Origin of the sequence: Rhodococcus sp. NPDC059968, assembly GCF_042738615.1 — a bacterium.
GTDB lineage: Bacteria > Actinomycetota > Actinomycetes > Mycobacteriales > Mycobacteriaceae > Rhodococcus_F.
In genome coordinates this window covers 1-57,671 of sequence record NZ_JBHWUE010000058.1, presented here as the reverse complement: position 1 = coordinate 57,671, position 57,671 = coordinate 1, and the positions used below count along the sequence as shown (strand labels likewise).

The 57,671-nt window shown below is 65.3% G+C and carries 51 protein-coding genes and 4 pseudogenes (1 of these 55 running past the window's edge); 34 read left to right on the top strand and 21 right to left on the bottom strand.

The window, feature by feature from the left end; genetic code table 11:
- Positions 1-692 carry the 5' portion of an alpha/beta fold hydrolase gene (locus tag ACFWAY_RS35010; protein WP_378513769.1) on the bottom strand. 40 nt of this gene lie to the left of the window's left edge, so the window shows 692 of its 732 coding nt (coding positions 1-692); it begins with the start codon at positions 690-692; the stop codon falls past the left edge of the window.
- A 21-nt stretch (positions 693-713) separates the two neighbouring features.
- Positions 714-2,066 (bottom strand): MFS transporter, encoded by a 1,353-nt coding sequence (locus ACFWAY_RS35005; protein WP_378513768.1) that lies wholly within the window; start codon positions 2,064-2,066, stop codon positions 714-716.
- A 204-nt stretch (positions 2,067-2,270) separates the two neighbouring features.
- Between ACFWAY_RS35005 and ACFWAY_RS35000 the strand changes: the two genes are divergently transcribed.
- The 7 genes from ACFWAY_RS35000 (at position 2,271) to ACFWAY_RS34970 (ending at position 11,363) form a co-directional block, all read left to right on the top strand.
- Positions 2,271-3,068: a PaaX family transcriptional regulator C-terminal domain-containing protein gene (locus tag ACFWAY_RS35000; protein ID WP_378513767.1), complete on the top strand. Its 798-nt coding sequence runs from the start codon at positions 2,271-2,273 to the stop codon at positions 3,066-3,068.
- Between the two features lie 92 nt (positions 3,069-3,160).
- Entirely contained in the window at positions 3,161-4,867 is a 1,707-nt protein-coding gene (locus tag ACFWAY_RS34995; RefSeq protein WP_378513766.1) for an FAD-dependent monooxygenase, read from the top strand.
- A complete protein-coding gene (locus ACFWAY_RS34990) occupies positions 4,864-6,969 on the top strand; it encodes an acetate--CoA ligase family protein (RefSeq protein WP_378513765.1) in 2,106 nt (701 codons plus the stop codon). Before ACFWAY_RS34995 ends, ACFWAY_RS34990 begins: the two co-directional genes overlap by 4 nt.
- Complete coding sequence (locus ACFWAY_RS34985) at positions 6,966-8,648, top strand: (2,3-dihydroxybenzoyl)adenylate synthase (protein WP_378513764.1); 1,683 nt, start codon at positions 6,966-6,968, stop codon at positions 8,646-8,648. Before ACFWAY_RS34990 ends, ACFWAY_RS34985 begins: the two co-directional genes overlap by 4 nt.
- A gap of 69 nt (positions 8,649-8,717) precedes the next feature.
- The gene (locus tag ACFWAY_RS34980; protein ID WP_378513763.1) at positions 8,718-9,797 is read left to right on the top strand and encodes a cupin domain-containing protein; all 1,080 of its coding nucleotides are present in this window, start codon (positions 8,718-8,720) and stop codon (positions 9,795-9,797) included.
- Positions 9,798-9,804: 7 nt separating this feature from the next.
- Positions 9,805-10,632, top strand: a complete 828-nt coding sequence (locus ACFWAY_RS34975; protein WP_378513762.1) for a fumarylacetoacetate hydrolase family protein — start codon at positions 9,805-9,807, stop codon at positions 10,630-10,632.
- Between the two features lie 11 nt (positions 10,633-10,643).
- Positions 10,644-11,363, top strand: a complete 720-nt coding sequence (locus ACFWAY_RS34970) for a maleylpyruvate isomerase family mycothiol-dependent enzyme (RefSeq protein ID WP_378513761.1) — start codon at positions 10,644-10,646, stop codon at positions 11,361-11,363.
- A 242-nt stretch (positions 11,364-11,605) separates the two neighbouring features.
- On the opposite strand, the gene ACFWAY_RS34965 is transcribed toward ACFWAY_RS34970, so the two are convergent.
- The 9 genes from ACFWAY_RS34965 to ACFWAY_RS34925 form a co-directional block, all read right to left on the bottom strand.
- Entirely contained in the window at positions 11,606-11,857 is a 252-nt protein-coding gene (locus ACFWAY_RS34965) for a WhiB family transcriptional regulator (RefSeq protein WP_378513776.1), read from the bottom strand.
- A 348-nt stretch (positions 11,858-12,205) separates the two neighbouring features.
- On the bottom strand, positions 12,206-13,039 hold the full coding sequence (locus ACFWAY_RS34960) for an alpha/beta fold hydrolase (protein WP_378513760.1): 834 nt from the start codon (positions 13,037-13,039) through the stop codon (positions 12,206-12,208).
- Positions 13,040-13,125: 86 nt separating this feature from the next.
- Positions 13,126-14,040, bottom strand: a complete 915-nt coding sequence (locus tag ACFWAY_RS34955; RefSeq protein WP_378513759.1) for a catechol 2,3-dioxygenase — start codon at positions 14,038-14,040, stop codon at positions 13,126-13,128.
- A gap of 14 nt (positions 14,041-14,054) precedes the next feature.
- Positions 14,055-14,471: a 2Fe-2S iron-sulfur cluster-binding protein gene (locus ACFWAY_RS34950; RefSeq protein WP_378513758.1), complete on the bottom strand. Its 417-nt coding sequence runs from the start codon at positions 14,469-14,471 to the stop codon at positions 14,055-14,057.
- Between the two features lie 75 nt (positions 14,472-14,546).
- The gene (dmpG, locus tag ACFWAY_RS34945) at positions 14,547-15,584 is read right to left on the bottom strand and encodes a 4-hydroxy-2-oxovalerate aldolase (protein ID WP_378513757.1); all 1,038 of its coding nucleotides are present in this window, start codon (positions 15,582-15,584) and stop codon (positions 14,547-14,549) included.
- Positions 15,581-16,489, bottom strand: a complete 909-nt coding sequence (locus ACFWAY_RS34940; RefSeq protein ID WP_378513756.1) for an acetaldehyde dehydrogenase (acetylating) — start codon at positions 16,487-16,489, stop codon at positions 15,581-15,583. The genes dmpG and ACFWAY_RS34940 overlap by 4 nt, the downstream gene beginning before the upstream one ends.
- Positions 16,486-17,283, bottom strand: coding sequence for a 2-keto-4-pentenoate hydratase (locus ACFWAY_RS34935; RefSeq protein WP_378513755.1), 798 nt, complete (start codon positions 17,281-17,283; stop codon positions 16,486-16,488). Before ACFWAY_RS34935 ends, ACFWAY_RS34940 begins: the two co-directional genes overlap by 4 nt.
- Before the next feature lie 175 nt (positions 17,284-17,458).
- The gene (locus tag ACFWAY_RS34930) at positions 17,459-19,078 is read right to left on the bottom strand and encodes a 4-hydroxyphenylacetate 3-hydroxylase family protein (protein WP_378513754.1); all 1,620 of its coding nucleotides are present in this window, start codon (positions 19,076-19,078) and stop codon (positions 17,459-17,461) included.
- A 55-nt stretch (positions 19,079-19,133) separates the two neighbouring features.
- Positions 19,134-19,700 carry a flavin reductase family protein gene (locus ACFWAY_RS34925; protein WP_378513753.1) on the bottom strand — a complete coding sequence of 189 codons (567 nt, stop codon included), beginning with the start codon at positions 19,698-19,700 and terminating at the stop codon, positions 19,134-19,136.
- A 234-nt stretch (positions 19,701-19,934) separates the two neighbouring features.
- Between ACFWAY_RS34925 and ACFWAY_RS34920 the strand changes: the two genes are divergently transcribed.
- Complete coding sequence (locus tag ACFWAY_RS34920; protein WP_378513752.1) at positions 19,935-20,873, top strand: AraC family transcriptional regulator; 939 nt, start codon at positions 19,935-19,937, stop codon at positions 20,871-20,873.
- A 517-nt stretch (positions 20,874-21,390) separates the two neighbouring features.
- On the opposite strand, the gene ACFWAY_RS34915 is transcribed toward ACFWAY_RS34920, so the two are convergent.
- Entirely contained in the window at positions 21,391-22,140 is a 750-nt protein-coding gene (locus ACFWAY_RS34915) for an IclR family transcriptional regulator (protein ID WP_378513751.1), read from the bottom strand.
- A gap of 263 nt (positions 22,141-22,403) precedes the next feature.
- Between ACFWAY_RS34915 and ACFWAY_RS34910 the strand changes: the two genes are divergently transcribed.
- From ACFWAY_RS34910 to ACFWAY_RS34875, 8 genes are all read left to right on the top strand, one after another.
- The gene (locus ACFWAY_RS34910) at positions 22,404-23,795 is read left to right on the top strand and encodes an NAD-dependent succinate-semialdehyde dehydrogenase (protein ID WP_378513750.1); all 1,392 of its coding nucleotides are present in this window, start codon (positions 22,404-22,406) and stop codon (positions 23,793-23,795) included.
- Positions 23,796-23,985: 190 nt separating this feature from the next.
- Positions 23,986-25,971, top strand: a complete 1,986-nt coding sequence (locus ACFWAY_RS34905; protein ID WP_378513749.1) for an NAD(P)-binding domain-containing protein — start codon at positions 23,986-23,988, stop codon at positions 25,969-25,971.
- A complete protein-coding gene (locus ACFWAY_RS34900; protein WP_378513748.1) occupies positions 25,952-27,643 on the top strand; it encodes an SDR family oxidoreductase in 1,692 nt (563 codons plus the stop codon). The genes ACFWAY_RS34905 and ACFWAY_RS34900 overlap by 20 nt, the downstream gene beginning before the upstream one ends.
- 157 nt (positions 27,644-27,800) lie before the next feature.
- Positions 27,801-29,150, top strand: a complete 1,350-nt coding sequence (locus ACFWAY_RS34895) for an MFS transporter (RefSeq protein WP_378513747.1) — start codon at positions 27,801-27,803, stop codon at positions 29,148-29,150.
- A 69-nt stretch (positions 29,151-29,219) separates the two neighbouring features.
- The gene (locus tag ACFWAY_RS34890; protein WP_378513746.1) at positions 29,220-30,122 is read left to right on the top strand and encodes an NAD(P)-dependent oxidoreductase; all 903 of its coding nucleotides are present in this window, start codon (positions 29,220-29,222) and stop codon (positions 30,120-30,122) included.
- Between the two features lie 88 nt (positions 30,123-30,210).
- A complete protein-coding gene (locus ACFWAY_RS34885) occupies positions 30,211-30,540 on the top strand; it encodes a YidH family protein (RefSeq protein ID WP_378513745.1) in 330 nt (109 codons plus the stop codon).
- Complete coding sequence (locus ACFWAY_RS34880; RefSeq protein ID WP_378513744.1) at positions 30,516-30,854, top strand: DUF202 domain-containing protein; 339 nt, start codon at positions 30,516-30,518, stop codon at positions 30,852-30,854. Before ACFWAY_RS34885 ends, ACFWAY_RS34880 begins: the two co-directional genes overlap by 25 nt.
- A gap of 102 nt (positions 30,855-30,956) precedes the next feature.
- Complete coding sequence (locus tag ACFWAY_RS34875) at positions 30,957-31,688, top strand: TSUP family transporter (RefSeq protein ID WP_378513743.1); 732 nt, start codon at positions 30,957-30,959, stop codon at positions 31,686-31,688.
- 506 nt (positions 31,689-32,194) lie between these two features.
- Here the strand turns inward: ACFWAY_RS34875 and ACFWAY_RS34870 are convergent.
- Together ACFWAY_RS34870 and ACFWAY_RS34865 are read right to left on the bottom strand one after the other, a co-directional pair.
- Positions 32,195-32,692 (bottom strand): annotated as a pseudogene (locus ACFWAY_RS34870) (RES family NAD+ phosphorylase); the annotation flags it as partial.
- A gap of 159 nt (positions 32,693-32,851) precedes the next feature.
- Positions 32,852-33,562 (bottom strand): hypothetical protein, encoded by a 711-nt coding sequence (locus tag ACFWAY_RS34865; protein WP_378513742.1) that lies wholly within the window; start codon positions 33,560-33,562, stop codon positions 32,852-32,854.
- A 109-nt stretch (positions 33,563-33,671) separates the two neighbouring features.
- Here ACFWAY_RS34865 and ACFWAY_RS34860 point away from each other — a divergent pair, with 109 nt between their 5' ends.
- Positions 33,672-33,842, top strand: a complete 171-nt coding sequence (locus ACFWAY_RS34860; protein ID WP_378513741.1) for a hypothetical protein — start codon at positions 33,672-33,674, stop codon at positions 33,840-33,842.
- 126 nt (positions 33,843-33,968) lie between these two features.
- Here ACFWAY_RS34860 and ACFWAY_RS34855 read toward each other — a convergent pair whose 3' ends face one another.
- The gene (locus tag ACFWAY_RS34855; RefSeq protein ID WP_378513740.1) at positions 33,969-34,421 is read right to left on the bottom strand and encodes a hypothetical protein; all 453 of its coding nucleotides are present in this window, start codon (positions 34,419-34,421) and stop codon (positions 33,969-33,971) included.
- A 464-nt stretch (positions 34,422-34,885) separates the two neighbouring features.
- On the opposite strand from ACFWAY_RS34855, the pseudogene ACFWAY_RS34850 reads away from it, so the two are divergent.
- The 4 genes and pseudogenes from ACFWAY_RS34850 (at position 34,886) to ACFWAY_RS34835 (ending at position 40,228) form a co-directional block, all read left to right on the top strand.
- Positions 34,886-36,924 (top strand): annotated as a pseudogene (locus tag ACFWAY_RS34850) (TerD family protein).
- A gap of 338 nt (positions 36,925-37,262) precedes the next feature.
- The gene (locus ACFWAY_RS34845) at positions 37,263-38,873 is read left to right on the top strand and encodes an ATP-dependent endonuclease (RefSeq protein ID WP_378513739.1); all 1,611 of its coding nucleotides are present in this window, start codon (positions 37,263-37,265) and stop codon (positions 38,871-38,873) included.
- An 88-nt stretch (positions 38,874-38,961) separates the two neighbouring features.
- The gene (locus ACFWAY_RS34840; RefSeq protein WP_378513738.1) at positions 38,962-39,948 is read left to right on the top strand and encodes a UvrD-helicase domain-containing protein; all 987 of its coding nucleotides are present in this window, start codon (positions 38,962-38,964) and stop codon (positions 39,946-39,948) included.
- A gap of 148 nt (positions 39,949-40,096) precedes the next feature.
- A complete protein-coding gene (locus tag ACFWAY_RS34835) occupies positions 40,097-40,228 on the top strand; it encodes an SDR family NAD(P)-dependent oxidoreductase (RefSeq protein ID WP_378513737.1) in 132 nt (43 codons plus the stop codon).
- Positions 40,229-40,696: 468 nt separating this feature from the next.
- Here ACFWAY_RS34835 and ACFWAY_RS34830 read toward each other — a convergent pair whose 3' ends face one another.
- A complete protein-coding gene (locus tag ACFWAY_RS34830; protein WP_378513736.1) occupies positions 40,697-40,864 on the bottom strand; it encodes a hypothetical protein in 168 nt (55 codons plus the stop codon).
- A gap of 57 nt (positions 40,865-40,921) precedes the next feature.
- Between ACFWAY_RS34830 and ACFWAY_RS34825 the strand changes: the two genes are divergently transcribed.
- The 9 genes from ACFWAY_RS34825 to ACFWAY_RS34785 all read left to right on the top strand — a co-directional run bounded on the left by ACFWAY_RS34825 (position 40,922) and on the right by ACFWAY_RS34785 (position 50,918).
- Positions 40,922-41,971, top strand: coding sequence for an NAD(P)H-dependent flavin oxidoreductase (locus ACFWAY_RS34825; RefSeq protein ID WP_378513735.1), 1,050 nt, complete (start codon positions 40,922-40,924; stop codon positions 41,969-41,971).
- Positions 41,972-42,104: 133 nt separating this feature from the next.
- Positions 42,105-42,680 (top strand): GNAT family N-acetyltransferase, encoded by a 576-nt coding sequence (locus tag ACFWAY_RS34820; protein ID WP_378513734.1) that lies wholly within the window; start codon positions 42,105-42,107, stop codon positions 42,678-42,680.
- Between the two features lie 827 nt (positions 42,681-43,507).
- The gene (locus ACFWAY_RS34815) at positions 43,508-44,281 is read left to right on the top strand and encodes a hypothetical protein (RefSeq protein ID WP_378513733.1); all 774 of its coding nucleotides are present in this window, start codon (positions 43,508-43,510) and stop codon (positions 44,279-44,281) included.
- Positions 44,274-45,053, top strand: coding sequence for a hypothetical protein (locus ACFWAY_RS34810; RefSeq protein WP_378513732.1), 780 nt, complete (start codon positions 44,274-44,276; stop codon positions 45,051-45,053). The genes ACFWAY_RS34815 and ACFWAY_RS34810 overlap by 8 nt, the downstream gene beginning before the upstream one ends.
- Positions 45,054-45,726: 673 nt before the next feature.
- Positions 45,727-46,545: a TIGR02391 family protein gene (locus ACFWAY_RS34805; RefSeq protein WP_378513731.1), complete on the top strand. Its 819-nt coding sequence runs from the start codon at positions 45,727-45,729 to the stop codon at positions 46,543-46,545.
- Positions 46,546-46,579: 34 nt separating this feature from the next.
- A complete protein-coding gene (locus ACFWAY_RS34800) occupies positions 46,580-48,190 on the top strand; it encodes an ATP-dependent endonuclease (protein ID WP_378513730.1) in 1,611 nt (536 codons plus the stop codon).
- 1 nt (position 48,191) lies between these two features.
- Positions 48,192-49,877, top strand: coding sequence for a UvrD-helicase domain-containing protein (locus ACFWAY_RS34795; RefSeq protein WP_378513729.1), 1,686 nt, complete (start codon positions 48,192-48,194; stop codon positions 49,875-49,877).
- A 72-nt stretch (positions 49,878-49,949) separates the two neighbouring features.
- Complete coding sequence (locus ACFWAY_RS34790; protein WP_378513728.1) at positions 49,950-50,192, top strand: hypothetical protein; 243 nt, start codon at positions 49,950-49,952, stop codon at positions 50,190-50,192.
- A gap of 405 nt (positions 50,193-50,597) precedes the next feature.
- Positions 50,598-50,918 (top strand): hypothetical protein, encoded by a 321-nt coding sequence (locus ACFWAY_RS34785; RefSeq protein WP_378513727.1) that lies wholly within the window; start codon positions 50,598-50,600, stop codon positions 50,916-50,918.
- Here the strand turns inward: ACFWAY_RS34785 and ACFWAY_RS34780 are convergent.
- Positions 50,905-51,750 (bottom strand): class I SAM-dependent methyltransferase, encoded by an 846-nt coding sequence (locus tag ACFWAY_RS34780; protein WP_378513726.1) that lies wholly within the window; start codon positions 51,748-51,750, stop codon positions 50,905-50,907. The genes ACFWAY_RS34785 and ACFWAY_RS34780 overlap by 14 nt on opposite strands.
- 247 nt (positions 51,751-51,997) lie before the next feature.
- Here ACFWAY_RS34780 and ACFWAY_RS34775 point away from each other — a divergent pair, with 247 nt between their 5' ends.
- The 3 genes and pseudogenes from ACFWAY_RS34775 to ACFWAY_RS34765 all read left to right on the top strand — a co-directional run.
- Entirely contained in the window at positions 51,998-52,699 is a 702-nt protein-coding gene (locus ACFWAY_RS34775) for a hypothetical protein (RefSeq protein ID WP_378513725.1), read from the top strand.
- Positions 52,686-53,477, top strand: coding sequence for a hypothetical protein (locus ACFWAY_RS34770; protein ID WP_378513724.1), 792 nt, complete (start codon positions 52,686-52,688; stop codon positions 53,475-53,477). The genes ACFWAY_RS34775 and ACFWAY_RS34770 overlap by 14 nt, the downstream gene beginning before the upstream one ends.
- A gap of 257 nt (positions 53,478-53,734) precedes the next feature.
- A pseudogene (locus ACFWAY_RS34765) lies at positions 53,735-53,989 on the top strand (phosphate uptake regulator PhoU); the annotation flags it as partial.
- Positions 53,990-54,061: 72 nt separating this feature from the next.
- Here ACFWAY_RS34765 and ACFWAY_RS34760 read toward each other — a convergent pair.
- Together ACFWAY_RS34760 and ACFWAY_RS34755 are read right to left on the bottom strand one after the other, a co-directional pair.
- The gene (locus ACFWAY_RS34760; RefSeq protein ID WP_378513723.1) at positions 54,062-54,277 is read right to left on the bottom strand and encodes a hypothetical protein; all 216 of its coding nucleotides are present in this window, start codon (positions 54,275-54,277) and stop codon (positions 54,062-54,064) included.
- 62 nt (positions 54,278-54,339) lie between these two features.
- Positions 54,340-54,987 (bottom strand): Clp protease N-terminal domain-containing protein, encoded by a 648-nt coding sequence (locus ACFWAY_RS34755; RefSeq protein WP_378513722.1) that lies wholly within the window; start codon positions 54,985-54,987, stop codon positions 54,340-54,342.
- A 291-nt stretch (positions 54,988-55,278) separates the two neighbouring features.
- Between ACFWAY_RS34755 and ACFWAY_RS34750 the strand changes: the two are divergent.
- Positions 55,279-55,512 (top strand): annotated as a pseudogene (locus ACFWAY_RS34750) (alpha/beta fold hydrolase); the annotation flags it as partial.
- A 360-nt stretch (positions 55,513-55,872) separates the two neighbouring features.
- Here ACFWAY_RS34750 and ACFWAY_RS34745 read toward each other — a convergent pair.
- Together ACFWAY_RS34745 and ACFWAY_RS34740 are read right to left on the bottom strand one after the other, a co-directional pair.
- Entirely contained in the window at positions 55,873-56,355 is a 483-nt protein-coding gene (locus ACFWAY_RS34745) for a hypothetical protein (protein WP_378513721.1), read from the bottom strand.
- A gap of 295 nt (positions 56,356-56,650) precedes the next feature.
- Positions 56,651-57,076 (bottom strand): ester cyclase, encoded by a 426-nt coding sequence (locus ACFWAY_RS34740; protein WP_378513775.1) that lies wholly within the window; start codon positions 57,074-57,076, stop codon positions 56,651-56,653.
- Between the last annotated feature and the right edge of the window lie 595 nt (positions 57,077-57,671).

The window sequence follows — 57,671 nt, the reverse complement described above, 5'->3', positions numbered from 1 at the left end:
TCCGGCTGGGTGAGCTGGGATTCGTGGCTGCCGGGGGTGTAGATCACGGGTGCGTCTGGAAGTCGTTCGGTGAAACGAGGGGCCCAGCCGAATTCCCCGGGCGGGAGGGCGAGGTCGTCCTTGGACAGCACGTAGGTAGAGGGCAGTTGGAGTCGTTCCCACTCGTCGAGGTCGAGGGATTCGTTCATGGTGTGGAACGGTTGGCTTTCGAGCAGTGGGTAGACGATGCGTTGGGTCTCGGGGGATGCGTCCTGCATGAAGGCGGCGCAGAACACTTCGAACGGGAACGTCACCGAGTTGTCTGTGGAGGCAGCCGCGGAGGCGCGGAACATGTCGCCGTAGGCGGGCGGGCACAGATCGATCAGCGACTCTCCCGTCTGGGGCACGAACGCGCTCCAGTAGACCAACCGGGAGATGCGTGTCGCGAGCCGTGCGGAGGCACCGGAGACGGGGAAGCCGCCCCAGCTGTGGCCGACGAGGACGATGTCGGTGAGGTCCCGCTTCTCGACGTAGTCGACCAGGTAGTCGACGGTGTCGGCGAGGTGGATGTCGGCTTTCGCGTCTTCGGTGCCGAGTCCGGGCAGGGTCGGCGCGAACACACGGTGTCCCTGCGCGCGGAGATGTTCGGCCACGGGCCGCCAGGACCAGCCGGCGTGACAAGCGCCGTGGACGAGGACGAAGGTCTTGGACATGATGTCTCCTATCGAGGGGTATCAGAGTTCTTCCGACGACGCCGAGGCCGTGAGCTGCGAGGTGCCGGGAACGGTGCTCGACGGGTGAGGCGTGCTTGCGGCCGATCGGCTGACGAGGGCGACCGCAAGGCAGCCGAGCGCGGCGAAGGCTGCAAATGTGTAGAAATTCCACTCGACGCCGAGCGCGGAGGAGGCGATCCAGCCGCCGAGGATCGGGCCGAAGATGGCGCCGACCCGGCCGAGCCCGAGGGAGAGCCCCAGGGCGGCGGTGCGCTCGTTCTCACCGAAATATGTCGCGACGTAGCCGTTGACGAGAATCTGCGTTCCGACCGTACCGAGCCCGGCGACGGCGACCACGGCCATGGCAGCGGACAGAGGCAGCCCGGTCCCGAGCGTGAGGATGGCCAGCACGGCGAGCAAGAAGGACGTGATCGTCACCGGTTTGCTGCCGAATCGATCCGCGGCCCGCGATGCCAGGAGAGCGCCGACGATGGCCCCGAGGTTGAGCACGAGCAGGAAGCTGAGCGAGCTGCCGAGGGAGTAGCCGGCCTGGCGCATGATGTTCGGCAGCCAGGTGTTGATCCCGTAAACCAGGAGTAGGCCGCAGAACGAGGCGACGACGAGCAGGAGCAGCGGGATCCGCCGAGGTCCGGTCACCAGCGATGTCATGGTGCCCGTCGACGCGGGTCCGGCGGCGGGGGCGGGAACGTCGATGCCGAACTTGTCGGCGAGCGCGCGGGCCTCGTCCGTGCGGCCCTTGCCGACCAGGAACGCGGCGGATTCGGGAAGGTACCGCCAGACGAGGGGCACGATCGTGACCAGTGGCAGTAGGCCGAGGGCGTACATGATCCGGAAGCTGTTCTCCGGGAGCAAGGCCAGCGCGGCGAGGGCGGCGAGCATGCCGCCGACGGAGTAGCCGCTGTACATCAGCGCGTTGTTGAACTGCCGGCGCGCGGGCGGGGAGTATTCGACGGTCAGTGCGATGACGGTGGGGACGACACCGCCGAGGCCGAGACCGCCGAGGAATCGCAGCAGGCCGAACACCTCGGGATTGGGGGCGAGCGCAGTCAGGCCCATGAGCACCGAGAACGAGATCAGTGAACCGAGGATGATGGCCCGTGCGCCGATCCGCGAGGCCAGCCATCCCGACAACAGGGCGCCGAGCAGCATCCCGACGAGCGCGTAGCTTCCGATCGCACCGATCTGGCCGGCGGTGAGCTGCCAGGGTTCGTAGGCGAGGAGCGACGGCACGGTGGCGCCGTAGACGACCAGGTCGTAGCCGTCGTAGACGATGATGACGAAGCAGAGCGCGACGATCGAGGCGCTCGAACGCCGGGTGGAACCGGCGCGGGTGGCCGAGGTCAGGGGGGTCACCTGTTTCCTCCGTTGTGGGTGGGTGTCTGGAGGTGATGGGGGTCCGACACACTTGCGTGACGTCGGTCGGTTCGTGGTCGGTGGGACGACCGCGAGAAGGCTATGTGAGCACAGTCACTATGTGACATAATTGCCTCTTAAGTCAATACCAATGACACATATTGCTGGTCGAGTGGATCGATCGCGGGCGAAGGGATGGCAGACATGCGACCACGGGCACTCGTGTTCGATCTGTACGGCGAGTACTTCCGCTACACCGGCGGGGCCGCCAAGCTGGGGGCCCTGACCGAGCTGATGGGCGTGTTCGACGTCGAACCGGCCACCGTGCGGATGGTGATGACCCGGCTGCGCAAGGACGGGTGGTTCGACTCGGCGAAGAATGGCCGCGAGGTGTCTTATCTGCTCAACGACAAGAGCTGGCACCTGCTCGACGACGGCCGTGCCCGCATCTTCGAGCGGCACTTCGACGAGTGGGACCGCACCTGGACGCAGGCGCTCGTCGACGAGTCCGACCTGAGCCGCGAGCGGCGCAAACGCATCGAAACGGCACTGACGTGGTGGGGGTTCGGGCTTCACGGCGGCACCGCCTGGTTCTCGCCGCACGATCGCGAGAAGCAGCTGCGCGAAATGCTCTCGGGTGACGACGAACTGCACATCCAGTTCCTGCGCAGTCAGACTGTGGGGCTTCCGGTCGACCGGCTCATCGCGGAGCGTTGCTGGGACCTGCGTGAGCTCGGTGCCGACTATCAGGGCTTCATCGAGGAGTTCCAGCCCCGGCTGGCGCGCTACCGCCGGGGCCTGGGCGGACGTGAGGCCCTTGCCGAACGGATGCATCTGATTCAGGAGTACCGGAAGTATCCGTTCCGCGACCCCGACCTGCCGGAATCGCTGCTGCCGCCGGGTTGGCGCGGGCGAGTTGCTCACGAGGTGTTCACCGAGTGCCACGACACCCTTCGTGCAGGTGCGGAGGGTTTCGTCGCCCAGATTTCGGAAAACATGTAACAACAGCATTGACTAATCGACGAAAACTGTCACATAATTGGATGAGAGTTCGCCCGAGAGCCGGGCCACAGTCACACGAGGGGCCGACATCGATGTCCATCCCAGATCAGAATTCGTCGCCTCAGGCGGCACCGTTGCGCGTCGCCTGCATCGGCGGGGGCCCGGGCGGATTGTTCTCCGCGATCGCACTGGCGCAGACCGTGCCGGGCTCGACGATCGACGTCTTCGAGCGCAACAGTGAGTCGGACGTCTTCGGGTTCGGGGTCGTGTTCTCCGACGCAACGCTCGACAACGTCGACCGGGTCGACCCGGTGCTGCGCGACACCCTCGCCGAGCACGGCCGGCACTGGGACACCATCGAGGTCCGCAGCAAGGACGTGACCACCTCCGCAGGGGGCAACGGGATGTCCGCCGTGCACCGGCGGATCCTGCTCGGAGCGCTGCGCGAGCGCGCCGCCGAATTGGGTGCGCGACTGCACTACTCGACGTCGGTGAACGTCGATGCTCTCGACGCCGCCGGCGACTACGACGTGATCGTTGCCGCGGACGGCACGAATTCCGCCGCTCGACAGCGGTTCCTGGACGACCTGGGGCACTCGGTCGACGAGGCTGCGGTGAAGTTCATCTGGTTCGGCACGACCTTCCAGTTCGACGGACTGACCTTCCTGCACAAGCAGTCCGAGCACGGCAATTTCGCCGTGCACGCCTACCCGATCGGCTCCGACCTGAGCACATTCATCGTCGAAACCGACGAGGCCACCTGGCGCCGCGCGGGCCTGGACGGCTTCGACATGTCCGCACCTCCCGGCGAGTCGGACCTGGTGACCCAGCGCTACCTCGAGGAACTGTTCGCCGATCAGATCGACGGTCACCCGCTGGTGGCCAACAACTCCCGATGGGCGAACTTCCGTACCCGCCGCACCCAGTGCTGGCACACCCGCGCAGCGCAGGGCACCCCCGTCGTGTTTCTCGGCGACGCCGTGCACACCGCGCATTTCTCGGTCGGCTCGGGAACCAAGATGGCCATGGAAGATGCTGCCGTCCTCGCCCAGACCGTCGCCGATCATCGCGGTGACCTCGATACCGCTCTGGCCGCGTTCGAGGACATCCGGCGCCCGCAGGTCGCGAAGATCCAGGACTCGGCGATGCCGAGCCTGTCCTGGTGGGACCACTTCGGGGAGTACTACCGCGCCCTGGAGCCGTGGCAGTTCGGGTTCCATTTCTTCAGCCGCGCCATCTCCGCGGAGAAGATGCGCGTGCGCGACCCCCGGTTCGTCTCCGACGCCGAGCGCGCCTGGAATACCCAGCACGGTGCCACGCCCCTGGATACCCCGCTGACCATCGGGACCGTCACGCTCGGGTCCCGGCTGCTGCAGATCATCGAATTCTCCAACGATTCACTGTATTTCAGCGACGGCACGACGTCGGTGGTCGCCGCAACATCCACCGGCGAACCGGACGTGGCGGCGATCTTCACCGCACCGGACGCAGACCGGACCTCGCTCGACGTCGTCACCCGCACCGAACTCGATGAGCTGTGTGCGCGGAAACCGGTTGCTGTCGCGGTCCGCGGAGGCACTGCCCTCTCCCGGGTGTTGTGCGCCGAACACATCCGCTTCACCCATCACATCCCGGTGATCGTCGTCGACCAGCCCACGTCTCTGCGCGCTCGGCGCGCTGTCGACGAACGGGACTGCGCCGCAACGTTGATCCTGTCCGGTCGCGCCGACGCCGTCGCCTTCGAACCTTCCCCCGACACGCGCCCGCGTGTCCTCACCTCCGCCGAGGTCGCGAAATGACATTGACACAGATTCCCGCGCCGACGAACACACGACTGAACCGACTGTTCGCCCCGAAGTCGATCGCCGTCGTCGGAGCATCCGCCTCCCCTGGAAAGCTGGGGTCGGTGATGCTCGACGCGATCAATCGTGGCAGCGACGGCACCGTGACCGCCTACGGGATCAACCCCAAGGGCTCGGGTGACGGATTCCACGTGTCGCTGGCCGCCGCCACCGAATCGCACGGCGCGCCGATCGACCTGGCCGTGCTCTGCATTCCAGCCGCGGCCACCCCAGCCGCGCTGCGTGAGGCCGCGGACTGCGGCGTCGGCGCCGCGCTGATCTGCTCCGGCGGATTCGCCGAGGCCGGCCCCGACGGTATCGCGCTGCAGAATCAGCTCGCCGACATCACTGCCGAGACCGGGATCCGGTTGCTCGGCCCCAACACCTCCGGCTTCTTCCGCCCGGGAAACACCACCGTGAGCTTCGTGCCGACGGTCGAACACATCAACCGCGGCACCGTCGCGGTCGTCGCGGCCAGCGGCGGCATGAACCACGCCCTGTCGTTCCTGCTCTCCGAGCAGGGAGTCGGCGTGGGTCTCGGGGTCGGGCTGGGCAACAGCGTCGACGTGACCAGCGTCGACGTACTCGAGTACCTGCGCGAGGACCCGACCGTCACCGCCATCGCGCTGCACGTCGAATCGGTCGACGACGGCCAGGCCCTCCTCGCCGCGGTACGCAAGGTCACTGCCGAGAAGCCGATCGTGGCGATCGTCGTCGGGCGCAGCGACGTCTCCGCCTTCTCCGAATCGCACACCGGCGCCCTCGCGACGTCGTGGAAGACGACCCGCGCCCTGCTCAGGGAGGCCGGCGCTGTGGTCGTCGACTCCGAGCGGCAACTCGTCGACGCACTCGCCGTGCTCAGCCGCACCCGACTGCCCGCGTCCCCGACCCCTGGCATCGGCCTGGTCACCGCCCAGGCCGGCCCCGGTCTGATGATCCTCGACGAATTGCTCGCCCAGGACGTGCAGGTACCCACCCTCGCCGAGTCGACCCAAGCGGGGTTGTCGGAACTGCTGCCGCCGTTGACGTTCCAGGCCAATCCCGTCGACACCGGTCGCCCCGGCGCCACCTTCGGCAACGTATTGGCGACCACAGCGGCCGACCCCGGTATCGACGCCCTCGCGGTCTACGCGCTGGCCGAACCCGACGCCATCGATCTCGCCGCCGCCGTCCGCGAATCCGGAGTACACACCGACGTGCCCGTCGTCCTCGGAATCGGCGGCCCCGGAGAGGCTGTCGGCAAGACGTCTTCGGCGGCCGCGGAGATCGGCGTCCCGGTGCTGCCGAGCCCGACCGCCCTCGCCACCGGTGTCAGTGCGCTGGTGCACGACGCGCGGAGTCGCTACCTGCGCGCCGCTGACCCCCGGCCGACCGCTATCGTCACGGCCCCGGCACTTTCGCTGCCCGCCGACGAGGCGGCCGCCAAGGACCTCCTCGATGCCCTCGGAATCGCCACACCGCCAAGGCGCGTCTGCACCGTGCGCGCCGCCGCACGCCAGGCCCTCACCGAACTCACGCTCCCGGTCGCGGTGAAGATCCTCGACGCCGCGGTCGTGCACAAGACGGAGATCGGTGGTGTCCACCTGGGCATCCGCACCCCGGCCGAACTCGACGCCGCGCTCGACGCACTCGACGCCATCGACGCACCTGCGTACTTGGTCGAGAGCATGGCCACCTCCGGGGTGGACCTGTTCCTCGGCGCCCGCCGCGATCCGGTGTTCGGACCCATCGTCGTCGCCGGTCTCGGTGGCACGGCGGCAGAAGCGATCGGCGACGTCGCCATCCGCAGCTCCACCCTCACGCGGGCTGCGGCCGCCGCCATGCTCGACGACCTGCAGTGCGCGCCGTTGCTCGACGGTTGGCGCGGCGGCCCCGTCCTGAACCGCGACGAGTTCGCCCACCTCGCCGTCACCGTCGCCGGCTACCTGGCCGCCCATCCCGAGATCAGCGATATCGAGATCAACCCGCTGCGCCTGACACCGACCGGGCTGACGGCCCTGGACGCGGTCATCCTCCCGGCACCGAACCGGCCCACCGCACTCGAAGGAGAGCTGCAATGAGCACCCGCACCCCGCTGTCCATCGAGGGTGTCGTGCCCTGGCCCGACGATGTCGCCGAGCGCTACCGCAAGGCCGGCTACTGGCAGGGAGTGTCGATCGGCTCCCACATCGCCGAGCAGGTCGGGCTCCGACCCGACGACGTGGCCCTCGTCGACGGCAGCATCCGCCTGACCTACCGGCAACTGTGGGACAAGGCCGCCTCCTGCGCGCAGTACCTGTTCGATCTGTCGATCGCCCCCGGTGACCGGATCGTGCTGCAACTGCCCAACAGCTGGGAGTTCGTCGCCCTCACCCTCGCGTGCTTCCGGGTCGGGGTCGTCCCCGTGATGGCGCTGCCCGCGCACCGTAGGCACGAACTGACGCACCTGGCGTCGCTGTCCGAGGCCACCGCGATCGTCGTCGCCGATATCGACCGCGACACCGACCTCCGCCAGATCGCCCAGCAGGTCGCCGCCGAGGTCCCCAGCATCCGGGCCGTGCTCGTTCACGGCGAACTCTCGAACGACGCGACGCCGCACGCACCCGAGCGCACGCTGGCCGCCGGCATGGACATCCCCGTGCGGTTCACCGACGCCGAATACGAACCGACCGGTTCCGACGTGGCCTGCCTACTCCTGTCCGGTGGGACGACCGGACTGCCCAAGCTGATTGTCCGCACCCACGACGACTACGTCTACAACGTCCTCCGGTGCAACGATGTCACCGAATTCGACTCGGACACCGTCTATCTCGGGACCTTGCCGAGCAGTCATAACTTCCCGCTGGCGTGTCCGGGAATTCTCGGTGCGCTGTTCGCCGGTGGCCGCACCGTGATGCTGCCGTCGCCGGCCCCCGAGCGGGCCCTGCGCACCATCGACGCCGAGGGCGTCACCGTCGCCACCGTCGTTCCCGCTGTCGCCCAGACGTGGATCGAGCATCAACGTGAGCACCACACCATGACCGGCACCACGCTGCGGGTGCTGCAGGTGGGCGGATCACGGATGCCGGACGAACTCGCCGCCCGCGTCGAACCCGTCCTCGGTGCCCGCCTGCAGCAGGTGTTCGGTATGGCCGAGGGTCTGATCAACATGACGCGTCTCGCCGACGACCCGGAGATCATCACCAATACCCAGGGCCGACCGGTCAGTGAGGCCGACGAAATCGTCGTCGTCGACGAGATCGGCGAACCGGTGCCGGACGGGACCCCGGGCGCTCTGCTCACCCGCGGCCCTTACACGCCGCGCGGCTACTTCCGGGCACCCGAACACAATGCGAAGGCGTTCACCGCGGACGGGTGGTACGCCAGCGGCGACATCGTCGTCCGCCGCCCCGACGGAAACCTGGTGGTCGCCGGCCGCGACAAGGACATGATCAACCGCGGTGGGGAGAAGATTTCCGCCGAGGAAGTCGAGAACTTCGCCTACCAGATCGACGGTGTCGAGATGGCCGCCGCCGTCGCCATGCCCGACCCCAAGCTCGGGGAAAAGCTGTGCCTGTATGTCACTCTCGCGCCCGGTCACGCGCTCACCCTCGGCGACGTCGTCGCCATCATGAACGAGGCCGGCGTCGCCCGATTCAAACTCCCCGAGCGGCTCGTCATCGTCGATCAGATGCCCACCACCAAGGTCGGGAAGATCGACAAGAAGGCCATGCGCGAAGACATTCGCCAACGCCTCGCGCAGGAACACGCCGCGTCGTAAGACTTCCGAGGATCGGCGACGTGTTTGGCGCCGTCGCCGATCCTCGGTCTCCAAGTGAAGGAGCCACTCATGCAGACCCCCGACCCCTCGCTCGACGACGCTCCGGAGCTGAAACAGCTCTACCATGATTTCGAGGCCGAGCACCTGAATCCGTTGTGGACCCAGCTCGGTGATCTGATGCCGATGACGCCGACGTCGCGGGCGGTGCCGTTCGTGTGGAAGTGGTCGACGCTGTATCCGCTGGCGCGGCGGGCCGGGGACCTGGTGCCGGTCGGCCGGGGTGGGGAGCGGCGGGCGATCGCCCTGGCCAACCCCGGGCTGGGTGGGGTGCCGTATGTGACGCCGACGCTGTGGGCGGCCATCCAGTATCTGGGCCCGAAGGAGGTGGCCCCCGAGCACCGGCACGCGCAGAACGCCTTCCGGTTCGTCGTCGAGGGGGAGGGGGTGTGGACGGTCGTCAACGGGGATCCGGTGGCGATGCGGCGCGGCGACTTTCTGCTGACCCCGGGCTGGCATTTCCACGGTCACCACAACGAAACCGATCAGCCGATGGCCTGGATCGACGGCCTGGACATCCCGTTCGTGCACTACACCGACACCGGGTTCTTCGAATTTGGGTCCGAGAACGTCACCGACGACTCCACCCCGGATGTCTCCCGGTCGGAACGGTTGTGGGCGCATCCGGGGCTGCGACCGCTGGTCGGGTTGGACGCGAAAACCAGTTCGCCGATCGCCGCGTACCGGTGGGAGCACACCGACGCCGCGCTGCGCGAGCAACTGCAACTCGAGGACGAGGGGTATGCGGCGACCACCGAACCCGGTCACGCGGCGGTCCGCTACACCAACCCGACCACCGGCGGCGACGTGATGCCCACCATCCGGGCCGAGTTCCACCGCCTCCGCGCCGGTGCCCGCACCCGGCCCCGCCGCGACGTCGGGTCCACCGTCTATCAGGTGTTCGAGGGGTCCGGCCGGTTCTTTCTCGGCGGTCAGACCCGTGAGGTCGGCAAGGGCGACATGATCGTCGTCCCGTCCTGGACGGAGTGGTCGATCGAGGCCGGCACCGAGTTCGACCTGTTCGCGTTCTCCGACGCCCCCATCGTCGAGCGCCTGCACTTTGATCGCACGTACATTTCCGAAGGAGCCTGAAAATCTCATGAAGCTTGCCACCCTGCGCCACAACGGTGCCACCGTCGCCGTCCGCGTCGACTCCGACACCACCGCCACCGTCATCGACGGGTATGCGGACCTGTCCGCGCTGTTGAACAACCCGGACTGGAGGGCGGTCGCGGAGGACGCGTCCGGAGCCGCCGTCGATCTCGCGGGCGCGGATTACGCCCCAGTGGTCCCGAACCCGGGGAAGATCATCTGCGTCGGCCTGAACTACGCCAACCACATTCAGGAGATGGGCCGGGATCTGCCCGAGTACCCGACCTTGTTCTCCAAGTTCAAGGAGGCCCTGACCGGCCCGTACGACGACGTGGTCGTCCCGTCGTATGCCGCCGCGCAGTTGGATTGGGAGGGGGAGTTGGCGTTCGTCGTCGGCACGCAGGCGTACCAGGTGCCGGAGGCGGACGCCGAGCAGTACATTGCCGGGTATTCGGTGATGAACGATTACACGATGCGCGATTACCAGTACCGGACGCTGCAGTGGGATCAGGGCAAGACGTTCGAGAAGACCAGCGGTTTCGGGCCGTTCCTGACGACCACCGACTCGTACACGTTCGGCGGCACCCTGGAGACCACACTCGAGGGGCAGGTGGTGCAGTCCACCACCACCGACGATCTGGTGTTCACCCCGGCCAAGTTGGTGGAGTACATCTCGCACATCGTGACGTTGCAGCCCGGTGACGTGGTGATCACCGGCACCCCGGGCGGGGTGGGGCACGCCCGCAAGCCCGGTCTCTACATTCAGGACGGGCAGACCGTCGAGGTCACCATCGAGGGCCTGGGCACCGTCCGCAACAAGACGATCATCAAGTAAGGGCGCGCCCTGTGGGTTTTCACGATCTTCCCCTGGCCGAGCGGTTGCTGATCGCCCGCCGCGGCACCGCCTTCTTCGCGCAGCGCCTGGCCGAGCTGTCCGACACCGACCTCGACGGGGAGACCCTCCTGTCCGGGTGGTCGCGGCGACACCTGGTCGCGCACGTCGGATACAACGCGGCGGCTCTGTGCCGGCTGCTGGACTGGGCCGCCACCGGCGTCGAGACCCCGATGTACTCCTCGGCCGAGCAGCGGGGCCGCGAAATCGACGAAGGTGCCACGCTCAGCCCGGCGGCGCTGCGGAACCTGTTCGATCACACCGTGGCCCGGCTCGACGAGAAGTGGCGTAACCTGCCCGCCTCGGCGTGGGACGCGCAGGTCCGCACCGCGCAGGGCCGCACCGTGCCGGTGTCGGAGACGGCGTGGATGCGCACCCGGGAAGTCTGGATCCATGCCGTCGACCTCGGCAACGGCGGCCGATTCGGCGACTTCCCCGACGTCGTCCTCGAGTCGCTGCTCACCGACATCGTCGAGATGTGGCGGCGCAGGGACCTCGGCACCGGCCTGATACTGGCTGTGGACGGGCGTGAACCGGTTGCGGTGCGGCCGGATTCACCGCCTGCCGACAAGGTGTCCGGGCCCCTCGCCGCGGTGGTGCGGTGGGCCGCCGGACGCGGCACCGTCGGCGTAGGAATCGAGGGGTATCTGCAAGAGCCACCGCGCTGGTTGTAAGTGGACCATTGCCAGAGCTGATCCTGCGCAACGGGGAGCGACTGTCGGGCTATTACCCGGCGCCGGTGCCGCTTCGGGTGATACTCGTACTCGTCACGGGTCAGAGTCCGATCCCGGTGACGACACTGCCGATCACCGGGGCGTTCTCCTGCGTATAGATCCCCACCGGTGGGGCAAATGTGCCCGGTCTGACGCATGATGGCCGCGCGTCGGCGCCGTCGCGGAAGGTCCGTCCGCTTCGTTCAGCCCCTACTCCGCTCAGTGTCTACAACGTCATGCACCGCAACAGTGTCTTTCCGCTCGCGCTCCGAGAGCCCTCCCCACACCCCGATGAACTCGCCGTGGCGTGCGGCGTATTGGCGGCATTCGCCCAGGACCTGGCAGTTGGCGCATATTCGTTTCGCGGCGGCTACTCGCCGCACTCGGGCACCGGTAGATTCTCCGTCTGGCGGAAAGAACAGATGTTCAACGGTAGGACGGCAATGGGCATGCACCCGCCAGGCCAGGCCGCTGAACCAGCAGTGGTCAGGGTCGCCGTCCGGTCTGTCATGTGGTCCACTATCGGTTCTTTGTGCGCGGGAGGGCGACGTCGTCACTGCTCGCCGTGTCCCCTCGCATGCGGCCGATCGATTCGCTGACGCGATGGTGACGGATGAACTCCACCCGGGACGGTGGACCGCCGCCGGGACCGTCCGAACCAGCGAATTTGGTGGATTTCCAGTCTGTCGGCTCGTTCCACTCACGCGCTCCTACTCGAAGATGTTGTGCTGCAGAACATTGCGCGCTGACGGTGTGCTCACTCGACGAGTGAGCACACCTCTGGGTGGTGTTCCGCCCGCCCTTTATTCGGAGAGGAACTCGGCTACGAGTTTGCTGAACCGGGCCGAATGTTCGATTTGCACCCAGTGGCCGCAGCGCCCGAATACGTGCAGTTGCGAGTTCGTGATGAGTTCGAGCAGACGAAGCGAGTTCGAGAGGGGAATGACCTGGTCGTCGCGGCCGTGCACGATGAGGGTTTCGTGCGCCAAGCCGGCGATCAAGGTTTCATCGACCGCCATCTCGTCGACACCCTGCTGCCGCGGGGCCGGGAACATCGCGCTGAATGCTTCCTGCACACCGGGGCGGGTTGCGGCAGCGAGTCGGAGTTCGGCGAGTTCGTCGTTGACCAGTGAGCGGTCGTAGGCAAAGACGTCGAGCAACTTGCGCATGGCCGGTAGCGAGGGTTCGAAGCCCCAGACTGCGTCGAGTCCGTCGGTGATCTCGAAGGGCACCCCGACACTTCCCATCAGCACCAGGCGGTCGACACGTTCGGGATGTCGGGTTGCGATGTTGAGTGCGAGTGAGCCGCCGAAACTGTTACCGACGATGGAGACTTTGTCGAGCCCGAGGGCGTCGAGGAAACCGATGAGGTGGTCGGTCCACGTGGCGGAGTTGTATTCGACTCCGTCAGGGCGTTCGGTATATCCGAATCCGAGGATGTCGGGGGCGATGACCCGGAAGTTCTCGGCGAGAACCGGGATCGTTGTCCGCCAGTTCGCCCACGCCGTGACACCGGGTCCTGATCCGTGGATCAGCACAACCGGTGCGCCCTCGCCCTGGTCGTGGTAGTTCGTCGCGATTCCGTTGACCACGATGGTCTCGGCGATTTCTGGGCTGTGTTCGACTGAGGTCGTCATGGTGGTTTCCTTGAGGAGAATGGTCGGGTGGAGGGAGTAGGGGCGGGCTCGACGCCCACGGTGTCGAGAGTGCCGCCGGGAACGGGTCAGGTGACGACGGTGAGGAAGTCCTGGTCGAGTTCGCGGTGGGTGAAGTTGATGCCGCGGGCGGCCTGGTCCATGGTCCAGGTGATGGTGCGGAAGTCCTTGCCGGTCCGGTATCCCCCGGAGAAGATCTCGTTGCGGTTGCCCGCCGGGTCGAAGAAGTAGATCGTTTCCCCACGCGTGATGCCGTGCCGGGCGGGTCCGAAGTCGATCGGTACGTCGTGCATCGAGAAGATGTCTCCGGCGTGGAGGAGGGCCGACCAATCGGCAATGTGGTACGCGAAGTGGTGCAGTTTGCCGTTCTCGCCCTGCACGAAGGCGATGTCGTGGGGTTGGTCGCCGCAGAACATCCAGGACGCCACGAGTTCGGTGTTGTCCTCGCCGCCTACCAGTCGTTCCGCCGCCCGGAAGTCGAGCACCTCGGAGAAGAAACGCTCGAGGAGCACCGGGTCTTCGGTGGTGATCAGCGTGTGATCGAGGCGGGGTACCCCGATGCCGCGGATTCCGTCGCGCGGCCACGGGTCCGGGTTCCACAATCCGGTGGCGGTGCCCACGTATTCGATGTCGCTGTAGAGCTCCAAGATGTGTTCGGACGGCAGCGTGATCCGCAAGCCGTCGCCGACGGATTGGTTGTCGCCTTTGCTCATTCGCTCATAGGAGGCGCCGAACGCGCGGACGCGTTGCTCGATGTCGGCGAGCGACGCTTCGTCGGAGACTTTGTAGCCGAGTTTGACCAATCCGACGCCGCCCTCGGTGAGGACGACCGAGTGGTGATCGGCCTCGTCCCAGGACTTGAGGTAGACGGTGCCGTCCTCTTCGTGGACGGCGTCCATGCCGAGGGTCTCGATGTAGTGCTTCTTGGATTCGGCTAGATCGGTCACATTGATGTGGACGTAGCCCAGTCGCATTACGGACATGATGGGTACCTTTCCTAGTGTTTCGTCGAGCTGGTGATCGTGTTCTCGCGCCGCCGGGTCCCGACGAGTCCGGCCAGGACGTTCTCGAGGCGGTCCCGCGGCCCGAGTTCGAAGATCACGTCGGACTTCGGAGTTGCTCTGCACGGCAGGAACTTCTGTGTATCGGGTGCGGTGTCGTTGTCGGCGCCGTCGACGACGGGCGCACTGACCTGGGCGACGTAGGTGATCTGCCCTTCGAGCAACGTCGCCCGGCAGGCTCCGCATCCGCCGCGCCGGCACTTGTATCGAGTGCGGTAGCCCTGGCGGCGCAGGGCGTCGACGATGGTTTCGTGTGCTCGAACGCCGATGCGGAGCTGGTTCGGAAGGACAGTGACGACATGGTCGGCGTCGAGGTTCATGGCGCCGCTGTCGCCACCGTGGGAATTGTTCACTGGGCCCTCCTGAACTAGTTCCGTGCTGGTAGTTGCCGCGCCGCGCCGTCCGGTGTCAGGGGCGGTCGGTGGGGATCATCGGGTGGCGGCGGGGACGGCACGGCTGCGTTCTGCCGCGATCGTCAGCGCCACGTCGATGATCATGTCTTCCTGGCCGCCGACGTATCCGGCTTCGCCGACGCGGGCGAGGATTTCGTGTGCGGGAACCCCGTATCGGCTGGCCGCGGCTTCGGCGTGGAACAGGAACGAGTTGTATACCCCGTATTTGCCTTGGATGATCGAATTACGGTCGGCCACTGGAAGTCTGGGTATGAACGGCCTCGCGACGTCCTCGGCGACCGCGAGGATCGCGTCGGTGTCGACGCCGGTCGGCACACCGAGCCGCTCGAAGGCGGTCACCAGTATTTCCGTCGGCGAGTTTCCGGCACCGGCACCGAGCGCGCACAGTGTTCCGTCGATCTGCCGGGCACCGGCGTGGTACCCGGCGAGGGAGTTGGCGATTCCGAGTGACAGATTCTGGTGGGCGTGCACCCCGACCTGGGCGTCGTCCCCGAGTTCGGTCACCAGCGCCGCCACACGATCGGCGATACCGTCCGGCAGTAGCGCGCCGGCGGAGTCGACGACGTAGACGCACTGGCATCCCGCGTCGGCCATGATGCGTCCCTGCTGGGCAAGGTTCTCCGGTGTGGTGCGGTGCGAGAGCATGAGGAAGCCGACGGTTTCCATGCCGAGATCGCGGGCCGCGCCGAAGTGCTGAATGGATACGTCGGCTTCGGTGCAGTGCGTGGCGATGCGGGCGACCGAAGCGCCGGCATCGCGGGCGGCGCGTAGGTCGGCGACGGTCCCGAGTCCGGGCAGCAGCAGGACGGCGATGCGCGCCCGGACCGCGGTCTCGGCGGCGGTCCGGATCAGGGAGAGTTCGTCGGTTCCGCTGAAGCCGTAGTTGAAGGTCGATCCGGACAGGCCGTCACCGTGGGTGACTTCGATGATCTCGATGCCGGCCGCATCGAGCCCGGCGACGACGTCACGGACCTGCGTGGTGGTGAACTGATGTTTGACGGCGTGGCTGCCGTCGCGCAACGTGGTGTCGGTGAGGCGGACGGGTGCGTTCATCGGATGGCGACCTTTTCGGAGGTGTGGCGTGCGGCGGCGACGAGTTCTCCCACGCGCACCGCTGCGGCGGTCATGATGTCGAGGTTGCCGGCCCAGTCGGGCAGGTAGTCACCGTTGCCGCGCACTTCGAGGAAAGCAGCGACCCGGGCGTGGCCCTGCCACTCGGGGCGGGGATCATCGAACTGGGGATCGGCCTTGAGTTGGTAGCCGGGGACGTATTGCTGCACGTCGGCGACCATCCGGTGGATCGAGTCGGTGATGGCGTGCCGGTCGGCGTCGGGGGAGATGGCGCAGAACACGGTGTCGCGCATGATCATCGGCGGCTCGACCGGGTTGAGGATGATGATCGCCTTGCCGCGCTGCGCGCCGCCGACGGTTTCGATGGCGTGTGAGGTGGTTTCGGTGAATTCGTCGATGTTCGCGCGGGTGCCCGGCCCGGCGGATCTCGAGGAGATCGACGCGACGATCTCGGCGTAGGGCACGTCGGTGATTCGTGAGACGGCGTGCACGATGGGGATGGTGGCCTGGCCGCCGCAGGTGATCATGTTGAGGTTTCTCGCCTCGAGGTTCGCGCCGAGGTTGACCGCCGGGCACAGGAACGGGCCGACGGCTGCGGGAGTGAGGTCGATCGCGGTGATGCCGGCTTCGGTATAGCGGGGAGCGTTGGCCAGGTGCGCGGCGGCGGAGGTGGCTTCGAAGACCAGGTGGGGGCGGTCGGGTTGGTCGAGTAACCAGTCGATGCCGCCGGCGCTGGCCTCGACACCGAGGCTTCGGGCGCGGGTCAGGCCGTCCGAGGCGGGGTCGACCCCGATCATGTATCGCACGTCGATTCCGGTGGTGCGCTGTAGTTTGACGAGCAGGTCGGTGCCGATGTTTCCTGGGCCGACGATGGCTGCGATGGTCATGCGGTCTCCTGGGGGGCGAAAGATGCGGTGACGGAGCCGATTCCGTCGAAGGTGGCGGTGACGGCCTGGCCCGGGGTGACCGTTACCGCGGCGGTGAGGGATCCGGGCATGATCACCGATCCCGCGTCGAGGGTGATGCCGAGTGGTCCCACCGTGTTCGCGAGCCACACCAGTGCGTTGATCGGTGACCCGAGAACGGCGCCGCCGGCGCCGGTTCCGACTACCTCGCCGCCCTGGTGCACGACGCATCCGGTCAGCCGCAGGTCGCATCGGTCGAGGTACGCGGGGGTGGATCCGAGGACGACACCCGCGGACGAGGCGTTGTCGGCGATCGTGTCGGCGAGGGTGATCTTCCAGTCCGCGATGCGCGAATCGATGATCTCCAGCGCCGGGAGGACGTAGTCGATGGCACTGATCGCGTCGGCGACGCTGACCCCGGGGCCGGTCAGAGGTCGTTTGAGAACGAACGCGATTTCTGGTTCGACCTTCGGGCTGATGAAGGTGCTGGTGTCGATCGGAAGGGTCTCGAGGTGGAACATGTCCGCGAACAAGTGGCCGTAGTCGGGTTGATCGACACCGAGCTGGCGTTGCATCACCGTCGAGGTCAGGCCGACCTTGTGGCCGCGGATCACCCGTCCCTCGGCGGTCCACTGTGCAACCTGCCGAAGCTGGATGTCATAGGCCGCTGCGACGGTCAACCCGGGATACGTTTCCGTCAGCGGTGGGATGGGACTGCGGTCACCGTGGGCCGCGATCAGCGACTTCGCGGCCTGCGACAGATCCTCGTCGGTCATGTGAGCACCTCGTTCAGTGTTCGTGTTGGGCGCGGTGGGTGTGCCCGATGCGGTGTAGGAGGGTGGTGGGCCTTCTCGTCACGGGACACAGCCCGTGCCCGGTCGAGAAGACCCTGGTCGGGCGACGATCGGTAGTAGGGCGTCGATCGTCGCCCGTGCCGCCGGTGTTCCGGGGTTATTTGCGGCTGAAGTAGGAGACGTCGTCGTTGCCGATGAGGTCCGGGACAGTCCAGCCGTCGAGGTCGTACTCGCTCATGAACTGCTCTGCCAGGCCCTTCATGCTGGACACGACGCCGGTGGCCTGCGCACCGAACAGCAACTCCGCCTTGACGTTTTCGTGGTTGCCGGAGTAGTTGCGTTCGTACAGTTCGTGGCGTCCACCGAACTCGCTGCCGATCGAATCCCACAGTGCCTTCATGACCTTCACGCGGTCTACTGCCGGGATTCCGTCCGAGCCGCGCACGTACTTGTCGAGGTATGGGCGGATTTCTGTCGACTTGAAGTCGGCCGCCGAGGACGGGAGGTAGATCAGCCCGGAGGCGACGTCCTGTTCGATGATCTCCTTGATCCGGGGGTATCCCTGCATCATGAACATCCGGTAGGTCAGGCCGTATTCGAGCTTGGGGATGACGGTGTCGCCGATCCACTGTTCCGGGTCGCGCGCCATCGATTCGGTCAGCGACCAGAACAGGTTCCGCCAGCCGATGACTTCGCCGACGCGGGTCTGCACGCCGCGGAAGCCGCCGGCGCCGGTGCAGTCGAGGGCCTTCATCAACAGGCCGGCGATGAAGTCGAGCTTGACCGCGAGCCGGGTGCACCCCTGCAGCATGGCGCGCGGGAGGAAGCCGGACTGCGGGAAGAAGGTGTTGATCTTGTCGACGGCCCCGTACATGAAGACGTTTTCCCAGGGCACCAGCACCTTGTCGAAGACGAGGATGGCGTCGTTTTCGTCGAACCGGCTCGACAGTGGGTAGTCGAACGGTGTTCCGGTGATTGCCGCGTTCTGCGCGTAGGAGGCCCGCGAGATCAACTTCACCCCGGGTGCCCCCATGGGCACCGTGCAGATCAGCGAGAATTCCTTCTTCTTGATCGGGAGGCCGTAGTGGGCGATGAAGTTGTAGTTGGTGATCGCCGATCCGGTGGCGACGACCTTGGCACCCGACACGATCAGGCCGGAGTCGGTCTCCTTCTCCACCTTCATGAACACATCGCCCACCTCATCCGGCGGGAGTTGCCGGTCGACCGGGGGGTTGACGATGGCGTGGTTCCAGTACAGGACCTTCTCCTGGGATTCGCGGTACCAGCGTTCGGCGTTGGCCTGGAACGGCGAGTACAGCTCCTTGTTGGCGTGCAGCGTCCCGAGGAACGAGGCCTTGTAGTCGGGGGAGCGGCCCATCCAGCCGTAGGTCATCCGTGCCCAGGTGGCGATCGCGTCGCGGTCGGCGAGCACGTCTTCGGTGGTTTTGGCGGTACGGAAGAAGGGCATCGTCACGCCGCCGTTGCCGGTGTCGGTCGGACAGGTGAGGGTGTCGACGTGCTCACCGGTGTGCAGGTTGTCGTACAACCGGGCGATCATGCGGACCGAGTTGCGAAATGCCGGGTGGTTGGTGTGGTCTTTGACCCGCTCGCCGTGCAACCAGATCTCGCGGTCGTCCGTGATCGACTCGATGTACTCATCGCCGGTCATCGGCCGCGTGGCATAGGTCTGGGGTTGGTTGACGGGTGCGTCCGCCGCTGGATTGACCTGGGTCGGGTCGGTGGAGGCCACGTCAGTGACAGGGGCAGTGGTGGTCATGGTGTTTCCCTTCGATATGTCAAAGCTGTGAGGCAGTGGTGGGGAGTTGTGCGGACTACGCCGGTTGCCCCGCCATGAGGTGAAGTGGCGTGAAAGAGGTGGTCGCGTCGAACCAGCCGCTATTAGGGTCGTCCATCGACCCGTTCCACGCGGAGCCGGCGGACGGACCACCGAGGCCATGGAATTTGCTGCGGTAGAACAACAGTGGGTCGTCATTGCTGGTGGTCACATCGACGATCTCACCGATGAAGATGATGTGGTCACCGCCGTCGTACTGGGCCCACGGTGTGCAGGACAGTGTGGTTGCCGCCCCGCAGAGCAGGGGAGCGGTCGGCCCGTCAGCCCACACCGGGCCCGGTACTTGCGGACGTCCCGCGAAATGCATCGCGGTGTCCACCTGATCGGCGCCGAGGATGTTGACCGCGAACGGCGCGTCACTGAGGAACCCGCACGCCTTCGACTTGCGGGTGAGCGTCACCTGACACAGCGCGGGTTCGAGCGATACCGAGGTAAACGCGGTCACCGTCGCGCCATGAGGCTCACCGTCGGCATTTCTGCAGGTAATGACGGTGACACCGCTGGCGAACTGCCCGAAAATGTCACGTAGTGTGCGTGCGTCCATGCGTGGCCACCTGCTTTCGTTCGCTTGGCCGAGTCGACTCGACTTCGGGGTACGAACCCAAGGTATGACTGGGGTCACAGGGCTGGCGATCCACTCAGCGAAGGGGCTATCCACTCAACGCAACGAGGAAATCGCGGACCCGGTCAGGCTTTCCTGGTGATATAACTCACTAGAAGCGACGTTGTCATACGCGGCATCATCGAGGGCCGCGCTGGAGAGGTTGGTACGACTCTCGTGGAGAACACAGGCGATATCCCACCCTTCGAGGACTGGCACCACGTCCACGAAGCGGTCGCCGATGCGTACTTCCCGCACGTGATGAGGCCACTGGCTGCCGGAGCCAAACCCCATGCGTCACTGGGAAGCGTCGATCTCGGATCATGTCGCATCACGCACATGGCACTCGGCGGTGAGGTCACCGTGGTGTCGGAACACCCCGGCGCCTACGGCATCAACATCCCGGTCAGCGGAGAAATGAAGTCGGTGATCGAGCGCACCGAAGTTGTCTCCGCTGTAGGGCAGGCCACCGCATGCCCACCGAACGTCCGCACGGTCATCCCACACTGGAACGCCGAATGCCGCCTGATCGGATTCAAGATCGACGAAGACTACTTGCGACGCGAAATGGACCGCATTCTGGACCGGCCCGGACGACAACTACCCCTGCAACTCGATCTCCGCAGCGACACCGCACAAAGCTGGCTGAAATTCCTGCGTTCGACATACGACCAGATCGAGTCCAACGACAACCTCTTACGCAACGACCTGATGCTCGCCCAATTGTCCGGGGCCATCACGACGGGGTTCGTCCTCGCCGCGGTACCCGACGAGGAACCCGGTCGGTTCACCGACCGCCCCCGCATCGTAAAGCGAGTTCTCACAGCAATTCACGATGATCCCGCACGAGCATGGACACCCGGAGACATGGCCGAGATAGCGGGAGTCAGCGTGCGAAGACTGCAACAGGCATTCCGCGAGTACGTCGGGATGACGCCTTTCGCCTACCTGCACGACGTCAGGCTCGAATGCGCACACACGGACCTGATCGTATCGGCACCACCAACAACGGTCCTGGACATCATATTCCGTTGGGGCATCACCCATCCGGGACGCTTCGCGGCAGAATACCGACGCAAGTATGGCGTCTCGCCCTCACAAACTCTCACGAACTAGGTTCGTGTGTCCGGCCTTCCGGACCGCAGCCTTCGCTCGCTGGTATCGATTCCGGGCGGGGGATGTACCGTTCACCGGTAGGGTACGCAGTCCGCGTCCACCAGCATCGTCTCTGGTGTGCGGCAACGCAGCCACCGCACAACGCGTACCGCAGGACGGATCGTGTTTTGTACTGATAACGGTAACCGCGGCCGACATGACGGTAATTCAGAACACCCCGCGGCCGACCGGATCGTCCACGCGGCGTATCAGTCCGCCCGCTCGATCGACAACCTCGGTTGTTGATGGTGCGGCGTAATGCAGAGCCACGGCGCCCGTCCCAAAGCGCAGTGGTTCGGTGGAGTGGCAGACGACGTGCAGTGCACGGAGTTGCTGGGAGTCGCACGCGCAGTACGCGGTCGCGCGGCAGCGACGCAGCAGCGAGGAGTGTGGCCGAGCAGGTTTGCCCGGTCGGTCGGGGCGCTCTCGGTCCGATGGTCTGTGGGCGCCACGGCAGCGAAGGCACTGTGGAAGTGCCTCAGCTTCCGATGAGACGGACTGCCAGTCCTGCATTGACGCGTTGCACCGTCCGCTGAACGTAGCTGATTGCCCAGGGCAGGCGGGGCTTCGTCAGTCGCATGGACGGTCCGGACAGGGATACGGCTCCTAGTGGTTGACCCGCCGGGGTTTTCACCAACATGGCGACCGCATTGACTCCTCGCTCAGCTTCGCCAAGGCTCACCGCGTAGTCCCGGTAGCCCTTCATTGCGCGGCGAAACTCGTCGAGATCGGAATATCCGCTTTCGGGGGGCGGGCCGTCTGGGTAAATCGCGAAGAAGGTGTTGTCGGGCAGCTCCGCGAGGAAAAGTTTGCCGGCGGCTGCGATGTGTGCCGGTATCAAGCCTCCGACCCTGCTTCCCACGCGTAGTGGCTGAGTGGCTTCGACGCTGTCGATGATCTTGACCATCTGCCCTTCGAGGACGATCAGGTGGGCCGTTTCGTCCGTTTCGTCGACAAGCCAGTCAAGGTGTGGCCGAACAAGTTCTTTCAGTTGCGTCTTGTTCAGGCCGGCCGTATTGCCTGCTGTTCCATCGTGGCTGTATGTCTTGTCGTCGTTCTGGCGAGCGAAGCCGTTGGCGCACAGCGTGCCGAGGAGCCGGTGTGCCGTCGACCGCGCCACGCTGAGATGGTCGGCCGCGTCGCTGACACGGACTGCGTCCTGTTGTTGCAGGTAACGCAGCAACCGCAGCACATTGTCCGCCGAAGTGTAGGTACCAGGATTCGACATAGAGGAATTCTATCTTCAACTATTCCTCTATGACTAATCAGGTACGTAACGTGGATCACGCGCAAGCGAGACCGATGACCGAATCCACCCGACGACGTGGGTGGTCGATCAACGTCCGGCTGTAACCGGAGGGTGGCTGCTTGCCAATTGTGTGGAAAGCAATGGAACGGAACCGATTCGGGCCGTTCTCCTGCACCTCGAGACGTTCGCCGCCCTACGGGGAGTGCCGATGGTTCGAGATTTGGTTCGAGGAATCGAGGATCATGAGTTATTACGCCAGCATCAACCCGGCGACCGGTGAGCGTGTGCGGGAGTTCGATCGTGCGACGGACGCGGAGATCGAGTCCGCATTGACCGGTGCGGCCACGGCGTATCGGGAGTGGCGCGAGGTATCTGTGGCCGAACGGGCCGACACTCTGCGACTGCTCGCGAAGGCCTGGCGTGACCATCTCGGCGAACTCGCGCCGATCCTGACCGTGGAAGTGGGCAAGCCGATTTCCCAGGCGCGAGCCGAGGTCTCGCTGTGCGCCGACATCTTCGAGTATTACGCGGACCAGGGGCCCGTCTTCCTCGAGGACGAGGTGCTGTCGATTGCGGGTGGGGGGACGGCCGTCGTGCGCACCGAACCGATCGGCCCTCTCATGGGGGTGATGCCGTGGAACTTCCCCTACTACCAGGTGGTCCGTTTCGCCGCACCGAACCTGATCTCGGGGAACACGCTGGTTCTCAAGCATGCACGCAATTGCCCGCAGTCGGCACTCGCCATCTGCCGGATGTTCGCAGTTGCGGGGTTGCCGGACGGCGTGTATGTCAATGTGTTCGCCGACAGTGGGCAGGTGGGGCGGATGATCGCCGACCCCCGTATCCGGGGGGTATCGCTGACCGGCTCCGAGCGGGCCGGATCCGCCGTCGCCGAGATCGCCGGCCGGCACCTGAAGAAGTTCGTGCTCGAGTTGGGCGGGTCGGATCCGTTCCTCGTGCTCGACGACACCGATCTCGACGAGGTGGTATCGGCAGCGGTCGACAACCGCCTCTACAACGCCGGACAGGCGTGCACGGCGTCGAAACGATTCCTCGTCCTGGATCAGGTGTACGACCGATTTCTGACGAAATTCACCGAAGCGATGGCCTCCGTGGCGCCGGCCGACCCCACTGATCCGTCGACAACGTTGGGACCACTCTCGTCCCCCGGAGCGGTCGATGAACTCGACGAACAAGTCGCCGACGCGGTAACGAAAGGTGCACAACTCCTCACCGGCGGTCACCGCCCGCAAGGTGGGGCCGGCGCCTTCTACGAGCCCACCGTTCTGGCGGGAGTGACCCCGCAGATGCGCGCCTACCACGAGGAACTGTTCGGACCCGTCGCCGTCGTCCATCGGGTGCGCAGCGAGGACGACGCGATCGCCGCGGCCAACGAGTCCCCGTTCGGTCTCGGCGCAGCCGTCTTCACCGGCGATCCCCAGCAGGCCCGACGAGTCGCCGAACGACTGGACGTGGGCATGGCGTGGATCAACGGCACCAGCAAGAGCTCACCCGATCTGCCGTTCGGCGGTGCCAAGAGTTCGGGAGTCGGCCGCGAGCTGGGTCGATACGGAATCGACGAGTTCACCAACAAGAAGCTGATCCGGACCGTCCGCTCACTCACGGTCCGGTAACGAGAACCTACGAACGGTCGGCCACCGCAGCTTGACCGAGTCGCCGCAGAAGAGCAGCAAAATCGTACGGAACACATTCGATAGCAATGCCTTTCGCCTTCACTGACGTGTTCGCGAAGGCGCCACATCCAGACTTCCCAGTCCGCGGTTGCCGAAACTGCAGAGCGGGTGTCGACGAAAGGGTGCAACCATGACGATCAGAACCGCGTTCAAGTCCATGTCGGTCGCCGAGCTGACAAGAAAGCTCGCGTCCGCGGAAACCGCCTCGTTGCTCCTTGCCCTGGTGGAGATGACCGGCGACACCGCACCGCTCGACCGGTGGGGCAAGTGGATCCAGGGTCCGACACCGATCAATGCCGAGTTCCCCACGGCCGAAGCCGAGGAAATCCGGGCTCAGGTCGCCGACCTGCTGATCGAGCGGGGGGCACAGACAGAACGTCTTTCGGAGGATTCGGAGCGGTTCCGGGCGCTCACCGCGGCCGCGACCGACAGGGTGATACCCGATGCGGAGAAGCCGCTGGTACTGAAGGAAATGGGCCTGCTCGACGAGGCGTTCGTCGACTGGAGCGCCGTACGACCGGATCGTGCGGACCAGTTCCCGGTCGTGATCATCGGTGCCGGCATGTCCGGGATCGCCACCGCGATCCACCTCGAGCGGATGGGGATTCCGTTCGTCGTGCTCGACAAGAACGACGAGGTCGGCGGCACCTGGTTGGTCAACACGTACCCGGGATGCGGGGTCGACATCGCAAGCCACTACTTCTCGTTCTCCTTCGCGCCCAAATCCGACTGGAGCCGGTACTACGCGAAACAGCCGGAGATCCTCGCGTACCTGAAGGACATCGTTCGCACCTTCGGTATCGGCGAGAAGATCGAGTTCCGCACCACCGTTCAGTCGGTTTCCTACGAAGAGGCCACACAGGAGTGGGTCCTCGAAATCCGGACCGGCGACGGACCGGCCCGAACCATGCGAGCGAAGGTGGTTGTCAGCGGTGTCGGCGCGCTGAGCACACCCTCCGTCCCGGAGCTTCCCGGCCGAGGGGAGTTTCGGGGAAAGGTGTGCCACTCGGCGGAGTGGGACCCGACCATCGACGTGACCGGTAAGAAGGTCGTCCTGGTCGGGAACGGGGCGAGCGCCAACCAGATCGGCCCGGCGATCGCACCTGATGTCGAAAGACTGACGGTGCTGCAGCGCAGCCCGCAGTGGGTCAACGGTGTCACCGGGTATCTCGACTCGGTCCCCGAGGACGAGAAGTGGGTGCTCTCGAACATTCCCGCGTACGAACGGTGGTTCCGGGTACGGACCATGCTCTCGATGAACGACGTCATGCGCCCGGCGGCAACTGTCGACAAGAACTGGGACGGGCCCGAGGGAACGATCAATGAGGCTAACGAGAAGCTGCGTGAACGCCTGATCGGCTACATGAGATCCGAGCTCGGGGAGCGGCAGGATCTGCTGGACCAGATGGTGCCGGACTTTCCCCCGATGATGAAGCGGATGCTCCGCGACAACGGCTGGTGCCGGATGTTCCGTCGCCCGACCGTCGAGCTGGTGACCGGGGCGGCCAGCCGGTTCACGGAGAACGGCATCGTCGACGAACACGGCCGGGAGCACGAAGCCGACATCATCATCTTCGCGACCGGTTTCACGGCGGCGCGCATGCTCTCGTCCTACGAGGTCGTCGGCCGTGACGGGGTCTCCATCCGCGACGTGTGGGGCGAGGAGGACCCGCGCGCCTACCTCGGGCTCACGGTCACCGGGTTCCCCAACCTCTTCATCCTGTACGGGCCGAACACGAACATCGGTGTCGGAGGAAGCATCTTCTTCCAGGCCGAGGCCCAGAGCACCTGCATCGCCCGGCTGATCCGCGACATGATCGAACGCGGCGCCTCCAGCGCCGAGGTCCGGCAGGACGTCTTCGAGGACTACAATCGCCGCCTCGACCAGGAGATGGAGACGCTGATCTGGTCGCTTCCCGTCGGTACCACCTGGTACCGGAACTCGAAGGGCAGGGTCACCGCCAACATGCCCTGGACCTCAGCCGACTACTGGAACATGACCCGGTCCACGTCTCTGGACGACTTCGTCGTGCGTTACCACGACGACGAACGAGGAACCGCACATGCCGACGACATCTACCGGGAGTTGGACAGCGATGTCGCACGTACGCACTGACCTGACCACTCCACGGTTCTTCGCCGAACGCACCACGCCGGCGATGAACCCGGACACCGATACCTGTGTCGTGTTCATCCACGGCCTCGGCGGCAACTCGATGGTCCACCATCCACTGCAGGAAGCCGTCGCCGGTATCCACGCCACCGTCGCGATCGACCTCATCGGTCTCGGCCGGAGCCGGCACCGTGTTCCGGAATCAATGGAGACCTGGGTCGACCAGATCCAGGAGGCCGTGGCCGCGGCGGGACGGTTCCAACACCTGATCCTCGTGGGACATTCGTTGGGCACCTTGATCGCTCGTCATGTCGCGGCCCGCGACGCGCGGGTGGATGCGCTGGTGCTGTTCGGTCCGATCACCGCCCCCAGCGACGAGCAGCGCCCGGTCTTCACCTCGCGGGGGCAGGCCGCCCTCACCGACGGCATGCCCGCCGTCGCGGACAATTTCGGAGTCGCGAGCCTCGCCGCGCACACCCTCGCCGGCAAGCCGCTCTCCGTTGCCCTGGTTCGGGAGTTCCTCCTGGGACAGGACCCCACCAGTTACGCGGCGTGCTGCGCGGTCATCGGTGCCGCCACCGAACCCGGTGCTCCGATGGCCCAGGCATGCCGGGCGTTACTCGTCCGAGGATCCGACGACAGAATTTCCTCGCACGAGCTGGTCTTCGCCGTTGAGCACGGCCTGCGTCCGGCACAGACGCGGACCGTCGTCCTCGACGGAGTCGGACACTGGCCGCAAATTGAATCCGTCGATGTCTGCACCCAGCTGCTCCTCGAACACGTTCACAGCACACACCCGCTTGCACACCCGGCCACTGAGCCGAACACACGAACACTTTCATCGAAACGGAGAAATGACATGAAGGACCTCGAGGGCAAGGTCGCCATCGTGACCGGCGCCGCCCGCGGAATCGGACTCGATTACGCCCTTCGGCTGGCCGAGCGGGGCGCAAACATCGCGATCTGCGACCTGAACCTGCAGTCGGCGCACGAATACGAGGAGGAGTTGAACCGTCTCATCGACGGCGATCTCGAAAAGACGCTGCGCCAGTGGGGAACCGATGTGATCCTCGAACAGGTCGACGCCACCGATCGGGACTCACTCCAGAACTTCGCCGACACGGTGCATCAGACCTGGGGACGCATCGACGTGCTGGTCTGTAATGCCGGCGGCGGCGGCAACTTCGCCGCACAGCGGCCCTCGGAAATCGACGAGTCGGCGATGCACGCGACATTCGAGCGGAACATCTTCTCCACGATCCACACCGTCGCCGCCGTCGCTCCCTACATGAAGCAGCAAAAGTCCGGAAAGATCATCACGATCTCGTCCTTCACCGGGACGATGGTCCTCGGTGACGGACACGGCGCCGACTACGCCGTCGCCAAGGGAGCCGTCGCCCACTACACCCGCTGCCTCGCGCAAGACCTCGGCCCCGCGGGCATCACGGCCAACGCGATCGCCCCCGGTTTCATCGCCAGCGGTCAGTTCAAGGCCCGGCTCGGCGCCGCCGACCCGAAGCGTCTCGAGGAGTGGATCAACATGAGTGCCCTCCGCCGGCTCGGTACCCCCGAGGACTGCGCCGACCTCGTCGAGTTCCTCGTAGGACCGAAGTCCGACTTCATCACCGGCCAGGTCATCTGCATCGACGGCGGCATCACCCGCTCGGCGCACTGACCACCGAACCATCCTGCACGACGGACCTTTCGTTCGTGCCCTGACCTGCACCGCGGTGGAACCCACCTCGTCACCGATTTCACCACCGAGCCCGACACAATGACGATCCACCTGCACGGGAGCACCGTGTGGGAGACGATATGACAAGGAATGTCCCATGACCACGACAAGTCAGACGAGTCAGGTGAAGCCGCCAGCACACCCTGAACGCTCGACTCCGAGCACAGCACGCGCGTGGGCGGTGGCGATCGTCCTCTTCGTCTTCATGCTGCTGAACTGGGCGGACAAGGCGATCCTGGGGCTCGCCGCCGAGCCGCTCATGACGGAACTGGGTCTGTCGGCCTCGCAGTTCGGCCTCGCGAGCAGCGCCGTCTTCTTCCTCTTCGGTCTCTCCGCCCTGTTCACCAGCACACTGTCGGACCGAGTCGGAACCCGCCGCCTGCTGCTCGTCATGGCTGTGCTGTGGTCGGTCGCGATGGTCCCGGTCCTGCTCGTGCCGACGCTCGGAGCGCTCATCGCCGGTCGCACCCTCCTGGGAGCCGCAGAAGGCCCCGCCTCGCCGCTGGCCAGTATCGCAGCCATGAAATGGTTCCCCGCGGAGAAACGGACCCTTCCGGTCTCCATCGTCGTCACCGGCTCCCTCATCGGCCTCGCCGTGGCCGCGCCGACGCTGAGCTGGGTGATCTCGAACTGGGGATGGCGTTCGGCGTTCATCCTGATGGCCGGCCTCGGACTGATCTGGGCCCTGGTCTGGCTTGTCGTCGGCAAGGAAGGCCCGTACCTCTCGGCGGACACCGCTGACGAGGCGGACGCGGATGCGGAGTCGGTCAACACCGTCAAGCTGCCATGGTGGAAGCTCCTCTGCACGCGGACGTGGCTGTGCTTCACTCTCGGACTGTTCGCCGCCTACTGGACCTCCGCGCTGCTGCTGAGCTGGATACCCCACTTCCTGACCTCGCAGCTCGGCTTCTCGGCGGTCACCGCCGGTAACCTCTTCGGCGGTGCAGCGCTGCTCTGCGCGATCGCCATGCTGCTGCAGGGCTTGATCGGTGACCGCGTCATGTCCCGTGGCGGCTCCAGCTGGATCGCACTCGGTTGGGTCAGTGGCGGTGCGGTCCTGACCAGTGGAATCGCGATGCTCGTCTTCGCTGTGCTGCCCGGACACGGTGTCGTGAAGATCGTTGCGATGCTGGTGGCGTTTTCGTTGTGCCTGGCCGTGGGAAGCGCGGCACCCAACGCGATCGCCCACATCATCCCGTCTCAACAGCACGGGTTGGGGCTGGGTTCCTACATCGCCTTCGGCACTTCTGCCGGGGTCATTGCGCCAGCTTTCACCGGACGTGTCCTCGACCTCGCAGCAAGTGAGAGTGATGGGTACTTCATTAGCTTCGTCGTCTCGGGCGTGCTCATGGTGGCGGCCGGCGGGATGCTGATCGCACTGGGTAACCCGGACCGGGACCGCAAGCGGTTGGAGGCGGCTTCCACGAAGCTGAGCCCGACTGCATAGCCACAGCCGTCTCGATCCGCTCCGCCACGCGCATTCAGACGCACAGACACCCTCAGAAGAGAGTCGTACATGAACGAGAAGACAAAGGTCGTGTTCGCCGGTCTCGGGATCATGGGATTCCCGATCGCGAAGAGAATCCACGAGGCAGGGTTCGACCTCACCGGAGTGGACAACTCCGAGGCGGTGCGCGCGAAGGCCCACTCCGCGGGGATCCGAATGACCGAATCACTTATCGAAGCCGTCGCGGACGCCGACATGGTCCTGATGATGCTCCCAACAGTCGAGATCTCCCGCCTGGTGTTCGACGAGGTACTGGCTCATGCCCCGGCGGCATCGAAACTGGTGCAGCTGGGCACGATCGGATACGCCGAGGCCGTGCGCGAGGCCGAGGCGGCCCGGACGAAGGGGGTGACCTACCTCGATGCACCGGTCATCGGCGGGGGTGCTCCGGCCGCCGAGGCCGGCAACCTGAAGATCCTGGCAGGCAGCGATGGGCCGATCCCGGCTGGAACGGAGCAGTTGTTTCGCTGCTTCAGCGCCCACACCTTCCACCTGGGCATCCCGGGCGCCGGGCAGATGACCAAACTCGTCCACAACACCCTGCTGGCCTCGATCGCGACGTCCACGGCGGAAGCATTCGCAGTGGCACGGGGTTTCGGCATTGATCCAGATGTGGCCTGGGACGTCTTTCGCTCGTCCTCGACTAACTCGTTTGCGCTCGAGTGGCTCTTCGCGCCGGCCCTGAAAGACGACTACAGCGGCGGCGCGAAAGTAGACATCCTCCTCAAGGACCTCCGGCTGTTCATGGACGCGCTCGAGGTTCGTGACCCCGGCGACGTGGTCAAGCACGGTCGCGGGGCGCTCGAGCTCTACGAGGACTGCCATCGGCTCGGACATGGACAGGACGACATCGCCGTCGTCTTCAAGGTTCTCGGGGAGCGCGCCACGGCCGGAGATGGTCTGGGGGCATAGCCTTTCCACGCCTATCGGCCACCAACCACCCCGCAAACTCCGCGCCGTCCGCATCGATGAACTTCGCCACCGTCATTAGGAAAATATCGTGATCGACAGTGAACCCGACTACCGCTTCACGCTCGCCAACGAACGCACCTTCCTCGCCTGGATCAGGACGGCATTGGCGCTGCTCGCTGCAGGTGTCGCCGTAGGTCAGTTGTTCACGGCGACACACGGCGAATCCCTCCAACAAGTGCTGGGAATCGTGTGCATCACGCTCGCGACCACGATCGCGCTGGGTGCGTTCGTCCGGTGGCGGCAGGTGCAATCAGCGATGCGACGGGGTGACCCCCTACCAAACTCCTCCATGGTGCGACTGACCGTGGGCGGGGTCTGCGCCGCGGCCATAGTGTGCGGGACCTTGGTCCTCACGTGAACCTTGCGGACGGCCGAGATCCGGGACTTCAACCCGAACGGACCACTCTGGCGTGGCGACGCACCCTGCTCACCGCAGGATGCACGCTCTTGCTCTGCCTACGCGCGGCGACGACCGCGTCGTCGCCCGCTTTGCTCGGCGTCGTCGGACTTGTGCTGTTAACGGTCGGCGTCCTGGCGTCGTGTTCGATTGTGCGAGCTCGCCGCTATCGGAGAAATCCCCACGATCCGCGCCCTATGCCCGACCTCGGCCCGGCGGCCGTCAGTGTCTCAATGGCGTTGGGGGCAGGCGTTTATCTTGCCCAACTGCTCTGAACAGGTTCGTGACCGACCGGTCGGCGAGTCGAGTACCCGAGCCGGTCGCACCGCATCCAGCGTGCCAGAAACTGATCGGTGCGAAAAGGAAGGAGAGATGGCGTGGTCGTGGAACAGTTGTTCCTGGGAGCAGTGGTCGTCGCGGTTGCGGCCGCGATCGGGGGAGTTTCGGGTTTCGGGTTCGCTTTGGTCTCGACCCCGCTCTTCCTGCTGATCGGCCTTCCACTGCCCACGGTGGTGGCGATCAACTTGGCTTTCGGTATGTCGACCCGGCTGACCGTTGCCGTTCAGTTGTGGCGGGAGATCGACTACGGCCGTGTACTGACTCTTCTCGTCGGCACTGTGCCAGGGATAGCTCTCGGGTGGCTCCTTCTCGAACACGTGGACACGGCCATTCTCAAAAAGGGGGTGGGAGTCGCCGTTCTCGTGGCGGCACTCGTGTTGGCGACGTCGCGGCCTACTGGCCGACGGTTCGGGCGTGCAGCAGCATCCGGGGTCGGCGCCTTGGCCGGTGCGCTGGGCATCGTCGCATCGTTGAACGGAGTGCCTCCTGCGGTCATGTACGCCCATGAAGGGCGCAGTGCGACCTCGACACTCGCCGACCTGGCCGGTTTCCTTGTGGCCTCCAGCATCCTGTCGGCTGTGGTGGTTGTGATGAGCGCACCCCGCGACACCGGGACCATTCTGATCGGAGTGGCCTGTTGGTTGCCGGTCGCATTGGTTGTAACAGCCATCAGTACCCGCTTTGCGCGGCGATTGCCTGCGGCGACCTTCCGTAAGGGAGTGATTGTGCTGATCGCTGCGGGAGGTCTGTCCGTCCTGCTCTCAAGCTGATCCGCGGCTGTCGATGACAGTGCCCGCTGGACGCCGCGGCCGCGATCACCGTTCCGACGAGCTCGTTCGTGGCAAGCAATCCAATGTGGTCAGCATATCGGTTGGTCGGATTCGCTCCGAAGTCGGTGGTCGTCCGACCGAATGCCGTCCGCAACCCCCCGGTTGGGCCGCAAACGAAGTGCTTGAGGTCAACGCGAAGCCCCGCGCATCCCCTCGGTTCTAGACGATTGAAATAAGTTGTGAAATACAGATATTCAATGTTCTGTGCATAGCCAGTTAGCGAACAGTTCATCGATGGTCCGGCGATTCCGGTGGCCAGGTGAGGTGCGCTGCGCGACATTCTTGGGACGGCGGCCGAATCTCCCTGCGTGGTCCACGCGCACGCTTTCTCGGGACGGCGGCCCGCACTGACGGATCGCTCACAAAGCCAGAAGCGACTACTTGTCGAGGCGGTACTCATTTCCCTCGGTGTCGTTGTGTCGGGCGGGCGTTCACACTGTTCGAGTTCAGGTGGGGGAGAGGATGGCGCTGTGGTCGGCGATGATGAGGGCGACAAGGTCGCGGCCGGGGCCGTGGTCGAGGGGCAGGGGCGTGGTGGTGGGGTCGAGGGTCAGGTCGGGGTGGGGTGTGAGTGCGGGGTCGGTGGTGAGGATCCAGGCGAGGGTGTCTTCGTTGTGCCGGGGCCGGTAGGCGAGGCCGTCGAGGTCGGGGTCGGCGGTACGGATGGCGTTCGCCCACCGGCGGGTGGTGACGTAGTGCCGGGCTTCGCATTTGGTGAGCCAGAGGTCTTGCCCGATGACCGAGAGGTGTGGGCCGTGGAGTGCGGCGACGGTGAGGGTGCGGGTGACGGTGAGGGCGGTCAGGGTGCGGCCGGTCACGGCGGAGGCGGGCACGATCCGGGTGATCGTAGGGTCCAGGGGGAGGTCCCGGCAGATGGTTTCGGCGATCGCACCGTCGGGGCTGTCGGCGATATAGAGGTAGCCGTAGCTGCGGCCCGAGGGAGTCGAACCGGCCGCCGGTGAGTTCGTCGGGTTGGGCGGTCGGGTTCGGGGCGTGCGGGGCGCGGTGGCTGCTGTGCACCCGCCACACCACCGTTCCGGCGGTGAGCACGGTGCGGTGCGCCGGCCGGAGTAAACCTGCGGCCGGTGGTTCGATGTTCGGCATCAGTCGGGCAGTACCGCGGCGGCGAGCCGCTCGAGCTTGTGACCGGTAGCGGGGTCCGGGTCGGCGGCGAGGTCGGCCGGGGTCTGCCCCTTCGGTAGCCGGGTGGAGGGGGTCAGCCACCACGACGCCACCCCCCAGGGGTCGGCGGCCGCACCGAGGGTCGTGTTGATCGCGGCGACTGTTTCGCGGACCGAGGCGGTGGCCTCGTCGAACTGGAATGCCGGGTACCGGTAGCTGTTGCCCACCGGGAGGGCCACAACCTTGCCGGTGGTGCGGAGCCGGGAGGCGACGGTGCGATCGGATGCGGGCCGGTGCAGGACGGCGGCGACCTGGCCGGCGGTGAGCATCGGGTGGTCGAGGATGTGCCGGCGGGCGGCTTGCTCGAGGTCGGCTTGTGCGATGGCGTCGTCGACGAGGTCGGCGCCGATCCGGGTGGCCTGGGTGCGGTCGGTCAGGGTCGGTGCCATCGCGAGCAGGGCGGTCACCTGATTGCGGACCAGGTGCATCTCGGGCCGGGCGGCGAGTTCGGAGGCGACGACGTCGATCAGTTCGGGGGTCGACAGATCCGACAAACGTCGTTCGTCCGGCGACGGAGCGGCGTGCGGGCGGTCGCCGGCACCGGTGTAGCGGCCGGTCGTGGTGTCTCGGCGCAGGCGGTAGCCGGCGAGCTTGTGGTGTCGCCTCGGAGGGATCGAGCGGTGGGTCGACATGAGCACTCCTTGCTACGTTTGCACCGCAATCTTACATCGTTGCTTTCGTTGCGGCGAGGAAAGGAGGCGCATGCAGTTGATCACCGCCCACTCAGGGCAGAATGCGACCGTGAGCGATCGAACCGCTGCAGACGTCGAGCGTGAACTCGCCATGCTCGCCTACATACGCGGCCGACTGCGGGCTTCGGAGGGCGAAGATTTCCGCATCCCGACCGCTGCCGTCGATCAGGTTCTCGATGAGTTCAACAGTCTCGAACGATCACCCCGAGATCTCACCTGATGCCGTGCAGGGCCCGGGGTGCTGGTCACCGGTGTGAAGGGGTCGCGCCCCGGTGACGTTCACCGGGGGTCTGGCATGCGTTGCCACGTCACCCCTGCTCCGGGAAACCAGCCCGCATTTACTCGGTTAGGGCACAGTCCACATGCCCATCCCTGGCCAGAATGTGGTGCTGTAGGGGATGCCCAGGGTGATGGTGGCGACGAGGACACCGGACCCGGTCGCGGCGGCGACCGGCGGCGGTGATTGTGGGGAGGTGGATGCTCGCACCTCGGTATCCCCGGTCGCGCCGGTGGTGAGGTTGCGCCAGTGCACGGTCCCGGTGCATCCGGTCTCCATACGGAAGTACGTGAGACCCGGTGTTGCGGTGTCGGTTCGCGCGATGACGCGGCCCTGGCAGACGCCCATCCACGTCGCATACTGAAACGACAGCGTGTTGCCGGCTACCGGCACGGGCAGAACCGTATCGACCGGTGCCGCTGACACAGTCGGTGCACCGACGATCGCAGCAGTCAGCGTCGCCAGGGTGGCGATTCCGGCCGCGAGAAGGCGCAGCAGACGGGGTCGCGATGAATCCTTCATGACCGGTCCTCTCGGGTGATGTGAGGCCATCTTCCGCCGGACAGCCACCACGGTTTGCCGGAATCACGGACTCCATGGCGACGTCGGCGCGATGCGGCGCCGGCGGCAAGGCCGAGGCGGTTGTCGATCGGGGGCGGAATTGCTGCAGCGCGCGCATCTTCTCCGAGGTGCGGCCCGACCGCGCGCCACGCGCTGAGCCCGCGTCGATCGGATTTGCCACCACGCGGGCTCACTTCTTCTGATGTGCAGTGTCATTCACATAGATGACACCGGTTGGCTCGGGAGAATCGGCCCGTTTACGCCGTGCGGGTAGGCGATGGCGCATTGTTTGCCGGGTGATGTCCGAGGGTGTAACGAACCGATTAGTATGCGCAGTTGATGCGACGGACGTCGGTAGCCGGGCTTCGGCTTTTGTCCGGCCGCGCAGGGTTGGTGCGGTTCCGGGTCGAACGAGGGTGGTTCTGGTGGAGTTTCCGATGCTGTCCAAGGGACAGAATTTGTCGCTGCCCGCTGAGGTGGAGCAGATCGATGTGGTGCTGGGGTGGACCGAGTCGGAGGTCGAGGTCGATGCGTCGGCTTTGCTGCTGAATTCCGGCGGCAAGGTCCGCTCCGACGAGGATTTCGTGTTCTACAACCAGCCCGAGTCGACGGACGGGTCGATCCGGTTCCTGGGTACGAGCGGCACCGAGGAAGGTGCGCAGGCGAGGATCGCGATCGACCTGTCCGCCGTGCCGGAAGACGTGCAGACCGTGGCCTTGGTCGGCAGTGTCGCCGACGGCAGGTTCGGTGATCTCGGAAAGCTCGCTCTGCGTGTCGTCGACGGGGCCGGGTACACCCTTGCCGAGTACGTCACGGCCGATGCCACAACCGAGTCGGCGTTCGTGTTCGGCGAGGTGTACCGCCGCAACGCCGAGTGGAAGATCCGGGCGGTCGGGCAGGGCTGGGAGTCCGGACTGGCGGGTTTGGCCACGGACTTCGGCGTCGACATCGACAACGAGCCGGATCTCGAACCCACCACCGGCGATGACTCATCCGGCAGTGTCGAACCCGCTGCGCCGCCGCACGGGTCCGCCGGTGAGACCACGCAACTGGTGCCCGAACTGCCCACCCCACCCACCGCACCGGCGACACAGGCGAAGCCGAGGACCCGGGGTGTCCGCACCGCCAAGCGAGCGGTGAGAAAGTCGAAGCCGATCGAATTCACCCTCGCCGAACAGGACACCTGGCAGCCGGCGCGGTTGTTCTCGGTCATCGGTGTCGGGACCGGTGAAGAACAGGAGCGCAGGGCCACCTCCGCCTTGATCGCCACCATGCAGGCGGTGCGCCCCTTCGCACGCGCGGTGTGCGCCCGGATAGGGGCCCCGGTCGGGGTCTTCGAAGGCTACGTGGAGGTGGCGTACGAGCGGGGTGAGAGCAAGGTGATCCCCGACGCGGTGCTGAAGGTCTCCCGCGGCGCCAGGGTGTGGACCGGCCTGCTCGAGGTCAAGACCGGCAACGGCAAGCTCACAAAGGAGCAGCTCGAGAACTACCTCGACGTGGCACGGAAGAAGAAGTACGACGTGGTGGTCAGCCTGTCGAACGACGTCCCCGCCAGTACCGGGGAGTTGCCGGTCGAGGTCGACCGCCGCAAGCTCGCCAAGGTCGCGCTGCGCCATCTGTCGTGGGCGGAGGTGGCGCACGAGGCACGGATGTTGCTCTCGCACGGCGGTATCGACGACGACCTGCAGGCCTGGATCCTGGCCGAGTTCCTGCGTTACCTCGATCACCCCCGCTCCGGGGCGGCCGAGTTCGTCGACATGGGCCGGCACTGGGTGACCGTCCGCGACGCGGTCACCACCGGCACCCTCCGCGCCGGCGACCAGAAAGCCGCCGCCGTGGCCGACACCTGGGTGTCCCTCTCCCGTCATCTCGCGCTGTGCTGACCGCCGAACTCGGTGTCACCGTCAAACACATCCTGCCCCGCCGTCACGGCAGCGACCCGGCAGCCCGCAATGCGGCGGTAGCCGAAAGGTTGGCCACCGACGGGGTGTTCGAAGCGGTGCTGCGGATCCCGGAAACGGCCGGGGATCTGGTGGTGATCGCGGATGTGCGCACCAACAAGATCCGCTGCCGCACCACCGTGGAGGCACCGAACGAGGGAACCTCCGGTCGTCGACTGTCGTGGCTACTCAGGCAACTCAAGGACGTACCCGGTGACGTTCAGGTCGAAGCGGTGTTCTCCGAGCGCGGCAACGAAGCCTGCGAGCACCTCGACACGGTGCGAGCGGACCCGAAGGTACTGACCAATGGGCGCTCCGGGGACATCGTGTCCTTCTCCCTCGAACAAACCTTCCCGATGGGCGGCCGGCGGTCGGGCACCGCGGCGAGCTTCATCACCAGCGTGACGTCATCGACCGACGCGTTCTACGGCGCGGTGGTTCAACAACTGCGGGAATGGGTGCCGGCAGCACCGAAGCAGGCCGACCAATCACCGCGCGACGCCCTCGATTCTGACGGCGAGTAGCAGACCCGGAGCGAGCAGATCGCACGTTCACGCCCAATGCCGGACCTACGCGACGGTGCACGCACCAATGCGATTGTGGCCGCGAGCACGTACCAACGGAACCGATTCGGGTGGGGCAAACCCGTGGGGCGCGGAAGCGACCCGTGCCGGTCGGGTCATCGGCGTGAGATGTCAGAGGACTGCACTAAGTTGCGGACAAGCTTGGCCACCTGATGCGCACCTCGGTGCGAGAGAAGAGAATATCCGCAGCATGACGATGACACCCATCTGCCAACCGCGGTACTCAAGCGCGTCGATGTACCGCACCAAGACGCTTGCTGAGACGGACGGAACCTGGCGTGATTGAAAAGGTGCGTATCAGCGGCTACCGCAAATTTCGCGATCTCATGTTCGAACCGCACCCGCGCTTCAACATTCTCGTCGGAGAGAATGAGGCCGGGAAGTCGACGCTTCTGGAGGCCATCGGCCTCGCGCTTACCGGTCGAGTCAACGGGCGTGCGGCTGCCGAGGAGTTAAATCCGTTCTGGTTCAACCAGGAGAACGTCGATGAGTTCTTCCGTGATCGACAGGCCGGCATACCTGTTGCACCACCGGAGATCAGGATTGAGATCTTCCTCTTGGATCGGGAGGAGTTCCAACGCTCGCTGTTTGGCGCGCACAACTCAGATACGCCGACACGCGAGTGCGCGGGCGTCTGCCTACGAGTCGTCCCTAATCCGGAGTACTCAGTGGAGATCGAGGCACACCTCGACTCCGACAGCTCGATTCTGCCGGTCGAGTATTACAAGGTCGAGTGGTGCTCGTTCGGGGACATCGTGCTTACGGCGCGTCCGAAAGAACTGACGACCGCGATCATCGACTCTCGGACTATCCGGTCGAGCAACGGTGTCGACTTCCATCTGCGGCAGATTCTCAACGGGCACTTGGCCCCGGAGGAGAAAGCTGCTGTGTCGCTCGCCTTTCGCTCGGTCAAGGAGAAGATGACCGCCGACCATCTGCAGGACGTCAACAGCAAGATGGCACAGCTCGAGGGTGCTCTCGACGATAAGCAGCTTTCACTCGCGATGGATCAGTCTGCGCGCGGCTCGTGGGACACGAGCGTGGTTCCTCACGTCGCCAAGCTTCCATTCGCGATGGCCGGCCAGGGACAACAGGCAGCGATCAAGATCGCGCTGGCAATGGGAAATGAAGCCAGTTCGGCGCGTGTCGTGATGATTGAGGAGCCGGAGAATCATCTCTCCCATACGAGCCTGAATATGTTGCTCCGGCGGGTGGAGGACCTAGCCGGCGGTGATCAGCAATTGTTCGTCACCACCCACAGTTCTTTCGTGCTGAACCGCCTCGGTATCGACGGGCTGATGTTCATCTCAAACGGGCATACCGCCTCGATGAAAGAACTCACGCCGGAAACGGTGGCGTACTTCAAGAAACTCCCTGGATACGACACGCTCAGGATGGTGCTCGCTCAGCGTTTCGTTCTGGTGGAGGGTCCCTCTGACGAGATCCTGTTCGAGAGGTTCTATAAGGACGACCAGGGCCGACGTCCGATCGAGGACGGCATCGACGTGATCAGTATGCGAGGACTTTCCCTTCAGCGTTGTCTCGAACTGGCCAATGCCCTCGTCAAACGTTGCGCAGCACTTCGGGACAACGATGGTATCGAGCCTGCCGAACTTACTGCTGGTCTCGATGACTGGACCGACGACGTTGCACGGCGGGTCTTCATCGGGGACGTGTCGCTCGGCAAGACGCTGGAACCGCAGCTGCTATCGGCCAACCCGGACGAGCAACAGATGCGTCGGGTGCTCGGCGTGACTGATAGGGCTGACCTATTGACCTGGATGACCAACAGTAAGACCGAGGCAGCGTTGCGAATCGCTCAGACTGAAGAAAAGTTGGCGGCACCCAAGTACTTCACCGAGGCGATCGAGTTCATCAGTGGTCGCTAGCAATCACCTAACACTCGCGGTCGCTGGATCACGCAAAACGCAGGGCATCGTGGGTAAGTGCGCTGCAGCTGACCAAAGCGACCGTATCTTGGTCCTGACCTACACGAGTGCGAACCAGAATGAGTTGCGCACTCGACTCGCAAGATTCGCAGGCGACCATCCCAACATTGAGGTGCGAGGATGGTTCTCCTTCCTGCTCGACCACTTCGCGCGGCCCTTTCTGCCATTCCTCTTTGCTGGTAAGAGGGTCAATGGCTTCGACTTCCACAGCCCTCCGCAGCAGTACTCAAAAAACACGGATTGGGCACGCTATTTCAACGAGCACGGCGAGGCGCGGAAGGTCCACCTTCCGCAACTGGCGGTTTGTGTCGAGGCTGCGTCAAAGGGTGCAGGAATCAGGCGGATCGAACGTCTCTACGATCGGATCTTCATCGACGAGACCCAGGACTTGAGTGGATACGATCTGGAAATCTTGAAGCTTCTGATGCGGTCCGATGTCCCGATCGAAATGGTTGGTGACATCCGACAGGCCATTCTCGCGACGAACGACCGAGAGCGCAAGAACAAACAGTACATGTACATGGGCATCTGGGCGTGGTTCCAGGCCGAGGAGAAAAAGGGTCGGCTGACAATTGAGCAGCGATGTGAGACTTGGCGCTGCTCACCCGCTATCGCGCGGTTTGCTGATTCTCTATTCGGCGACGATTGGGGGTTCGCGCCAACAGTGTCGCTGAATGATCGCGTGACCGGACACGACGGGATCTTTCTGGTCGCGCGCAATCAAGTCGACAGCTATATGGAGCGATACGCACCTCTGCCGCTGCGATACTCCGCCGGCTCAGGCAAGCGATTCGAGCACCTGGACTTCAGGACCTTCGGTGAGGTGAAGGGACTCGGACGTGAACACGTCTTGATCTATCCGACCGGCGCGATAATGAAGTTTGTAGAGCAGGGAACCGCACTCGCACAGCAACAGGCAGCCCGCTTCTACGTGGCCGTGACTCGCGCTGAACAGAGCGTTGGGATCATCGTCGACAAGCCGGTGCGAAGCACGTATCCCTTGTGGACTCCGTAGCACTGAGGGCAGGTAGATGCTCAAGATGCCCTTGGTCCGGGCGACGATACGCGGCGGGCGCCGCTGCGTGCCCTGGGTCTGATCGGGATCGGGCGGAACGGAGGCGTGGTCTGCCCGGGGGCAAACCAAGCTGTCCGATCGTGGGCATGTGGTGAACACGTCGTCGGCCTTCGGTCTCATGGCGGCGCCGGGGTATTCGGCGTACAACGCTGCGAAGTTCGCGGTGCGTGGGTTCACGGAGTCGCTGCGCCAGGAGATGCAGGCGGTGGCCACCGGGTGAAGGTGACGTGTGTCGTTCCCGGTGGTGTCCGCACCTCGATCGCTCGTACGGCCGGTCATGCGGTGGGCGTCGATGGTGACGAGGTTGCGCGGTCGTTCGAGGACCGTATCGCGAGAACGGACCCCGGCGAAGCTGCGCGGGTGATTCTGCGGGGTGTGGAACGGGGCGAGGCGCGGGTGTTGGTGGGCCCGGATGCTCGGGTGGTTGATGTGGTGACCAGGGTGCTCGGGCCTGCGTATCAACGGTTGTTGCCGGTGGCGGCGCGTTTCCAGAGATGAGGTGTCCACCCATAACCGCGGAGACGGCTCGGCACCCTCGTCCGTTAGCTGAACCGGTCGGTGATCGCACTGATCAGCAACCGTCGGCGGCAGGCAGTATCGACGTCATTCGTCGCCAATGCGAGAGGGCCAGGGCAGTTCTGGGCAGTGCACGGACAGTAAACCGCCTCCCATCACCTGTACCAACGTTTCACGGCAGTGAGTTTGCGCGCACCACGAACATCCGCCAGAGCAGGGAACCGCCCCGAGACTGCGTGATCTGCAGCCGCTGCTTGGTGTCCTCGCGGGCGGGTTCGCCGCCGGGGCGGGATCTTGATTCGCCCGCGGCCGCCCCGCTGCCGCGGGATACTAGCGACATGCGGACTGTGTTGATTCTCGGCGCCGTCGGGTTGGTACTCGAAGAAATGGAGTCCGCGTGATCCTCGACGACATCGCTGCGCCCATCGTTCTTGCCCCGATGGCGGGCGGGCCGTCCACGCCGGCACTCACCGCGGCCGTCGCCGAGGCGGGCGGGTTCGGCATCCTCGCCGGCGGGTATCTGAGCGCCGGCACACTGGCGCAACGGATTGCACAGACACGGCAGCTCACCTCGGCGCGGTTCGGTGTGAACCTGTTCGCGCCGGGGAAGCCGACACCGGTCGAGCAGATCGCGCCGTACCTCGACGAGCTCGCCGCGACCGGAGCCGAAGTCGGCGAACCGCGTTTCGACGACGATGACTGGTCCGCCAAGCTCGACCTACTTGTCTCCGATCCCGTTGCGGTGGTGTCGTTCACGTTCGGCTGCCCGTCGCCGACTGAGATCGAGCGACTGCACGCCGTCGGGTCCGAGGTGTGGGTCACCGTCACCTCGACCATCGAGGCGCAGGTCGCCGTGACTGCGCGCGCGGACGTGTTGATCGCGCAAGGAGCCGAAGCCGGCGGGCATCGCGCCACGTTCCTCTCCCGTCCGGGCGACGATCTCACCGACCCGATCGGCCTGATCGCGTTGATGCAGTTGTTGCGCGGCACCGTCTTCCCGGTCCCCCTGGTGGCCAGCGGCGGCATCACCACTGGCGCTGGGCTGGCCGCGGCGCTGGCGGCTGGTGCAGCCGCCGCCCAGCTCGGAACGGTCTTCATGCGCTGCCCGGAGGCCGGTACCTCGGCGGTGGTGCGCGACGCACTCACCAGGGGGCGGCCGACCGCGCTCACTCGGGCGTTCACCGGACGGTGGGCGCGTGGCATCCGGAACCGATTCCTCGACGAGCACACCGCCACCGCACCCGCGGCCTATCCCGAGATCCACTACGCGACGTCGCCGCTGCGCCAGGCCGCCCGTGAGAACGGGGACGGTGAAGCGGTGAATCTCTGGGCCGGGCAGGCCTACCAGCTCGCGAAGGAGCGGCCCGCTGCAGAGGTGGTGCAGCGCCTGGTCACGGGGTGCCGCGTATCGCTCGAGGCGGCGGCGAACCGGATCTCACCGCCGTGACCTCGTCTTCGGGTCCGCGCCGCGCCCCCTCCGCTCGTACGGCTCTCATCGGTGAGATGACTGTTGGTGGGGTGGTGGTGGACGGGTGGTGTGTCATCCGTGCTTGGGCCGGTGGTGTGAAAGGGTGGCCGCGGTGACAGGTGCATCGCCGGACGAGTGGCGTGAGCGCGGCGCGGACGGGAAGATTCCGGATCGGTGGTGGCTCGAGCAGGTGATGGACCTCGGCGCCGCTGCCGCGGTGGAGCCGTTGATTCAGGAGTACTGGGCCTGGGCGGGTAAGGAATTGGCCGGGATGCTGGGTCGCCCGGTGCGGGCGGATTCCGCGGATCGGATGCACCGGGCGTTCATGGCGGAGCTTCCGGCGATCACCGGGCCGCGGGGCCGGTTGCTGGTGGCGCGAAGCACGGAGGGCATTGTCGGGATCGGAATGCTGAAACCGGTCGATGATGTCACCGCCGAGCTCAAACGGGTCTACGTTCGCCCGGTGGTGCGTGGCAGGGGTGTGGCGCGGGCGCTGCTGAGAGAGTTGCTTGATGCTGCACGCACGGCGGGGTTTGTCAGGGTTCGTCTCGAGTCGCTGCGATTCATGACGGCGGCGCATGCGTTGTATCGATCTGAGGGTTTCGTGGAGACGCCGCCGTTCCCTGGGTCGGAGGCGGCGAGTGCTGGTCTCGAGTCGTCGGCGGTGTTCATGGAGCTACGCCTGTAGGTCGGCGGTGGCCCAGCCTTGGGGCGCGGGTCGGCCATGCCCGGAAAGGCGATGCCGACGCGGTCTGTTCGCGTTGCGGGCCCGCGGGGTCGATGTCGGGAGTCTCCGCCGCTCCGTGTCAGAGTCGTTGGGTGACGGGCGACGATGTTGACGACGCGGCAGCTCGCGGATGCGCTGGGATGAGTGGACCGATGGTTGCGCCAGTTGATCGATGTGGGGGAGTCGCCGGCGGACAAGGTCGGTACTCGGCATCGGTTGTCGTTGCGGGATGTGCTCGAGTATCAGCAGCAGCGCCGGCTCGCCGGTACGAGGCGGTCACCCAGAGTGCTGTCGAGATCGACGACGAGGACGATCCGGCGGTGGTCGCGGAGTAGTTGAAGGCCGCACGGGGAGGCGGTTGCGGAGCGCCGACGGATCTGCAGAGTGGGCCGACCTGATTCCCGGTAGTTGGGCCCGGGTGCCCGAACGTGCCGGGATCATCGCGCACAAACCTAAGTACTCAATGGTATTTTAGTTTGTATTCGCAGTTCGGCGGCGTTTGGTTGGTCGGGGAGGAGATGGTGGGTGTGGATCGGGCGGATCGTTTATTGTCGGGTGCGTTGCTGTTGTTGCGACGCGCCGAGGTTCGCGTCGTCTCGGGTGGGCCCTCCGATCTGGATCTGGTTGTTCCTGGTGGGGGCGCAGTGGCGGTGAGGGTCAGGGTGTTTGGGAGGCCGCCGACCCCGAGCATTGTCGAGGGCCTGCGCCGGGGGCATCGCGAGGACCGGTTCCTGCTTGTCACCCCTCGTGCGACGTCGCATTTGCGGGGTCTCGCGGCGGAGGGGGCGGTGGATCTGGTCGCGGTCGAGGAGGGGTGTGTCGTCATCTTGGGTACCGAGTACGCCGACCCGGCGTCGACCGAAGCCGGGTCGGAGGACCGGGCTTTGCGGCGTGGTCGTCGGCCGTGGACGCGGTGGGCGGTCGAACGGTTGCTGATGTTGGCCGAGCAGCCGTTGACGCAGGTCGAGCTGGCTGCGGGTTTGCAGGCCACGCAGCAGTCGGTCTCGCATGTGTTGCGGGGTCATCGGTTCGCGGCGCGCACCGACCGTGGGTGGGTGATCGGGCAGCGGGCGGAGGCCCTCGATGGGTTGCTCGCGGAGTATCCGGGTCCGGGGGGTGTGTCGACGTACTGGTACGGACTCGATCCTGCGGTGCGGCAGGCGGAGGCGGCCACAACATGGTGCGCTGAGCGGGGTGTGGGGTGTGTGTTGACCGGGGATGTGGCGGCGGATGTGTATGCGCCGTGGCGGTTGCCGGCGGTGGCCGGGCTGTACAGCAGCGAGTTGTTGGACTTCACGGTGGCCGGTTTCACCCCGACCACCGATGCGGAGTACACACTGGTGGTCACGGTGCCGCAAGACCCGACCGTGTGGCACACCGCGGCAGCGGTGGCACAACAACAAGCGGCGCGGGTCGATCCGGCCGCGGTCGACGCGGTGCCCCCGGTGCGGGTCGATCCGATCATCGCGTTACACGATGTGCTCGCCAGCCCGGGCCCGGATGCGGCGGAGGCCGGCGAGCACCTGCGTCGGGCGATCCTGGACGGAACCTGGCGTGGCTGACATTGTGCGAATCGATGCCGCCTCCAACGCAGCGGATCTGGGGCTGCGGGCGCTGGCGGACCTCGCTGCCGCCGCCTCGGGCAAGAATTACCGCATCATCGGCGGTCATATGGTGCACATTCTCAGCCACGTGTACCCCACCGCGGCGGCGGTGGCGCGGGTGACGGCGGACGCGGATGCGGGCATGGACGCCGTCGTCGCTGGTGGCGCGGACCTGCATGCGAACCTTCTCGCGCGCGGCTATCGGCGGGTGCGGGGCAATCACTATCAGGCCCCGTCCGGCGACGACACACCCCTGGCCGTAGATCTCCTCGTGCCGCTGACGACCGGCCGACGCATGGACACCGTGTACGTGGGGGAGCACGGTTTCGATGCCATCCCGGGGCTGAGTCTGGCGTTGGCCGCCCCACCGGTCGAGGTGTCGGTCCACGCGCACCTGCACCGGGGAGACACGCTGATCTTCGATGCGCTGGTTCCTGACGTCGAGGCAGCCGTCGTTCTGAAGGCGCTTGCATGGCACAGCCGTTCCGCGGCAAAAGATGTCGCCGATCTCTGCTCGCTGATGGCCATCGTGCACGAGCATAAGGTGCGACTGACGGGATGGAAGCTCGGTACCGCGCAGAGCGGAACCCGCGGGGACGCGGCGCGGGCGTTGTATGTGCTGGTGGCGATGATCGATCGGCAGCAGCGGATCGATGGACTGACGATGCCGGCCGCGCGATTGGGAGCGCTGGTGCGAGCCCATATACGCGAGCCCGTGACCGGTCGATAACCGATCTGTTCAGACGTGGCTGTGGGGTCCGGACGGCACACCGGCACTTCCCGCCGCGCCTTGAAGGCCTCGGCGTACTTCGAGTTGCACGGCGGCGAGGGGCCGAAGTCGCCGTCGACCGCCAGGGCTCGTGATAGCCACGGCCAGCATCAGTCCGCGACGGAGTTCGGCTGCGGGCCGTGTGTGCCGAGCGCGCGATTCCGGGGTGGCTGTCACCATGGACCGACTTCACCTCGTCGGCAGTGTCATTCATGTAAATGACAGCGACCGCGCGGCGTGGGTCGACTCGCTGATGCCCTGCGGACACGCCGGTGGCACGTTGTTTGCCCGGTGGTGACCGAACGCGAAACGGACCGGTTAGTATCCGCATTTGGTGTGACGGACACCGGGAACCGGTCTCGGCTTGATCCGGCCGCGCAGGGAGGAACGGTTCGGCGTCCGACGAGGGTGGTGTGTGGTGGAGTTTCCGATGCTGTCGAAGGGGTAGAACCTGGCGTTGCCCGCTGATGTGGATCGCATTTTCGTCGACGCCGTGATCGGGTGCGATGGATTTCTCGGCCGATCAGTTCGCGCAGATCTTCAACGACACCGACCTTGCACACAAGCTTGCTCGGGGAACTGCTAGCGGGATCTATCGGCGCCTGCAGGACTGCTCGGAAGGATTGGAATCGAATTGGGAACGACCGTCGGACCGTGGAGCCTCGGTGTACTCAGAGGCCTCGCCGCGGTCCTGGCCGATACCGAGACAGGTCTCACCGGACGCGAGATTGGAAGCCTCCTCGCGCGGCTCAACATGGAGGACCCGCTGCCGGGCGCCACCAAGCGGGATCGGCTCGCCGAAGCCCTCATTCGCAGACAGAGCCATGATGGATCCGCCGCCCGGATCGTCACCTTCATCGTGCACGCCATGGAACCGGTGAGCTATCGAGACCGCCCCGAGCTGTTCGACCTTCGCCGAGATAGCCTGAACGAACGCCTCGCTTTTGTCGGACTGCGGGTTACCAACAAAGGTCAGGTGGCTCGAGGCGCAATCGCCGAAACGCTCGACGAGGCCACGAAGATCGCCACATCGCTACGCGACGAACTTCGGCGTCGTCGAGTTCATCCACGGGTGCTGGAGTACACCTCGCTCGAGGTGCTCAAGAAGAATAACTTCCACGCCTGTTTGGAAGCCTGCAAGAGCGTGTTCGATCAGCTTCGGGATCTAACTGGTCTTACTGGTGACGGAGCCAAGCTGGTCGACGCATGTTTGAGCCTGGGCAAATCAGGCGTACCGATGCTGGCAATCAACGAACTCAACAGCGTGACCGAACGCGACGAACAAACTGGACTGGCGAATCTTGTCAAGGGGCTCAACGGGCTCTTCCGGAATCCGGTGGCCCACGATCCTCGCCTGAAGAGGGAAATCTCCAACGATGAACTCCTCGACATCATGACGACCGTCTCTATGGTGCATCGTCGGCTCGACGACGCTCGACGGATGTCGTCGTGAGAACCCCACACCACCCTTCGACAGAAAGTGACGAATGAGGCTGACCCGTCTGCAAGTCCATAACCACAGCCGTCTCGTGGATCTTGAGATCGAAGTGAGAGATCACCTCGTTCTCGTCGGGGCGAACGACGTAGGGAAGTCCTCGCTGCTGCGATGCCTAGACCTCCTACTGGGGGCGAGTGCAGCGCAACTCTACTCGCATATCTCATCAGACGACTTCCGTGATCGAGAACAGCCGCTCGTCATCGAGGTCGATCTCACAGGGTTCACCGACCACGACAAGGCCTTGTTTCCGGACGAAATCACAATCGACCCTGCTGGCGGGAAGCCGACCCTTAAGATCCGACTCGCAGCCGTCATCGACTCCACCGAGACACTCTCAGTGGATCGCTCGGCGCCGGGAGGCGGTACAGGCCGCCAGCTCTCCCGTGATCAATTGGCCGGGCTCGGATGGAAGTTCCTCAGCGCGATCGCCCAGACTCGGGACCTGCGCGAAGGTCGCAAGTCCGCGCTCGACGATATTCTCCAGGCCGTAGAGCTTGGTCCCGAGCGGGCAGAGTTCGACGCCATCACGACATCGTTCACCTCGAAGCTGAAGACCTCCGCCGTGCTATCCACTCTGCGAAGCGAGCTAGCGAATCAGCTTTCCCGTGCCCTGCCGGAACGAGTGGAGACGGACAATCTCGTCTTTGTCCCTGGTTCCGCCGCTGACAATGATGTACTCGGTGATGTCCGGTTAGAGGTTCACAAGAACGGCACATCGCAGAGCGTATCCGCACAATCGGACGGAACCAGAGCCCTCTATGCCATCGCCCTATATGACCTCATGAGTGTGGGCGCGAACATGGTTGGCATCGATGAACCGGAGGTCCACCTGCACCCGACCAGTCAGCGAAGTCTTGCCCGCCTTCTGCAAATGAGCCCAAACCAGAAGATCATGGCAACCCACTCTGCGGACATCGTCGGCGCTTTCGATCCAGACTCCATCGTGGTCGTCCGCGTCGGCGGCAGCGTCGTGCAGCCGACTGGAGGATTCCTCTCGGCAGACGAAAAGCTAAGCGTGCATTGGTGGGTACGCGACAAACTTGAACCACTGACCTCACGCAGGGTCGTTGCGGTTGAGGGCATTTCCGACCGCATCATTCTCGAGCGAGTAGCAGACCTTACCGACCGCAACCTCGATCGGCTCGGCGTATCCATCATCGAAACGGGAGGCGCTGGTGACATGGGAGCCGTCGAAAAACTCTTCGGCTCGACAGGGTTCAAGATCCCGCTGTCGATGCTCATCGACGAGGACGCAGAGAGCGCGACTGCAAGCAAGTTAGGAGTTCCCACTGCAGACCTGAGCCGACACTCGGTCTGGGTCTCCCGGGCGGACCTCGAAGATGAGTACGTCAACGCGCTCGGGGTTGCTGTCGTCTGGCCCGCTCTGCAAGCATCCAGTCTTTTCAACACCAATGAACTCGCGAACTGTCATCCGACAGGCCCGGGCGGCACGTACCTCGATAAGGACGTGGCTGCGTTCTGCCGCAGGAAGAAATCCAAGGTGAAGGCCGCGATGGTTGTCGCCCCCTTGCTCGATGCTGTTACAGCCTCCCGAGTTGTAAGTGTTGACAATTTACTGAACGAGATCGTGGGCCCCTGAGATGCTCGCTCCAACACTTGCTCAGCAGCAGATCCGCGACTACAACGGCCTCAGCCTGCTTGCAATTGCGCCCGCGGGATGCGGTAAGACCGAGGCACTCGCGTTGCGAATTCAGGGCCTACTCACGCGCAGCGAAGTTGTTCCGCCGCGGAAGATCTTGGTTACGACCTTCTCCAACCGTGCGCGCGACAACATCCGTGAACGGTTGCAGGCTCACACACACCCCGCTCAACTTCGTGATCGCGTGACCATTGCGAACTTCCACGGTCTTGCCGCCCGTATCGTCCGTGCGCACGCAACAGTCGTCGGAGTGGATCCGTCTGCAGACCTTCCCGAGAGCGACTGGGTTGGTGAGCAATGCAGGCGGCTCGGTCTTCAGTACAAGGCTATCGGCGTCATCCAGAATGTTCTTCGCGATGCCAAGCAGGAGCCACTTGACGACGGAGAAGTCGAACAACTGCTCATCGCAACCGGCAACGTCAACGCCCTCAACATCGAGAGGCAGCGCCGCCAAGAGAACAGGCTGACCTACGACGATCTACCCCGGCTCGCGGAACTCATCCTCCAGAGGGATGGCGTTGCGGACCTGTACCGCAATCACTTCGCCGCCGTCGTGGTCGACGAATTCCAAGACCTCACACCGCAACAACTCCGAATCATCAACCGAATCGGATACCAGAAGACCACGTACGCTGGAGACGTAGCTCAAGGCATCTACGGTTTTGCCGGCGCTCGCCCAACTGAGATTGACAAAGCGGTTCGCGTTGAGTGCAGTTCGGTCTTCGAGTTCTCAGACTCGCACCGTTCCGCACCAGCGGTCTTAGGCATGGTTAACTCGCTCACGTCCCTGACCGGCGGCCAGCAGCTGAACAGCGCTGCACCAGGATCCTGGCCTAGCGGAGGCCTTTCCGGACTCGTCGCCTCCGAGACCGCGGTCGAGGAAGCGGACTGGGCAATGAAGTTTTCGAGGTATGTACTCGACCGCGCCCCTCTCCAGAGAATTGGCATAGTCGCGCGGATCGCTTCTCGTCGACGTTTCGTCGACGAGGCAATCGCAGCAAGCGGCCTCGCATTCCACCGCTGGGACGATGGAGTTCTCGATACGGATACCGCAAAGCGCATGAAAGGGATGTTGGCTCAGCTGGACACCGCGGAGCTCGCCAAGTCGAGCGACCCACTCGGTTTTCTGCGGGTCGCCGCGAACCTTGAAGCAGTACAGGATCCAGGCGGGCGCGAGGCGCTTGCCGGAGCATTAACGTGGTGCAATGATCTCCTGGCAGAGGGGCACAGCCCCGCCGCCATTAGGTCCAGAATCCGTATAGGCGACAACGACACACTAATCACGGTGCCCGGTGTTCACCTTCTCACCGGACATGTGGGTAAGGGGCAGCAGTTTGACTGGGTGATCGTTATCGGGGCCGAGGAGGGCAGCATTCCAGACTTCCGCGCAACCTCGATGGAGGACCTCACCGAGGAGGCCCGCATACTGTCCGTAATGATCTCGCGTGCACGACACGGCGTCATCGTCATGCACGCGCAATCGGTGCCGGCAGCGTCGAGCGGCGTGGCTTACTCAAAACAAGGTTCCCGGTTCTTATCAGCACTTCAGAAGTCGAACCCAATCGACTCGCAGGGGGTTGTCGAATGGGTCCAGACTGTGGACTGGGATGCGGTCGTAGTCCGATAACAGCTGAGCACGCGCGTGACAGGTGTGCTGGATACCCGTCTGTCGGTGAGCAGGATCCGGGGATCCGAGGCCATGAGGAAGCTCGGTGAGCGCATGTCGGTGGCATTGAGACCAGGACTGGACACCATGGACTCTCGCCCGGCGTCGGTGCGCGATTGGCTTCTCACCACGTGGGAGTGTTTGGGTTTGCTGCCGGTCGGTTTCCGCTGGAGGTTCGTGTACATCGAGGATGCGTTTTCGGCGGTGCGCGCGGTGACGTTCGCCGCTCGGGCGGGCGATTTGTCATTGCTACGAGACGGTGACGGCGCTCGCTGAAAATGCTCACCCGTGCGGCAAGCGCCCACAAACGTGGGCGAGATACCTGGGGCGCTGAACGCCCATCTGAGAGCGGTGGGCCCGGATCGGGACTGCTCGACGAACCGCATCCGCTCGCCCCGGGGTGGCCTGCCTGGGACCTGGAACGCGCGCGCGGCCTGCGGGACACGGGCTGGACGAGCGCGGCGAAGTTGATTGCCCGCAAAGGTTCTGGGCACCACCCGAGCGCACGTGAATCCGGTCCGGGAGGTCCTACGGGCAGATGAGGGGGCGTTGCATCGCCGGTTGCTGTCGCCCCTCGGGGAGGCCGGCCTGCCGGAGGAGATCTCGAACGCTGCGGGTGTTCGATGTGATCGCGTGGATGAGGCGACACCCGCAGGAACGAGGAAGGGGTTGCGGATTTCTTTGGGCGTTATCGCAGGTCTGCTGCTGGGGTTCTTCTGCTATCTGCCGGCGGTGATGCTGTGGCAGCACTTTTTCGAGGTTCCGCGGCCGCGGGTGTATCCGCACGGCTCGTTTACCTCGTTCGGGTCTGATCCGCCGCCGGCGGGGTATTGGGTGAGCTGGGCCGGACCGGCGGTTGTGGTGGTGGCGTGCGGGTTGGTGATGGTTCCGTGGCGGCCCGCCCGCCAGTTCGCTGTGCCGTTGGTGGGCGCGTTCCTGCCGATCGCCGCGCTGGTGGCATGGATCCTCATGTCGATGGAGCTGTTCTTCACCCCCGACTGAACCTGCTCGGGTTGTTCGAGGGCGTCGGATGTGGTTGTGGACCCGAGGTTTCGAGGTTCCGGCTGAGATGGCCTTTGGTCTTGGGGCTGGCTGGTGTGATGGTTGACCACCGCGCCTGTCGGTGGTCCCAGTAGCGGGTGCGGTCATGTGTGTGACCGCTGGCTGTCCGATGCCTTATGGAAGGGCTGCGGTGGGGCGGTAGCCTGTGTGCGCGTAGGACCACGTCGTGGGTGTGGTGTGCGCCTGCGCCGCCGCTGATCGAGCGTTCCCGCACTTCGTTGACGTCGGTGTGCCAGCTGTCATCGAGTAGGGCTGCCACGTCATCGGGTGTGACCCAGTCATCGGGTTCGAAGCCGTGCTCGCGTGCCGCGGCCGCGTCGCGGATGTCGTGGTGTACGACCAGCAGGGTGCCGCCGGGTGCGACGGCGGAGATCAGTGCGCGTTCGGCGGCATGGTCGGCGGTTCTGCGCAGGGCGGGGTACTGGGCGGAGACCACGTCGAAACCGCCCGTGGGTAACTCGGCGTCGAGCAGTCCGCTCAGCACCATGTCCACGTCTTCCCTGTCGGTGTGGACCCGGGCCCGGTCGAGGGCGATGCGCGAAACGTCCAGCGCGGTCACGGCCCATCCTTGGCGGGCGAGCCAGAGTGCGTCGGCGCCTTCACCGCAGCCGACGTCGAGGGCGCGTCCCGGCCGTGCGCCGGTCATTTCGTCGACGAGTGCGCCGTTGGGTTCTCCGCTCCACACGCGATCGCGCTCGCTGTAGCGCGCATCCCACTCGTCCGCCTCGCTTGATGTCGTCGTGACCTCGGTGACCTCGCCCGCATCTTCCATGCCAACACGGTGCAATAGCACCGACGGTTTCGGCGAGAGTTCTTGCCGGACCGGCAATAACTGCCGCTGCTCGGAGTAGCGCGGTGGGCCGGTTTGTTTTGCGACTCGCCGGAACAGTCACCTGCGGCTGGCGCGTAGAGCGCTGCGTGCCGGTCCGGGGTCGTCCGGGAGAGGTTCGGCAGCCATCCCATGAGCGTTCTGAACTGTGTTTATTGCGGTATTAGGTCGCGGGTGCGACTATATGTGTATGGGTGAGATGTCGGTGTCGGCGGCGGCCGCGGAGTTGGGGGTGTCGGGTCGGCAGGTCGCTCGTTTGGCGCGGGCGGGGGAGTTGGTGGTGACGCGGGAGGTGGGGAGGGCGTTGTTGTTGGATGCGGGGTCGGTGCATCGGTTGGCGCAGGCTGACCGTCGTCGGGGTCGGCCGTGGAATGGGGAGGTGGCGTGGGCGGCGTTGGCGATGCTCTCTGGTGTGGGGGTGGATTGGATTTCGCCGTCGCAGGCGAGTCGTTTGAGGCATCGGCTGCGTCGGGCGAGCGCGGACGAGGTGGCGTTTCTTGCTCGCCGGCGTGCGCGGGTGCAGCGGATGCGGGGGTGGGGTGATGAGCTGAACGCTCTGGTCACCGGTGGGTATGTGGCGGCCACCGGGGTCAGTGCACTTGTCCATGTTGAGGGGGTGGCGGGCCGGTTCGGTTTGTCGGGGACGGGGGGTGGTGCGGTGGACGGGTATGTGCTCGGTGACGATCTCGCCGGGGTGGTCGATGCGTTCGGTTTGGTGGCGGACGGTGAGGGGGAGGTGACGTTGCGGGTGGTGACGGTGTTGGATCCGTTTTTCACGACGTCGACGTTGCCGGTGGCGGCGGTGGCGGTGGATTTGATGGAGTCGCTCGATACCCGGGAAAGGAGCGCCGGGGCGCGGGTGTTGGGGGAGTTGCTCGATGACTTCCGGTGAGCAGCGGCCGGTGTGGACGGTGCAGGCGCCGGTCGGTGGGTGGGGGCCGCCGTGGCCGCTGGCCGCCGAGATCGCTGGGGTGATTCGGTCCGAGCAGTGGACGTTGATCGGTGGGTTGATGGTTCAGCTGCATGCGGTGCGGGCGGGTGTGCCGGCGACCCGGGCGACGGTCGATGTGGACATGATTGTGCATATCGAGACCGGTGCCGCGACGTTCGGTGGTGTCCGCGGCCGGCTCGAGCAGCTCGGGTACGAGTTGCTGATGCCGGTGCGGGGGCGGGTGCACCGTTTCGTACGTTCGGGTGGTGTCGAGCAGGTCGATGTGATGGTGGCCGATCACCTGGCGCCCCGGTATCGGCCGATGGTGTCGGGGCGGGAGGTGTTCGCGGTTCCGGCGGGCACGTCCGCGTTGCGGAAGACGGTGGATTGCCTGATCGAGATCGATGGGGTGTCAACGAAGTTGAGTGTGCCGGACGTGCTGGGGGCGTTGGTGCTCAAGGGTGCGGCCTTTCTCGAGGATCCTCGCGATCGTGGGCGTCATCTCGACGATGCCGTGGTGTTGGCGTGCGCCATCGAGAACCCCATGGCCGATCGGGCGCGGATGAGGGGAAGTGATCGAGGCAGGGTCCGAGCGTTATCGGAGGTGTTGGCCGATCCGGATCATCGTGCGTGGCTGTCGATGCCCGAGCAACGCCGGCGACGAGGACGTGATGCGTTGCTCCTGCTTGTTCAGGAGCCGAAGACGAGTGCGCCGCAGCAGCAACGAAATACACGATAAATCGAGGCCCGTCTGTCGACTGCGGCTCTATCGGGCCCGGACGTGACGGTGATTGCAGGTCCCCCGAGGGCGGCGCGGGCGATTATGGACCGAGGTGGAGGCGCTGAACGCGCTTCTGACGGCGATAGACCCGGATCGGGACCTGGTTCGACGAACCGGAGCCGCTGACCCCTGGGTGGCCCCCCTTGGACCTGGAAGTCGCCCTGTGCGCCGACGACGGCGCGTTGCATCGCCGGTTGTTGTCGATCTGGAAGGCGGCCGGCCTCGCCGAACGGGTTCTGCGCACGCATGATCCCGAACTGGCCGCCGAGATAGGTAGACGCGACGACGAGCTCGACGACCTGCACCGCCGGCTGCTCACCCTGATCGAGGATCCGGCCTGGACCGGCACCATCCCGGCCGCGGTCGATGTCACCTTGTTGGGGCGTTTCTACGAGCGCTTCGGCGACCATGCCGTCGTGGTCGGGCGCCGGGTGATTTTCCTCGTTACCGGGGAACAGATGACCTCGTAGGTCGTCGCCGTCACGGCCTGCGCTCGACTTCCGGGGTGCGGGCCGGCGCCGGGGTGTCGGCTCCCTGGCATTTCACCATGAGGAGGATGGGGATTCGGGCAGCTGCCGCATTTCAAGGACATGGAGGCCCAGGGACTGGAAGCGGTTGAGCAGCCCGTAGAGGTGGGCTTCGTCGATCACGGTGCCGTAGAACAGGGTCTGATCGGACAGGGCGGCGCGGTCTAGTTCGGGGAACGCTTCGGCCAGTGCGTCCGACACGAGGTCGGCGACGCGGAATTCGTAGCGCATGTGCACTCATTTCTCGACGGCGGTGACGTGGGTCGACCATGTTGATCTTCTGCCTGAACGTGCTATTCGGGTTGTTCGAGGGCGTCGGTGATGCGGTCGTGGATCCAGGTTTCGAGGTTCTGGCCGGCGGTGTGGGCGGCGGTCTGGGCGCGGGTGTATTCGTCGTTGTTGAGCCGGATGGGGATGCGGTGGGCGGGGCCTGGGGTGGGCTGCTGGGCGAGTTCACGTCTGAGGTGCTCACGCATCTCGCCGATGCTGAGGGATGCAAGGTTGGTGAGGATCTGAGCACCGGTGGAGGCAGGGTCGTCGAGCAGGGCCAGGAGGAGGTGGTCGGTGCCGATCTCTTCGTGCCCGAGTAGGGCGGTCTGGCGCAGGCTGCCCTCGAGGACTTTCTTCGTCTTCGGGGTGAACGGGATGTGCCCGGCGGCCGGGGCGGATCCCGCCGGTGCGCTGACGTCCTGGAGCTTGCTCTCGAGTGCCGGCGCGGTGACGCCCCATGAGGTCAGCGCTGCCGTTCCGGCGTCGAGGATCTGGGGCGGGTAGGTGGTCGGTGCCGACGCCAGTTCTGGTGGTGGGTGCGGGCGGCGCCGGCGGCGAGGGGCGACCACCTGACGGGCTTGATCGGAGAATCTCTCGAACACGATGACGCGCTCCCTCTCCGGGAGTTGCCGCGAGCGACGCGAACCGCTGCTGAATACTCTGCTGTTCATTTTGGGCGGTGTGTAGGTGGTTATCGGTGGTATGCGACATCGGTACTCGCGGGCGTAATGGTGTTGTGACCTGGTGTGATGACGTGTCCCCGGGTTGTTATCTTCCGGCTGCTTCGCCTGGCAGGCGACCTCCGCTGACCGGCCGGTGACTATTCTGGCTTTCGGTGGGTCGCGAGCGAACCGGTGGCCGGATCCCAAGCGGGAGGGTCAACGATGCACCCAGGCAAAAGTTCTCCATTGACGATGACTGCCCGGCTACCGATAGGGCTGGGGTTGGTCCGGGTATATGGGGAACGCGCTCGGGATGCCGCGGGCGCGATCACCGTTCCGACGATGCTCGTTCGTGGCACGCAATCCCATGTGGTCAGCGAGGAAGGCGCCAAGGAGCTGCTCGAGCTGATCCCGACCGCCACACTGATCGACGTCACCGGGGCCGGTCATATGGTTGCCGGCGACGACAACGATGTCTTCAGTGGGGGATTGAAGGGATTTCTCGACGAGGACGTTGTCGCATCGCGTCACTGAGGCCACCATCCTCGGATGTAACCGGCCAGGGGTTCATCTCGGATGTGCATCCGGGTCGGTTGCATCGGTGCTCGGATTCGCCCCGAAACCGGTCGCCTACCGACCGAATGCCTCCCGCGCCCCTTCCGGAGCGGGGGCATTCGCCGCGATCGAAGTGCTCGAGGTCAACGCCAAGTCCGTGACATCCCCTCGGCCATGATCTATTGAAATACGTGGTGAGGTACAGATATTCAACGAACTTACTCGGACATTTCGGCCAGCCAGCCAGCCAGCATTCCACGTGCCACGTGCCACGTGCCACGTGCCACGTGCGACGTGCCGCGTTCGACGTCTCGACGTCTCGACGTCGATGGTGAGCCGTCAGGCGGTGTCGGTGGTCTCGGCGCCCGGCGCTGCGTCGAGGGACTGCTTCGCGGCGTGTATGGAGATCCGTTCGGGTGGGACGTGCTTCGGGGCTTGCGTGAGCCAGGGTGTTCGGTCCGCGTTGGCCAGGAGCAGGCGGGCGTCCTGTTGTCCCTGTTCGATCGCGGCGTCGATGAAGGCGCGGTCGAAGAGCAGGTAGCTGAGGAGGTCTCCTCGGCGGGCGCCGTCGCCGCCGAGCAGTCGTCCCAGGAGCGGCAGGTCGGGGCTGCGGATCGTGCGGAGTGCGCCTGCGTGCCATCGGTATCGGTCGTCGAAGCATTGGGCGGCGAGGGCACCGAGGGTGCCGCGTTCCTCGGGTCCGAAGAACAGGTACGGTACATCGACGTAGTGGTGCCGGCTGCCGCCGGTCCGGTGTCCGTCGGTGACGAGTTCGTTGATCTTGCCGAGGGAGGTGCGACCTGTCCCACCGGGCGAAGGCATCGTTGACTGCATTCGCGAGGTCCATGAAGGTGTGCGACGGCCCGACCGCGAAGACGCGGCCGGGCCAGGCCACAGCTGTTCGCCGCGCCCGCCGAGAGCTCCACCGTCACCGGCAACCACGTGCCACCCCCTGAGGTGGCATGCGGGCCGCCTGGCCACAGCCGCAAACAGCGCACAGCGCCGTTCACCAATAGCCGATCCCGCGCAGCGGGGAGCGACCAGGTTGATCGTGCTTTATGGACGAATTGGGCAAGTTGGGCAAGGTGTTCCTGGCGGCTGCTGAAGCCGGTCTTGGTCAGGGCGCCGACGAAATGACGCCCAGTTGCTGCAACATGGCGAGCACGTCCTTGTCTGACCACTTCTCGACGATCCGACCGTCCTCAATGCGGTGAATGACGGTGGCGGTCATCTTCATGGCGTTGCCGGTCGCCGGAATCCCCGGGAGGTCGCCTTTGTGCGTTCCACTGCAGAGCAGGCGGGTGACCACCTTGTCGCCCTCGGCCACCTGATCCTCCACTGCGTGGCGTCCCGGAGTGGCATCCCAGAACATCCGGAACGCCTGCTTCAGGCCCTCACGCCCGGATGCGTCGAGGCCGGGAAACGGTGGCGGTGAATGGTCGAGGTAGTTCTCGTCGACCAGTTCGTCCAGCGCGTCGATGTTACCGGCGTCGATCTCACTGTAGAAGCGCCGGATCAGGGCCTTATTGGATTCCAATGACAACGTCATCAACTCTTTTCTGAGAAGTCGAGTCCAATCCATTGTCTGTCTGATGGTTGGCCAGGTATAGCCCCGAAAGCCGGCCCGCGATCTTGAGCGTCTCTGCGCATGACGACCACGGGGCCACCAACGGTCACCCGTGATGCGGATGGGTTCCGGGCAGAGGGCCGATCGTCTGCATCGTCACCGTGCCGAGGAACGAGAACAGCCGTGATGAGCACTGCCGGATCGGGCGGACACGACCGTGCGGTGACGTCGGCGATTCGTCGGCATCCAGGGTGACGGCGTGCCGCGAGAAGCGCTGCTACCAACACGAACCGGTCCCTGGTGCGATGGGATGTAGTCGCAGACACTGGTCCCACCATGAGCGGAGTCATCGGCTGTGATCGTCATCCGCCGGCCCGAGGAGGCCGACGCCTACCTCGACGCCGGCACCATGCGATGCCCGCAGTGGCGGGGCACGGCGGCCAGGTGGGGACACGGGCGTGCCCGGTCCGCTCGGGGGGCGAGACGACCCTGACCGTGCGCCCACAACGGGTGCGCTGCCGCGACTGCGGCGCCACGCACATCCTGCTGCCCACCGCCCTGCAGGTACGCC

Bases quoted from the DNA above. Each gene is read 5' to 3' on its own strand.
- ACFWAY_RS35000 (WP_378513767.1), top strand. From the start codon at position 2,271: ATGCGACCACGGGCACTCGTGTTCGATCTGTACGGCGAGTACTTCCGC.
- ACFWAY_RS34995 (WP_378513766.1), top strand. From the start codon at position 3,161: ATGTCCATCCCAGATCAGAATTCGTCGCCTCAGGCGGCACCGTTGCGC.
- ACFWAY_RS34990 (WP_378513765.1), top strand. From the start codon at position 4,864: ATGACATTGACACAGATTCCCGCGCCGACGAACACACGACTGAACCGA.
- ACFWAY_RS34985 (WP_378513764.1), top strand. From the start codon at position 6,966: ATGAGCACCCGCACCCCGCTGTCCATCGAGGGTGTCGTGCCCTGGCCC.
- ACFWAY_RS34980 (WP_378513763.1), top strand. From the start codon at position 8,718: ATGCAGACCCCCGACCCCTCGCTCGACGACGCTCCGGAGCTGAAACAG.
- ACFWAY_RS34975 (WP_378513762.1), top strand. From the start codon at position 9,805: ATGAAGCTTGCCACCCTGCGCCACAACGGTGCCACCGTCGCCGTCCGC.
- ACFWAY_RS34960 (WP_378513760.1), bottom strand. From the start codon at position 13,039: ATGACGACCTCAGTCGAACACAGCCCAGAAATCGCCGAGACCATCGTG.
- ACFWAY_RS34955 (WP_378513759.1), bottom strand. From the start codon at position 14,040: ATGTCCGTAATGCGACTGGGCTACGTCCACATCAATGTGACCGATCTA.
- dmpG (WP_378513757.1), bottom strand. From the start codon at position 15,584: ATGAACGCACCCGTCCGCCTCACCGACACCACGTTGCGCGACGGCAGC.
- ACFWAY_RS34940 (WP_378513756.1), bottom strand. From the start codon at position 16,489: ATGACCATCGCAGCCATCGTCGGCCCAGGAAACATCGGCACCGACCTG.
- ACFWAY_RS34935 (WP_378513755.1), bottom strand. From the start codon at position 17,283: ATGACCGACGAGGATCTGTCGCAGGCCGCGAAGTCGCTGATCGCGGCC.
- ACFWAY_RS34930 (WP_378513754.1), bottom strand. From the start codon at position 19,078: ATGACCACCACTGCCCCTGTCACTGACGTGGCCTCCACCGACCCGACC.
- ACFWAY_RS34925 (WP_378513753.1), bottom strand. From the start codon at position 19,700: ATGGACGCACGCACACTACGTGACATTTTCGGGCAGTTCGCCAGCGGT.
- ACFWAY_RS34915 (WP_378513751.1), bottom strand. From the start codon at position 22,140: ATGTCGAATCCTGGTACCTACACTTCGGCGGACAATGTGCTGCGGTTG.
- ACFWAY_RS34910 (WP_378513750.1), top strand. From the start codon at position 22,404: ATGAGTTATTACGCCAGCATCAACCCGGCGACCGGTGAGCGTGTGCGG.
- ACFWAY_RS34905 (WP_378513749.1), top strand. From the start codon at position 23,986: ATGACGATCAGAACCGCGTTCAAGTCCATGTCGGTCGCCGAGCTGACA.
- ACFWAY_RS34900 (WP_378513748.1), top strand. From the start codon at position 25,952: ATGTCGCACGTACGCACTGACCTGACCACTCCACGGTTCTTCGCCGAA.
- ACFWAY_RS34895 (WP_378513747.1), top strand. From the start codon at position 27,801: ATGACCACGACAAGTCAGACGAGTCAGGTGAAGCCGCCAGCACACCCT.
- ACFWAY_RS34890 (WP_378513746.1), top strand. From the start codon at position 29,220: ATGAACGAGAAGACAAAGGTCGTGTTCGCCGGTCTCGGGATCATGGGA.
- ACFWAY_RS34865 (WP_378513742.1), bottom strand. From the start codon at position 33,562: ATGTCGACCCACCGCTCGATCCCTCCGAGGCGACACCACAAGCTCGCC.
- ACFWAY_RS34855 (WP_378513740.1), bottom strand. From the start codon at position 34,421: ATGAAGGATTCATCGCGACCCCGTCTGCTGCGCCTTCTCGCGGCCGGA.
- ACFWAY_RS34830 (WP_378513736.1), bottom strand. From the start codon at position 40,864: ATGTCGCTAGTATCCCGCGGCAGCGGGGCGGCCGCGGGCGAATCAAGA.
- ACFWAY_RS34800 (WP_378513730.1), top strand. From the start codon at position 46,580: ATGAGGCTGACCCGTCTGCAAGTCCATAACCACAGCCGTCTCGTGGAT.
- ACFWAY_RS34795 (WP_378513729.1), top strand. From the start codon at position 48,192: ATGCTCGCTCCAACACTTGCTCAGCAGCAGATCCGCGACTACAACGGC.
- ACFWAY_RS34790 (WP_378513728.1), top strand. From the start codon at position 49,950: ATGAGGAAGCTCGGTGAGCGCATGTCGGTGGCATTGAGACCAGGACTG.
- ACFWAY_RS34780 (WP_378513726.1), bottom strand. From the start codon at position 51,750: ATGGAAGATGCGGGCGAGGTCACCGAGGTCACGACGACATCAAGCGAG.
- ACFWAY_RS34775 (WP_378513725.1), top strand. From the start codon at position 51,998: ATGGGTGAGATGTCGGTGTCGGCGGCGGCCGCGGAGTTGGGGGTGTCG.
- ACFWAY_RS34770 (WP_378513724.1), top strand. From the start codon at position 52,686: ATGACTTCCGGTGAGCAGCGGCCGGTGTGGACGGTGCAGGCGCCGGTC.
- ACFWAY_RS34760 (WP_378513723.1), bottom strand. From the start codon at position 54,277: ATGCGCTACGAATTCCGCGTCGCCGACCTCGTGTCGGACGCACTGGCC.
- ACFWAY_RS34755 (WP_378513722.1), bottom strand. From the start codon at position 54,987: ATGAACAGCAGAGTATTCAGCAGCGGTTCGCGTCGCTCGCGGCAACTC.
- ACFWAY_RS34745 (WP_378513721.1), bottom strand. From the start codon at position 56,355: ATGCCTTCGCCCGGTGGGACAGGTCGCACCTCCCTCGGCAAGATCAAC.